Here is a 57,671-nt window from a genome sequence, read left to right on the forward strand (position 1 = left end):
AATTTTTCTAGGTATAATATATTTAATTATTTCAATAAAAGAATGTTCTCCATAGATTACTTCCATCTTTTTTGAAATATAATTTGAATATCCTAACTTAATAATTTCAGCGTTGAATGGAATATGCTCACATATCGCTTCATTCTTATCAAAACTATTTAGAACAACTTTATATTCTAAATCACAAATTGCTCTATAATTATAGACTGCTATGCCTCCAAAAGCAGAAATAACTTTATACAAAATTTCATTTTCTTTTAAATTCACACTAATACTTCTTAATATATCTCGTGAATTTTCTGACTTAAACAATGGTATATTCTTCATTGAATACTCCTGAATAGCAAAAAGATCATAAAATATTTTAGAATAAACTTTATTAAATATTTTTTTAACAGTTATTCCATAAGCAAAAATAGCACCACATTCTCCCTCGCATTTTAAAATTGAATCTACAATCCCTTCAACAGAAAAAGATTTAACATCTATGTCTATTACAATAAGATTATCAATATTATGGTTGATTTGCTTTATATAATCAATATAGATATTTCTATATTTCGTCATTTTTTCAATTCTAAAAAGACTTACTAAAGGATTAATGTTATTTAATGTTTTATTTGGAATAGTCAAAGTATTATAATCCTGAGAAATTATTTTTACTCCTGATTTACTTTGTTCCCAATCAAACAATAAGGCTTTTGTATTGTCTTTACTGTCATTTTCTACAACAACAACTTGCGACCATCTAAAATAACTTCTTAGTTCTTCTACTAATTGAATATTTTTCACCAATGTTTTTCCACAATCTCTTGCTAGTATGGCTATCACAATATCTTTATCAATCATTCTATTTTATTTCAATAATGAATAAACATATTCTTTTCTGTCTTTGTAAGTAATTCTTGAATCAAGTAATATTGGAAGTCTTATAATAAAAAATACCAATCTAAAAATATAATAATTTGGCATAAACGAATTTTTCTTTAAATACTTGAACAAACTAACAGTAATCATAATTCTTCTTTTTGCAGAAAAACTCTCAGCAGTATTGCTTCCGCCTTCTAAATGAATTATTTCAGCACCTTTAATTAGAAGTCTTTTTAATCCTAATTTACTAATCTGCTTTTGCAAATCTGTCTCTTCATAATACATAAAAAACATTGGATCAAATCCTTTTAGGCTTCTAAATAATTCCCTAGATAAAAATAAATCTGCACCAGTTATATAATCAACTTCAAAAAAATTAGATTCTTCAAATTCTCGTCTTTCTTTTTTAAAGGGAGAATGAAAAAAATGTTTTAAATAATTATTAATTACTTCAAAAATTATTCTTCTCATTGAAGGAAAACTTTCAGAAGAATGAGTATTATTTCTATCTTCATCTAGTAAAACTGTACCTAAGCAGCCAATATTGAGATTTTTATTATTTCTTGCAAAATTTAAAAAGTAAAAAATAGCATTATTTAATAAAATTGTATCTGAATTTAATAAAAAAATATATTCGCCATTTGCTTTCTCAACTCCTAAATTATTTGCTTTCCCAAATCCTATATTACCACCACTTTGGACAAAAATTACCTTTGGGAATTTTTCTTTGATTGTATTTTCTGAGTCATCTGTTGAATTATTATCAACTACTACTATCTCAAAAACAAGATCCTTGGTTTGTTTATATACTGAATTAATACAATCTACTAATAAATCCTTTGTATTGTAATTTACAATTATTATTGATACATCCATATTAACTTGTTACTACATTAATAAATTTATCAAGAACAGATTCCCAACAATACTGTGCAACAAATTCTTTTGACTTTTTTGCTAATTTTATCCTTAGATTATTGTCATTGAGTAAAACTGTTATTTTTTCTACTATATCATCAACATCCTCAGGAATAATTGTAATAGCATCCATATAATTATTAACATGCCTGTGACCTGGGATATTAGTAGAAACCACTACACATCCACAAGCCATAGCTTCAGTTGGAGGAAGTGCCCACCCTTCAGTAATACTTGGAGCTAAAAAAATTGCATTTCTATTGTATATAGAATTAAGTTTTTTTGAATTATAATTATATTTTATCCATGAAGGAATTCTATCTGGCCTTTTCTCAACTCCAAATAATTCTACTTCTAGTTCCGGAAACGCTGTTTTCAATTTTTCGAAAGCTTTTAAACCATAAATCGTGCCTTTTACATTATCATTCTCTCCATATAGCATACAGATACTTAAGGGATTTCTATTTTCAATATTATTTGTAACATTGAATACATTTGTATCAATTGCAAGAGTAGTTAAGATCGGCTCAGAAATAAAATTATATTCTTTAACTTTATTGTATAAAAAATCAGAAATAACAACATTAGTCACATTTTCATAATTATATGATTTATGAACTAAATCCTCATTACCATCCCAAATTTCATATCCTTGTATTAAATTTACTTTTTTACCTTTTGAAACTGTTAAATTTTTCAATGGTTCTACTAAGGACCACCAAGTAGTTATAGTCGCATCAGCATCTCTAATAGAATTATTACTTATTGTATCAATAAATTTAAATTTAACCTTGTCATCAAATGTGAACCAATTAGGTTTTGGATGATTATTATATTTAATAAATGAAATTACTTTTCGTAACCATAATGGTCTTAATTTTGGATAATAAAAGTGAGGAGTGCTTTGATTATGATATACAACCACGTCATGTCCCATTAAAGACATTCTATTAGCATATTCATACATTATTTTAACACCTCCGCCTGGCATCGGTGCAAAAAAAGGCAGTATAAAGTTAAGCTTCATTGAATTTTTATAAACTTCCAAAATTTTAAATTAGAGCTAAGCTCATCTTATGATTTATTGTAAAGATTTTAATTTAAGATCATAAATAACATCTTAATTTAACACAAGAATTACCTACAACAATTACTTGTTTTTAGATAAATAACAGGATTACTTATGGATAAACTGGGATTTAAATTTTTTTAGAATCTGATAAAAAGATCCCACAAAAAGTCTAAAATTATTATTTCCTAAATAAAACTCATATAGAAAAATTAAAAATTGTTTAAAATTACCTTTAAATGAAATATTCCAAACTAATTGTTCATATAAATAAATAGAAGTAATTTCTTTTTTTGTTTTTTGATCTTCCTTAAAATATTTATTTAAAAAAAATAATTTAATTTTAAAAACACTTTTTCTAAAATCAAGATGTTTATTTAGATTTTGAGTATTTGAGGCAGACTCTTCTAAAACTCTATAGACAGTTGTCATTTCATCCATGTAATGAGCTTTTGTCTTTGTTGAAATAAATAACCATAAAGGTAAATCTCCTAAAAGCCATCCTTTTGAATATGGTCTAACTTCATTAACATATTCTTGCAAAAATTCTCTTTTAAAACAAACAGTCAAAGTATAAATATTTGAAGCGCCAAAAATTAAATCTTTAAAAAAAGAATCTTGTTTATTTTTTGGTTTTTCTAATATTTTTAATTCTTTTGTACTTTGATAATATGCAAGAGAGTCAGTATATACTAATCCAAAGTCTGGATTTGCTTCTAAAAAATCAAATTGTTTTTGTAGTTTCAAAGGATCAGTCCAATAATCATCTCCTTCACAAATAGCGATATATTTACCTCTGGCCATAGGAAATACTATATCGAACCAAATGTTTACATCAGGTTTTGTAAAATGATTTTCAATTTGATATATATTATTAAATAGACTAGGATATTTTGATTCATATTCTCTAATTATCTTTGCTGTATTATCAGTAGAAGCATCATCATGAACAATTATTTCAAACAAAAAATTAGTTTGCTGTATTAAGAAACCTTCTAAAGATTCTCTGATATATTTTTCTTGATTATATGATGTACAGATAATGCTTAGCAGCGGATTATTGTCTTCTCGCATTCTATTTTGGGATCGCTATTATGCTTTCTTTGTATCGATAAAAAACAGTAGTATTGTCTTTGATAGATTTATCTACAACCATTCCAGCTTGTATTAAATTTTCATTTCCTATTACAACATGGGGTATCACGGTAGACCTAATGCCAAAAAAATTATCATTTCCAATAGTGATCCTTCCAGCAATTATTGTAGTAGAAAAAATATTTCTATCACCAATAATACAGTCATGACTTATGCAACCATAAGAAGTAATCATATTAAAATCACCTATTTGAGTGTTTGGTCCTATTATGCAAAACGGATAGATAATATTCCCTTTCCCTATTTTTATTGTATCAGGAATAATTGCTGAATGATGTATGAATTGAAAAAAAGTAACTCCTTTATTTTCTAAAATACAAATAATCTCATTGCGAAATTTAATGTCTGAAATTCCTATTAAAACTTCAACTTCTTTTTCAAAGTTATAATTATCAATATCTCCTAGAACCGCTTTCTGAAGTTGATACTTTTTCCAATACTTTTCTATATTGTATTCATAATCTATATATCCTAAAAGATCTATTTGAGACTGAGAATCAACATTTTTATTGTTATCTTCTATATATGATGTTAACTCCGAGGCAACTGCGCCAGTGCCAATAATTACAATTTTTTTCATATAACTTTATTAAAATCAATATCTCTAAATAGAAATATTTCCCCGTGACCGGGATAAACCATCATGCTTTTTTTATTAAACAATTTATCAAGTTCATAAATTGTCTTACTAAGTTGCTCTTTGCTACCACCAGGTAATTTCGTTACAGTTTTAGTATCTTTAATAAATACATCTCCCGTAAAAAGCATTTCATTTATCCAAAAAGAAACAGAGCCGAGTGAGTGACCTGGAGTTTCTTTAAATTGTAGTATATAATTACCCAATTTTAAAACTTCATCGGAAATTATTCTTACCTTACCAGTTAAAGCAATTTCAAATCCTACTTGATTATAAAATATAGATAGATTTTTCTTTTTATCAACTATACTTTCAGAACTTTTTTTGCTACAAACTATTGTACAATCAAATAGTTCTAATAATTTATTAACTCCCCATATGTGATCAAAATGTTCATGAGTTAATATTATATATTCTGGCACAAGATTATTTTCTTTTAAGAATATTAATAATTCAATACAATCTTCTGATCCTGGATCAATTATTATACAACTCGGATTCAAATTATTATAAAGAACAAAACAATTCGAATCAATTGGCTGATTCTGAATTGTTCTAACTAATATTTCCAAATTATCCTGTAATATTAATCGTTCTTCCGCCATCGACTGTAATCTGTTGTCCTGTAATCCATCTGGCATTTTCAGAAAGTAAAAATGAAACAGCTTGAGAAATATCATTTGGTAAGCCTATTCCCAAAGGATATACCGATAACATTCTTTGTTTTAATTCTTCGTTTCCTAAAATATCTTTAGTCATACTAGTTTCAACTGCACCTGGGAGTACTGAATTCACACGAACCTTAGGAGCTAACTCTACGGCTAAAGATCTCATTAAACCATCAAGAGCTGATTTTGATGATCCATAAGCACTCATAGCTTTTGCACCATGATTACTTATATTACTTGATATAAAAACAATACTTGTTAACGAACTATTGTTAATTTTTTTACTTATAAGAGTTTTCGAAATTAAATTAGGAGCAAAAACATTTATATTAAATGTCTGTTTTAATATATCTAAATTGGACATTTTCAAAGGCGCCATTTTCATTATTCCTGCACAGTGAACAAATTTTATGATTTCGATGCTATTAGATAAAAATTGTTCTAATGATTTTTCTACTTCCTCAATTTTCTCTAAATTACATAGCCATGTCAACATACTATTTTTTTTGTTACATAAGCTTAGTACCTCGTTTAACTTTTCTAGATTTCGACCATGCAGTACTAAATTATAATCATTAGATAATTGAATAGCTATCTCTTTACCTATACCAGATGTAGCTCCTGTTACCAGAACGAATTGTTTTTTTTCCATATATTAAAAATGCTACTAAATACTCTTAACCCTATAACTTTTAATTTAAATATATTATTGAACTTACTGATAAATAGTAGATTTTTTTTTTTGTCATTTATCAGCTAACCAAATTGAATTATATAGTTTAAAAAAAATTAGTTATTTTTCAATAATTCATACAAACCTCCAATAGTTTTAGCCTCAACAATCTGAGCTGCAGTAATAGTTTTTTGAAACTCTTCTCCCGAATAAGCAATTACTGACAAACTAGTTAATGAATCCCAAGCATCAAAATCAACAATATTATCCGATAATTGCACAGAATCTTCTTCAAACAATTCAGCCATTTTTTCTAAAAAATCTTCCATTCTTTTATGTTTTTATTTTTAATATTCTATTATTTCGCAAAAAGTTAAAGGTCCAACATCCATAAGCAAGGATGCCCATGTCAACCCAACTCCAAATCCCGCAAAACAAATTTTTAATCGTTTTTGTTTAAGCTGTTCTGCAATGTTAAAACATGTAACTACAGGGATCGTTACACCACTTGAATTCCCGAAATTCTCAACTACATTTGCAGGCATCTTTTCTCTACTAATTCCTATTTTATCAGCAACTTTGTTAAGCATAAATTTATTTGGCTGATGGAACATGTAGTAATCCACAATGTTCTTGTCTACTTTTGCATTTTGTAATAAAGACTCAATCATTGGAGGAACTTCTGCCTGAACAAAATTAAACACATCGTCTCCTTTCATTACAAGATTTTCTTTACTTCTAAAATTACCACTAACATCTTCATGCATAATTGCAGTTTGATTAGATATTGGTAGCCTAGCTCCACCAGCTGGAATTTGTAAAGAAAATGCTCCGCTCCCATCCATCTTTATAGTTCCGAAAATTTCTGTTTTATCAGATGATTTTTCTATTATTGTAATTGAAGCTGCATCACCTATAAGTGGATTACTATTTCTATCTCTTTTTGAAACTTTAGTACTCAAAACATCAGCATTTATCATTACAACTTTAGAGACAGAAGGTTGTTCTAATAACATAAAAGCTTGATTTAGTCCAATAATAAAGCCAGCACAGCCTTGATTTATATCTAAACAAATCATATCCTGTTTTAGACTAAAATGTCCTTGAATAACATTACTTGTGGGAGGCATTATGTAATCAGGTGACTGAGTGACAAAAATAAGTGCATCAATATCTTCTTTCTGCAATTTGTTTGTGGAAAAAAGAAAATCAAGACCCTTAATAGCTAAATCAGACGCACAAATTCCTTCAGAAGCCACTCGTCTTTTGTTTAAACCAAGTGCTGCCTTTAATTTCAATGATTTTGCGGTCGAAAAATTATAATTTTCCATCTCGTCCTCAAACTTTATTTCATTCGAAGGCATTATCACTAACATTCCGGTAATTTCTTTGTCTTTAAAGTACAAATTCATTATTTGATGTATTTATTCAATAAATTAGAAATACTTTCTATATTACAAAAGTTTTCCGGCAATATATCTGTTCCATCAATTGATATTTCAAAAGTTTCATCTAAACTTGTTACTAAAGTTACCAAGTCAAACGAATCTAACATTCCAGCTTCAATAAAATTTTCAGTTGGCTCATTAAAATCAAATTCCGGTCTTATTTCATTTAATATTGATACTATCTTATCATTCATATTTTATCATTTTATTTGTAAGCACAAAATTATACATTTTTTCTTCAACAAATCCATAATGTTTGTATCTCTTTATTGCATTTTCATTACTTTTAATTACCCAAAACAAATGTCTATTTGTATCTCTACCTCTATTTTCAAAAACATTAAAAAGTTTAGATCCTATTTTTTTTTCTCTAAAATCAGGATGCACAAACCAATATCGCAGATATAGAGTACTTCCTATAATTTCGTAAATTAAAAAACCCCCAATTTCATTACCTTCTTCATAAACTAAAACATTTTTATTTTCAATCCAACTTCTCAATTCCTTTTCTTCTGGTAATTGTTCTGCCATTTCATCAAAAAATGTTTGAAACAAACTATTTATAGAACCTATATGATTACTTGATGCATCATGTATACCTTCGATTGTAAGAGATGAAAAGTCTTTTTCACTATTTAATCTATACATTCTAACAAGTGAAGTATAATAATTGAAAGATTGATTATAAAATATATCTAATAATTCAGAAGTGTCTTCTTTTTGTACAATATCTAAAATCAAATTTTCTTGTTCAAAATCTTTCATCAACTTAGGAAGTGACTTCTCTAACTCCTCATTAGAAGATGCAATAAAAAACAACGCATAAAAGCTATTCTTTTTTTTCAAAAAATAAGTTACTTCACCGAGTTCTATTATGTAAAACTGACCGTCAGCTATCCATATTTTATTTTTTTCAGCATTTGGATAGAAATTGGTAATTAGTTTTTTTTTATAATTTTTAATCCTAACTACAGCTTGATTGATCTCATTAAAATCACTTACTTTCCTCATTATAAATTGACTTTATTTTTCAGAAAAAGACGATCTATTTTTCCGTTAGTATTTCTCGGTAATTCCTTCATAAAAGAATAAACTGTAGGAATCATATATTTTGGCAATGCTTTAGTAAGTTCTTTCCTGAAATCAATCACAGGGATTTCTTCATTTGCTTCATAAAACAGAGTAATCTCCTTTTTATTTACATTATAAACGACACAGCCATTTTTAGCAATTTTTAATGTATTAACAATCACATGTTCTATTTCTCCCAATTCTATTCTATATCCCAAATGTTTAATAAGACTATCTTTTCGACCTTTAAAAATAATTTCATCTAGATTATTTACAGAGACAATATCTCCTGTTCTATAAATAATTTCTGGATAAGACTTATTAAGAGGATTTTGAACAAATGCTAATGATGTTTTTTCGGGATTATTATAATACCCCATTGCAAGTGAAGTTCCCCTAACACATAATTCTCCTTCTTCTCCTTTTGCAACTAATTTATCCTCATCATTAAGTATAAGAATATCAGTATTTCTACAAGCAAAACCAATTGGCAACGGTTCATCATCCGGAATATCTCTGTCAATAATAAAATAAGTACAATCTAATGTAATTTCAATAGGACCATATAAATTAGCAAACAAACATTCCTTTAAATTATTTTTCCAGTAATTAAACTGTTTTGTTGGAAATACCTCGCCAGCGAACCAAACTGTTTTTAAAGAAGGCAGGCTAATTTTTTCTAACAGAGCCATATTTGCAATATTTACCATAATTGTTGGCACCCAAAAAAGGAAAGTTATTTTTTCTCTCTCTAAGATCTCTAAAATTTTAATCGGAAAAGCCGCTAAACTATCTGGTATCAATACTATTGTGCTAGCTTTAGACATCAAGAGACATAACTCATAACTATAAATATCAAAAACTAGTGGAGACAAAGATCCTATAACTTCGTTATTTGAAAATTTAAAAGTATCTATTGACCATTCTGTAAAATCAACAAAACTTTTATGATTAAGAACTACGCCTTTTGGAGTACCAGTCGAACCGGAGGTATTTATAATACAGTATGGATCTGTATCAATCAATCCTGATAGTCTTTTTAATAATTCATTATCAATAGTAACATCAAAATTAATATCATCGATATTTAATATTCCCTGAGACAATCCTAAGGTTTCCAATTGTTTTATATAAGTAGAATTGGTGATAATAAGTTGTGGCTCTATTAAAGAAATTATATTATTTATTCTTTCAATAGGTGTCTTAATATCTAAATTCATATAAATATTCCCACTGAACGTAATGGCAATATTAGAAATTACACTGTCTATTGTCTTAGGAAGAAAAACTGCAATAGGTTTATTGACATCATTAACAGATTGACTTATATATTGTGCTAAAATTCTCGACTTTAAACTTAAGTCTGTGAAAGTTATTTTTTTTTCACCTTCAATTACAGCTGTTTTATTACCGTTATTTTCTACAGTTTCAATAAAATATTCTATTACATTCTTAATCATTTTTATTTTAGTTTAATTATTCTGAACTCTTAAAATTAATCTACAAATCAGATCTACTTCTTCTACTGATAAATCATAATATAATGGCAAACATAAAACACGTTTTGAAACATCATCAGTCACAGTAAAATGTTTAACCTGAAGATATGGCAAAGCACTAGCTAAAGATGGATAAAAATAACGTCTTGTAAAGATTTCACTTCCATCTAAAACTGATTTAATTTTCAGTAGCAATTCTTCACTTTCAAGCACTACACAATAGTATGCAAAGTTTTGTTCAGAATCTGTATGCCAAATAGGACGATAAGCTTTTAAAGTCTGTAACTTTTTATCATAACGAGATACTAATAATTTTCTATTTTCATGTATTTTTTTAATATAGTTTAGATTTACTAATCCCATAGCTGCATGAAATTCTGAATTTTTACCATTTATTCCTAATTCAGAAAAAGTATCAAACCCAGAAATTCCAAAATTACGAATGTAGGCAAGTCTCTTAAGCAAGTCAGCGCATTTTGTTATGATTAAACCTCCCTCAATTGAGTGATATAATTTGGTAGCATGAAGAGAACATGTCGTAATATCCCCATACTCAAAAATTGATTTACCATTAATTTGTACTCCAAAAGCATGAGCACCATCATAAATTACTTTTAAATTATGTTTTTTTGCAATATTTTCAATAGCAATGACATCACAAGGATTGCCATAAACGTGCGTAGCCAGAATTGCTTCTGTTTTTTCAGTTATTGCGCTTTCGATCTTCGAAGGATCAATATTTAAGGTTTTTTCCTCTATATCTACAAAAACTGGTGTACAACCTTCCCAAACGATACAGGAAGTTGTTGCAACAAATGAAAAAGGAGTAGTAATTATCTCTCCTTTTAAACCAAGAGCTTTAATAGCCATCTGCAATGCTACAGTTCCATTAGTAACAAATAGTAAATGATCTACCTTGAGATACTCTTTTAGATTCATTTCAAGCTCACTGGCTAATGGTCCCATATTGGTTAACCACTGCCTCTTCCAAATCCCACTAACAAAATGCTGGTATTCTTCTTGTGGGGGTAAAAATGGCTTAGTAACTGGTATCATATTTTTAAATTATGTTGCGAATATCCTTTATTGTTTGAAATTTAAATATTAAAGCTAAAAAAACATATACTATTATTCCAATTATACTGCTTAAAATAAGTCGCGAAATATTATTATAATCGCTTAAATAATTATTAACAATAAAAACTAATAATCCCATGCAAGTGGAAATAACAAAAACAGGGAGAATATCCAATAATTGTTGTTTCATTGTATAATCAATTATAGAACCAGCATAATATGTATTAATAAAAAGTGCAATTATCGAAGCGATAACAGATCCAATTAATAATCCGGTAAAACCAAATAAAACAGAAATTATAATTATAAATATTAATACAACTTTTTTAATTATTTCTAATTTTAAAAATAAATCACTTCTACCCTTAACTTGAAGAATCATCAAATTGTAAAGATGTAAAGGGTACAAAATACCCGACAAACAAATAATTCGAAACATTGGAACAATAGGTAACCATTTTTCAGTAAATAAAAAAGCTACAAGTTCATTCGCTAGTAATGCCATAAGAACAATTATGGGGGTAATAATAAAAAGAACTATAAGCATAATCTTTTTATAAGCCGCTCTTAAAGCAGAAATATCATCCTGAACTTTTGCGAAGAGAGGAAATACAACTTTATTAAGTGCAGCTGAAACATTTCCTACTGGTAGCATCATTAATGAATTTGCTCTTGTATAATAGCCTACCGTTACAGGATTATAAAGCCTTCCAATAATAATTTGATATATATTTGTAAAAATTGTATCTAAAAGTCCCGAAATTGTCATTTTGTATCCAAAATGAAAGTGAAGTTTAAATCTATCAATATCAAAAATGAACTGTGGACGCCAATTTGAAGAAAACCATAAAAAAATAGATGTTAAAAAATTTGTTAATAGCATTGAATACACTAATGACCAAACCCCATAATTATTATAGGCAAAAAAAACACCACCCAAACTTCCAATTAGCAATGCCGGAAATGTTATGAATGCCTGCTTTTTAAACTTCATCTCTTTTGTCAAAATAGTATTTTGCACGGTTCCAAAAGCTAAAAACACAAAAGAGAGTCCATATACTCTAGCAATATCAGTAAGAACAGGTTGTTTATAAAACTGAGCTATATATGGAGCAGAAAAAAAAAACAATATATATATCAATAAACTAACACCAAGATTGAAGAAAAAAACAGTAGAATAATCTTTTGAGTCTGTTTTTGAAACCCTAATTAATGAAGTTGTCATTCCTCCCTCAAATAATGCTGTACCGACACCAATAAATACCGTCAACATTCCTATCAATCCAAATTCAGCAGGCAAAAGAATTCTTGCTAAAATAATTTGAACAAGAAACGTAATTAATTGAGTAGAAAATTGCTGTAAAAAAGACCAAATAAAGCCTTGCAAGGCTTGTTTTTTTAATGACATATGTAGATTAAAGAATAATTTGCAACTTTATTACAACAAATTCGCAAACTATTACTTTGTAAAATTTTATTTTTATTACTTCTGAATTTATAATTTATCTGAATTCATTTCTTAGCTAATCAAATTTTTAAAATAAAAACCTTAATCAATCAAATTCTAAATTATTGTGACATTAACTGACTAAAAAAACGTTTTATTATCAGAATCAAAACAATGAGAAATCCACTAATAAATCCGCCTATTACAATTCCTTTAGCTTTACCAAATTTATCCTTCTTCAAAGGAAAAATAGGTCTATCAATTACTTGGATTAAAGGTGTTTCTTTACGCAAGGTAACTTTAGATAGCTCAGACTGTCTTACTAATTCAGTTAAAATTGCCGTATTTGCCTGAACATCTACTTGTTTTCTAGAAGAAGGAGTACGTCTTACATTCAAAGCGGGATTTAAATTAAATGTATTATCATTTGCTACAGCGACACCAGTAATGGCCCCATTAAGTTCCCTTCTAATTGAATCAACCTGGCGCTCTAAAATTGCCATATTCATTCTAGCTTTTTTACTTCTGGTATCTATATAGAAATCTGAAATCTCTTTAGCTAATGCTTCACAAAAATATTTTGCAAAAAATTCATTTGTAGAATAAACATCTATATCAATAATTGATGCTTTTTTATCTTTTTGTGAAACTAAAAATCCACCTTCAGTTAAATTTTTTCCAATAACACCTAAAATACTATCATTTTCTCTTGTAAAATTTTTCCTGTCAGCATTAGGTAAAAATTCAATATGGGCTAATTTAGGTTTGTCCTTCCAACCATCTCTCCACTTATTATCTTGAATATACATTTCTGCAAATGAAATAATTTTGCCATGATCATTTACTGGAGACAACAATGTTTTCTCAACCATCAATCTTGACTTAAACAATTCCGTCAAATTAGAGCCAGTAAACATTCCTCCTCCACTTCCTCCTAAATCCAATCCCAGAGAACTTGCAAATCCTAAAGCTCCTCCCATTCCCCCGGATTTATCCTCCTCTAAGACGAAAGACAATGTAGCGGTGTAAACTGGTTTTTTCATCATTGAAAATGTCAGTCCCAAAATAGCTCCGGTAATTCCAACTAATAAAATGATTTTCCATTTTGAAAGTAAATAAATAAACCATTCATTTATCTTCTCTAGTAATTCCTTTAATGAAACCTCACCATTTTTACTATCTAAATTCTCCATCAAATATTATTTAAAAGCAGTAACAATTAATAATGCTAAGCTAGCTAAAACACTTCCAATACCAGCCCATTCTCCAGCACTCATTCTCTTCATTTCAGGTTTTTCCGGCACTACTATTTGAGAATCCGGAGTAACTTTTGGATACGATCTAAAAAATAAAAATGATCCTGTTACTGAAGCTTTACCATTTGGATAAATAATATATGCCTTTTTCTTCCATCCTTTATAATCTACACCACCAACAGCATTTATATAATATTTAAATCCTTTCCCACTACGATAAGGAATTTCTGAGGTTAACAAGACATTCCCAGTAACTTTAACACCTTCATTATAAACAGCAACTTCAATTTCATCACCTGGAAATAAAGTAACATTCGAGTAATGATTTTTATCTTTTACAATTTTTTCCCAGTTAACAGGAATTGTAGCATACTTTAATTCATCTCTAAGCTTTTTAGACAATTTATCTCTTAACGTATCCTTTTCTGTCATGCTGAATTCATTTTTTTCTACTTCGACAGCTTGTTTTTTATCAAGATTGAGATTTACACTCTCCAACTGTTCAATCTGCTCCTCCTTAATTGGTCTTTTAATTTTCATTCCATCTAAGTTGGCTATGGATGTTAATCCTCCAGCTCTCATAACAACATTGTATACTGTTTCTTTTTTATTAGCTAAAACGTATTTCCCAGGATAACTTACTGCACCACTAACTTTCACCATTTCTGGTTTTTCATAAACCGCCATTTTTCGAATATTTATTACATCAAAAGGCTTTAAAACAAAATTTTTAATTTGCTCATTATTGTCTGCGCTAATTTCAAGCTCTACTAACTCTATACGTTTTGGATCTGAATCATCAATCACATCAGACTTAACCATTCTGGCAACTTCAACTCTTTTAGATGCTGAACCTGTCAAACCTCCAACTTGAACAACCAAGTCGTTTAAAGTTAAATTTTCGAAATATTCATATTCTCCAGGATTTTTTACCTCACCATCTATAGTAATTTTATATTCTTCTCTAAAATCAAGAATAGAATAAACTGTAACAATATCTTCTCTTTTTAATTCAACGTCAGAATTTAAATCCCCTGATAAAGCAGCACTTAAATCAACATTTACAATTTCTGTGGTCAAATCTGTTTTTAAACGAATTATTCTTGCTCTTTTAGTATATGCATCTTCCTTAAGTCCCTCTGCTCTTGTAATAAGATCTGAAATTCTCATGCCCTCATTATAAGAATAGTAATCAGGTCTAAAAACTGCACCTTCAACTTTAATACGGTTTTCAAATCGATTTAAAATTTTAGTAACTCTAAAAACATCTCCTGATTGTGGTAAATAAGAATTATATTTACTCTCATTTATATCATGTACTTTAAATTCCTTACCTGTTTTTTGCATTACATTTACAGATGCCGTGTAGGCAAATTCGTTAAATCCTGAAACAAAAGACAATAAATCTGCAAAAGTCTCTCCACTTTTCATTTCGAAGATTCCTGGACGTTTTACTTCACCTTCAACCACAACTCTTTGACTATAAGCAGGAATTCTAATTACATCATTATCTCTCAAGCTCACATTATCAGATTGATCTCCTTTAACTAAAAACTTATAGATATCGATATTTTTATAAACTTTATTATTTCGAATTAATTCAATATTTCTATAGCTTCCATTTTTACCAGGTCCACCTGCTAAATGCAAAGCATTATATACAGAGGCAAGAGATGAAATAGAATAATTACCCGGCTGCTTACCGCCAACAATTGTCACCTTAATGGTTCTTATTTCGCTTAGACTCACACTAACTTGTGATTGTCCGGATCTAACTGTACTGTAAACTTTTGCTATTGCTGCTTTTATTTTTTGTAGAGCCGCTTCTATAGACATTCCTGCTACTGAAATTTGTCCAACATTTTGAATTGCAATTTTTCCTTCAAAATTTACAGCAACAGTACTATCAAATTGTTGAATACCATAAACGCTCACTTCTAACTTATCCCCTGGTCCAAGAACATAATTTATTGGTGTAGCCATTTTTAGGTCTGGTTCAAAATTCAAAGTCGGATTATCAAATAATTCAGATCCAAAAATTAATGAATTTAATGAATCCTTTATTTTTTCATTTTTAATTTTTTCCTGTTTTCTTTTAAACTCAGAGTCTTTATCTTTCTTTTTTAATTTATCCTCTTTGTCTTTGTCTTTGTCCTTATCTTTGTCCTTATCTTTGTCCTTATCTTTAGAATATTTTTTTTCATATTCATCAACTCTCGTTTTTAACTTATCAAATTCAACTTGACTCATACCCTTTGACAAAGCCATTGATTCCACATCGTCTATAGTTGCTTTATTACTTTTTAATTGCGAAATAATTTTAGCGATATCGTCATCTGACAAGTAATCAACCTTTACTGTACTTAAGTCTTTTGACTTTATTATATCTTGAGCGTTTGCATTAAAAGAAATAAGTAAAATAAAAAACAGAGTAAGAATGTATATTATCTTTTTCATATTGAATTATATTAACCTTTAAAGTTTAATTGAAAAAACTTATTTATTTATGAATATTGTTTTTTATAATAATCTTTGTAGGTTCCAGAAGTTACGTTATGCAACCATTCTTCATTATTTAAATACCAGTTTATTGTCTTTTCTAACCCTTCTTCAAAAGTAACAGATGGTTTCCATCCCAATTCTTTATTAATTTTAGATGCATCAATAGCATAACGCAAATCGTGACCAGGTCTATCCTTAACATAGGTAATCAACTCTTGAGAAGTTCCTTTAAATCTTCCTAATTTCTGATCCATAATTTGGCATAGTAATTTTACTAGATCAATGTTTTTCCATTCGTTAAACCCACCAATATTGTAAGTTTCATGATTTTTACCTTGATGAAAGACCAAATCGATAGCAATAGCATGATCTTCAACAAAAAGCCAATCACGAGTATAATTACCATCTCCATAAACAGGTAAAGATTTGTTATTGATAATATTGTTTATAAAGAGTGGAATTAGTTTTTCAGGAAAATGATGTGATCCATAATTGTTTGAACAATTTGTTAAAACATAAGGCAAGCCATAAGTTTCACCATAAGCTCTTACAAAATGATCTGAACTTGCTTTTGAAGCAGAATAAGGTGAATTTGGATCATATGATGTTGTCTCAGTAAAAAGACCCTCAGCTCCAAGCGAGCCATAAACTTCATCAGTACTAATATGATAAAAACGTTTACCTTCAAAATTCTCTTTCCATAGATTTTTAGCTGCATTTAGCAAATTCATAGTTCCAATTACATTTGTTTTTACAAATGCTAATGGGTCTTCAATAGAGCGATCCACATGAGACTCTGCTGCTAAATGTAAAACTCCATCAAAATTATGAAGTGAGAAAAGTTCATTTATAAAAGTTTCATCAACAATATCACCTTTTATAAAACTATAATTAGATTTATTCTCAATATCCTTAATATTTTCCAGATTGCCTGCATAAGTCAACGCATCTAAATTATATATTTGATAGTCAGGATATTTATTCACGAAACGTCTCACTACATGTGAACCAATAAAACCAGCACCTCCTGTTATAAGAATTTTTTTCATTTAAATTAATTTAATAAATCTGAATTTATTTTTTCTAATTCACTATAGATATCTTTTACATCTTGTGAATTTTCTTTTTGTAAAATTAAATTAGCAGTGTCTGTATAAACAAAAATAGTGTTTTTTAAACCCAGAAATGTAGTATGCTTACCACAACCAATAACCATATTCCCATTTTTATCGGTTGGATGATTTTTTAGAACTAAATAATCATAGACTGATTCAAATGAGCCTAAATCTGACCATGAAAAAGCAGCGGGTACTACTTTTATTTTTTTACTGCGTTCCATTACAGCATAATCAATACTAATCGATGGAATTTCTAATGATAGATCTAAATCTAAAAAACCATTTTTACTCGATTCCCATACAGTTTTAGATTTTTCATATACATCCGGCTGAAATTGCTTTAATTCTTCTAAAAGAACACTCGCCTTAAAACAAAACATTCCGCTATTCCATAAAAAATTTCCTTTTGCGATAAACTCTTTTGCAGTCGTTTCATTAGGCTTTTCTCGAAATGAAATTACTTTATCACCTTTTGATTCTATATAACCATAACCTGTTTCTGGTTTGGTTGGAATAATACCAAATGTAACAATAAAGCCATCTTGGGCTTTTGAAATAGCCTCGTTAATCGCTTTATTGTAGTCCTCCATCTTATCAATAATATGATCTGAAGGAGTAACAATTAATATATCCTCAGGATCTGAGGCAAATGCTGCAAAAGCTATTGCAGCTGCAGTATTTCGAGGAGTTGCCTCAACTATATTTATATATGAAGTTTTGGCTTTGTCCATAACTTTACCACTTAAGTGATGATTATCAACATTGCCAACTACCATAACTTTATTTGCTAAATGACTGTTACGATCAACAGTCATCTCGAATAGAGATTTATTTTCAAAAATCTCAAGATATTGTTTAGGCTGACTTTTTCGAGAGAGTGGCCATAGTCTGCTTCCTACTCCTCCAGTTAAAATTACATGTATGATTGAATTGTTTGTTTCCATTTTTATTTAAATAAAAAAGACTTTTATGTACTATAATCTATTGTCAGCTATAGTACCTAAAACTCCTTTGACGTCATATATTAAACTATCTTCTTTTTGCAACTCAGAAAAATTCAGTTTTAAAAATTCGGCATGTGCGACTCCTAAAACAATTGCATCAAATTTTTCTTTCGGAACAAAATTTATTGTTTCTAATTTATATTCTTTTTTTACCTCTTCTGTATTAGCCAAAGGATCATATATCGTAACCGATATTCCGTATTCTTTTAATGCTTTTACAACATCTACAATTTTTGTATTACGAACATCCGGACAATTCTCTTTAAAAGTAATTCCAAGCATTAAGAGACGTGCCCCATTAACTGAAATTCCTTTTTTAATCATCAACTTTACAATCTGAGATGCAACATATTCACCCATACTATCATTTAAGCGTCTTCCTGCTAAAATTATTTCAGGATGATATCCAAACTCCTGAGCTCTTTGAGCTAAATAATAAGGGTCAACACCTATGCAATGGCCTCCTACCAATCCTGGTTTAAAAGGTAAGAAATTCCACTTGGTAGATGCTGCTTCTAAAACTTCTTGTGTGTCAATATTCATTAAATTGAATATTTTAGCCAATTCATTTACAAAAGCAATATTTATATCACGCTGTGAATTTTCTATAACCTTAGCTGCTTCTGCTACTTTTATAGAAGGTGCTAAATGTGTACCTGCTGTAATAACAGATTTATATAGAGAATCAACTTTTAAACCAATCTCTGGAGTCGAACCTGAAGTTACTTTTAGTATTTTTTCAACTGTATGTTCTTTATCTCCAGGATTTATTCTTTCAGGAGAATAACCTGCATAAAAGTCTTCATTAAATTTTAATCCTGATATTTTTTCTAAAACAGGAACGCATTGTTCTTCTGTTACGCCTGGATAAACCGTTGATTCGTAAATAACGATATCTCCTTTTTTTAATATTTTACCTACTGATTCACTTGATTTATACAAAGGAGTTAAATCAGGACGATTATTTTTATCTACCGGAGTAGGAACAGTTATTATAAAATAATTACAATCTGCTATATCATTCAAAGAAGTTGTACAAAATAATCCAACGTTAGAATTGGGATTATTAACTAAAACTTTTTGCAAAGTAGCATCATCTACTTCTAATGTTGTATCTGTACCTGATTTTAAAGAATTAACTCTAGATTCATTTATATCAAAGCCTATAACGGAATATTTTGTAGCAAATAATCTAGCCAAAGGCAAACCAACATAACCTAAACCAATAACAGCTATTTTTATATTTTCGTCCAATTTGTACTCTTTTTTATCTATTTCAGTCATAACAATTCACGGCTTCGCCCTTCTGAGTCACAAAGATTGGACACAGACACTCTAAAATCATTTTCGGCAAATATAACATATTAAGTCAATTTATTCAATACGGTTTCCCGTATTCCTAAAAAAACAACCAATTAAAAAACAATAATAAACAACAACCCTCTCTCAATCAGTTTATAAAAAAATACATTATAAAAAAAACAGACAATAAAATCTCTCTTTTTAGAAATTTCACCTTCTGTTTTAGTAGCAGTAGTTAACAGTATAACTATATTATTTGTATTTTATTTTAAGTACACAACCTAAAGATTCAAGTACTAATGTATAATAAGTATTAGATATTTCCTGAACTATAGCATCCTGATTACTAAATACTCCTGTTTCTAATTTTATACGATCTCCAACCTGAATTGAAGTTACAGAAATATCACTAATATTTGGAGCCTTAAGACTTGTTTTTATAATATGAATTTCTTCCTCTCGAACAATTGCTGGTTTTCCTAACCAAAACAAATATCGAACTAACCCTGAAATTTGAAAAACAGAATTTCGGTCAACATCTTCTAAATAAACAAAAACATAGGAATTAAAAAGAGGTACTTCAATTTTCTTTTTTCTATCTGACCATTCCTTAATCTGAGTAATTAATGGACAGTAACACTCTATTCCAATTTCATTAAGCCTTTCCGCTACCTTTTTCTCCCATTTGGGTTTCGTATAAACTACATACCAATTTTTCATCCTCTTTTATATTGAAATAAAAATCTTAAACAACCCTCCTCATTCATTCCATATTAAATTTTAATTCAATATTCTTCGAAATTAAGAACCTATTCCTTTATAAATAAATCCAATTGATTCAAGTTCTTTCACATTTAATATATTCCTTCCATCAAATAAAAATGCAGGCTTATGCATCGAATCATAAATTTTTTGCCAATCATAGGTTGTAAATTCATCCCATTCTGTAAGAATCGCAATTGCATGAGATCCTTTACAAGCTTCGTATGCATTATCAAATATCGCTAATGCTTTATTATTTTCTTCCACAGTTCTAGTTTCAAGATAATCCAAATCACTTAGCATTTTACTTCTTGAAACCTTTGGGTCATAAACAGAAATTTTGGCTTGTTCATTAATTAAATCATCTGCTACATAAATTGCAGCTGATTCACGAGTATCATTCGTATCTTTTTTGAAAGCCCAGCCTAAAAAAGTGATTTTTTTATCTGCAACAGTATTATATAATGTTTGAACGATTTTATTTGAAAATCTTCTTTTTTGATGATCATTCATTATAATTACTTGTTCCCAATAATCAGCTACTTCATTCAATGCATATGATTTTGCAATATAAACTAAATTCAAAATATCTTTTTGAAAACAAGAACCTCCAAAACCAACTGACGCTTTTAAAAATTTAGGACCAATTCTGCTGTCCATTCCAATTGCTTTTGCTACTTCATTTACATCTGCTCCTGTCTTTTCACACAATTCAGACATTGCATTTATAGAGGAAATACGCTGTGCCAAAAATGCATTTGCAGTTAGCTTAGATAATTCTGATGACCAAACATTAGTAGTCAGGATCTTATCCTTACTTACCCAATTTGCATAAACATCAACTAATGCATTTATTGCTTCTTCTCCTTCTGGAGTTGTATCACCACCTATTAAAATTCTATCTGGATTTAATAAATCTGAAACTGCTGTACCTTCAGCCAAAAATTCAGGATTTGATAAAATTTGAAATTGAACTCCATTTCCAGTATTATCTAAAATACTTTTTATAGCCTCAGCTGTACGCACTGGCAAAGTAGATTTTTCGACTACAATTTTATTTTGTTTTGCTACTTTGGCTATTTGTCTTGCACAAAGTTCAATATATTTTAAATCAGCAGCCATACCTTTTCCTTTTCCATAGGTTTTAGTTGGCGTATTTACAGATATAAAAATTACCTGAGCTTCATCTATCGCTTTTTCTACTTCTGTAGAAAAGAAAAGATTTCTTCCTCTCGCTTCAGCTACTATTTGAGAAAGTCCCGGTTCATAAATCGGGATATTATCTGTATTTGGATCATTCCAATCTTTAATTCTTTGTTCGTTCAAATCGACAACAGTGACTTGAATATGTGGACATTTTTGAGCAATTACTGCCATTGTTGGACCTCCAACATAACCTGCACCAATGCAACAAATTTTTGTAATTTTCATCTATTTTCTATTATCTTGAACTTTATTTTATTTCAAATTATTCCAGTACCAATTCACAGCTTCTTTTAAACCTTCTTGCAAAGAATATTTTGGATCATAACCCAATACGGCTTTTGCCTTTTCAATACTTGCTAATGAATGAGGAATATCTCCGGCTCTATTTGCTCCATAAATAATTTTTACATCAGCTATTTTAGCATCAAATTCAGCTAAATATTGTTTTAAATACCTTACCAAATCATTTAGTGTATTTCGATCACCAAATGCTGTATTGTAAACTGTATTAATTGCTTCTGGATTTTGACTTAACATTGCCAATTCATTCATTTGAATTACATTATCTATATAAGTAAAATCGCGGGAATAATTTCCGTCACCATTAATTACCGGACTTTCATACTTCATTAACTGTAAAACAAACTTAGGAATCACGGCTGCATAAGCTCCATTAGGATCTTGTTTTCTTCCAAAAACATTAAAATAACGCAATCCTATAGTTTCTAATCCGTAAGTTTTGCTAAAGATCTCGGCATATAATTCGTTTACATATTTTGTAATAGCGTATGGAGATAATGGTTTCCCAATTACATCTTCTACTTTTGGTAATCCCTCAGAATCTCCGTATGTAGAAGAACTTGCAGCATATATAAAACGTTTTACTTTTGCATCGCGAGCGGCAACCAACATATTTAAAAAACCAGAAACATTAACATCATTTGTTGTAATTGGATCATTTATAGATCTTGGAACTGAACCTAAAGCGGCTTGATGCAAAACATAATCAACTCCCTCTACAGCTAAAATACAATCTGCAATATTTCGAATATCACCTTCAATTAATTTAAAGTCCGGATTTTCTATAAAAGCTTTTAAATTATGGCGATGACCTGTTGCAAAATTATCCAGACAAACAACCTTATGTCCTAATCCTAAAAAATATTCAGATAAATTAGAACCAATAAAGCCTGCTCCGCCAGTAATTAAAATTGTATTTTGAATTGATTTTTGCATTATTTCAAATTATTATTTTTTGAATTTATTCAAAATTGTCTTCCATAAACCTGGTTTTTCTTCTTCTTCATGATACCCATTCGCATAAGCTCCGTAACCGTATCCATACCCATAAGCCGTACCATATTTTGCTTTATTCTCATAACCATTCAAAACAATACTTGCATTTGTAAGTTCACCTCGTTTTATTCTGGTATTCAATAAAGTTATCATATCCTTTTTCGTATAATTCTGTCTTACAATATAAAGAGTAACATCAGCATACTGTGCTAATTCTAATGCATCTGAGACTAACCCAACCGGAGGTGTATCAAGAACAATATAATCGTATTTTTGTTTTAATTCGATAATTAATTCCTTCATTGCATCACTTAAAATCAACTCTGAAGGGTTTGGAGGTATTGGTCCAGATAATATAACGTCAAGATTTGGAATTTGTGTTGAGTTTGTAATCTCTGCTAAACTATTTTGTTTAATTAAATAATTAACAACTCCAATCTGGTTTTTCAAGCTAAATTCATCTGCCAGTCTTGGTTTTCTTAAATCTAAACCTATGATTACAGTTTTCTTTTCGCTCAAAGCAAAAACCGTAGCAATATTTATGGAACAAAATGTTTTTCCTTCACCACTTATAGAAGAAGTAATCATTAAAGTTTTAGAACCACTTACCTGCTGTTTTTTATACAAAAACTGCAACGAAGATCGAATCGTTCTAAATGCTTCAGAAAGTGCCGATTTTGGCTTATCAAACACTGCTAAATTCAAAGAATTTTTATTAATCCCAACTACACCAATTAAAGGAATTTGAGTTAATTTACTAATATCTTCTGTATTTTGAATCGAATTATTAATAAATAAAAATCCAAAAATAATTAACAAAGGCACTAATATCCCTATAAATAAAGCTAGTATATAATTTACCGAAGTTTTAGGCCCTAATAATCCTCCTCCAATATCTTTTGCAGGATCAATAAAATGAATATCTGATAAATTAGAAGCTTTTACGATTTCTGCTTCATTTCTTTTTTTGAGAAATTCGGTATAAATATTATCGCTTAAGTCATATTTTCTTTGAATTTTCAATAACTCTTGCTGCTCTTCAGGAAGTCTCTTAACAGTACTTTCTGCCTGACCTATTTTAGCATTTACAATCGACAAATCATACATTAATGATGATTTTGCAGATGCAATATTTTCTAACAGAACACTTTTTACAGCTTGCATTTGATTGTCAAAGTCTTTAAAAATCTTATCACTTTTTACTGCATAAGCCATTTCTGATCTTTGAGTAGAAAGCGAAATAAGCTTTGACACATTTACTACAACATTTGGATCATCTATTCCTGCAACTGATGGCGCTGGTAATCGTGAATAATCAACGCTATTATTTAAATATGATTTTAAAGAATTATAATAAGCAATTTTTCTTGTTACTTCATCTTTCTTAACATCAAAATCCATTATCTTATCAGAGAATTTAGCACCTCCGCCTTCGATCTCATAAATGTTTTTATCTTTTCTAAATGATTTTAGCTCGCTACCTGTTTCTTTTAATTGTGACTCCATTGCAACAAGAGTGCTATCAATAAATCTAATGGTATTGGTTGCAAACTGATTTTTTCCGTCAAGTTGAATTTTTATCAACATTTTTACTGTAGAGTTCAAATAATCTACCATTCTGGCTTTATTTGTCCCTTGCATTCCTAAAGTTAGTATTGACCCACCTTTATCATCAGAACTTACAGCTATGCCTCTATATCCTGAAACTGTACCATCAAAATCATTGAATTTTACGAAATATTCATTCCCTGTATATAAACCAGGATTATCATTTATTTGTAGTTTCCAATTAAGAAAAGGCAATGAAACTTGCTCTCCAACTTTGTATTTTTTCACAAACAATTCTGTAGGCTGAACCGCAGTATTACTATATGAATTATTAGAATATGTAATTAACGAAACTGAATTAGTTTCGAAAGGAATTCGAATCTGGTATTCATTTTCACTCACAAATTTAATCCCAATTAACCTGTTTGCAAGTTGCCCTTTTGATTTATCAATATTTACATAAAAAGGAACAGCCCCATATGCATCAGTTAAATTATATTTACCTTGTACCAGATAATCAATATAAAATTGCAATTTACTAACAACTAATTCATTATGAGATCTAGATTGCAATACTGTAGAGATGCCGTTTACCTGATCTGAACTTCCTCCCCAATTAAAAACCAAACTAGTATTTGATGTAAAGAAAGGATTGCTTTCTTCCTTAATAGAAATCAATGTTTGCATTCCGTAAATTTTCTCTTTACGGATATTAATTTGGTAAGCAACTGTAAAGGCAATTATCAAACTGGCTAAAAACCATTTCCAATAACTTAAAACTTTCATTAAGAAACCTTTAAAATCAAAATTTGAATGATTCTCAAAAATGGAAAAATCTTTTATATCTAACATTTTTTGAATTTAGTTTTAGTTTTTAAGCAACAAAAAAACTGTGGTAGCCAATGACAAAACGGTAACAATTGTAGCAATAGATTCTATACCGGTTTTTCCTGTTCCCCAAGTTTTTTGTTTAAGTGGTTTTACATAAACATAATCATTAGGCTGTAAATAGTAATAAGGTGATTTCATTACATTAACATCAGTTAAATCTATATCATTCATTTGTACACCAGTTGGTGTTTGGCGAATTACGGTTACTGATTTTCTATTTCCGGTAATTGTTATATCTCCAGCATTTGCAATAGCTTCCATTATATTTACGTGCTCCTGGTAAAGTGTTTTTGTCCCTGTACTTCCTACTTCACCATTTATAGTATATTTAAAACCTGCTAATTTTACTGTCACAAAAATATTAGCCTCACTTTTAAAATATTCTTCGAGCAGTTTTTTTTCAATTATAATTCGAACTTCTTCGACAGTATATCCGATGACATTAATTTCACCTAAAATTGGCATTCTAATATTTCCATGATCGTCAACTGTAAATCCGTTAAAATACAAACCCGACTCAGATTTTCCAGCTCCGGACGAATTTTCTGTTGTATTAAAAATGGATACTAACTTAGAATCAATAGCTTTTATATCAACACTCAAAACATCATTTACTTGTAATCTATAAGGTTTTGACTCAACAGCAGAAACTGTGTTTTGTTCTCCTGAATTATTTTTATCTTGTAAATACACAAGATCTTTCACAGGAATGCAAGAGGTAAATAACACACTAATTAATAGCAGTATATAAAAGCAGTTTTTTGTCATTATTAAAATTTTATCGCAAATATAGCTTTTCCTTTAATCTTCAGAAAATCTAAGTTTTATTTGGGGTTTATTTAATTGTTTTTGAAAGTTTTTTCGAACGGAACCCGATGTAAAATACTTCTGCCAAGTGTAATTTCGTCTGCATATTCTAATTCATCACCTACAGATATACCTCTGGCGATGGTAGAAATCACAATATCTGATTCGGCAATTTGTTTATAGATATAAAAATTAGTTGTATCGCCTTCCATTGTAGAACTTAATGCAAAAATAATTTCTATAACTTTTCCCGATTTCACTTTTTCGACTAAACTTGAAATATTTAATTGACTTGGTCCCACACCTTCTATTGGAGAAATTTTTCCACCTAAAACATGATAAATACCTTTATATTGTCCAGTATTTTCAATAGCCATTACATCGCGAATATCTTCGACAACACAAATGGTTTGATGATTTCTGGTTAGGTTAGCACAAATTTCACAAACTTTTGTATCTGAAATATTATGACAACTTTCGCAAAACTTAATATCTTCCCGCATCTTCAATAATGCCTGAGATAAAAAACCTGTTTGTTCCTTAGGTTGTTTTAATAAATGAAGCACCAATCGTAATGCCGTGCGCTTACCAATTCCTGGTAATTGCGACATTTCGTTGACTGCCTTTTCTATTAGTTTTGATGAAAATTCCATGACGACAAAAGTAATACTTTTAATGGTTTAGTAGACTTGGGGGCAACTAAATTCAGTATTGTATCGAATACTAATTATAACTACGTAAAGATCTTTGTAGCCCAGATAGAAACGATATCCTTTTTCTGGCTTCTTTAGCCAGAAAAAGATATAGTGAATAGCTGGAAAAAGCTCCTAAAAATTTAATATTGATTAGTTGCCAATAATACCAAAGTACAAGCAACTTCTGCTTTTATATTATTCAATTCTAATAATTGATATAATTCAGGATTTTCTGTACCCGGATTAAAAACAACTCTCTTTGGTTGAGCTTCTATTATATAATTATAATAATCACGTTGACGAGAAGGATTTAAATACAAAGTAACAGTATCTATATTTTTAACCGGAATCGCTTTAGTATAGATTTTTACACCGGCAACTTCACCTGTATTTTGACCAATTGCTAAAACTGTATGCCCTTTATCAACTAACATATTTATGGCTTTAAAAGCGTAACGATCTGGTTTTGTGGTAGCACCCAGAACTAAAGTTTTTTTATTTTTCATCATTTTTAAATATGTTACAAAAGTAATCAAAAAGAACGAGCTTAGTTTAAGTTATTGTTTTAGAAATAAAAACAATATCCTAACAAGAATTTGCTTTCAGGTATCAAAAAATAACTATTTTTACCTTACTAACCAAAACAACATGGATTTATTCATTTATTTATTCGCCGCTCTTTTCTCAGTCCTGAATCCAATTGGCACTGTTCCAATTTTCGTTGGACTCACGCAACATGATTCTCAGGAGGAGCGTTCCAGAATTTCACTCTGGACTGCTATAAACGTATTTATCATTTTAATAGTTTCTTTTTTTATTGGTCAATATGTTCTAAGTTTTTTTGGAATTAGCATTGACGCTCTTAGAATTGCAGGCGGAATTGTAATTGTAAACTCGGGATTCTCATTACTATCCGGAAAGATTAACAAAAAACGAGGAATCAATAAAAAAGTAGAAACCGATGCTCAACAACGTAACGACATTGCTCTTACTCCACTTGCAATACCTATGTTAGCAGGTCCCGGATCAATATCATTGTTAATAGCTTTTTATCAGGAACACCATGGAATGGAAGAAATCATTATATCGACTTTGGCAATTTTAGCTATTGCTATTGCAATTTTCGCCATTTTAAAGAGCGCTCATTACTTAGCCAGAATATTGGGAGCTTCGGGAATTGTAGCTATTTCAAGAATAGTTGGTTTTATAGTAATTTCTATCGGAATTCAATATATCGTAAGTTCGATTATTAATATTGTAAAAGGAAATTTGATGTAGATTTTCTTTACTTTGTCAAATCAAAAAAGGGGATAAAACATAAGTTTTATCCCCTTTTTATTATACTTTATAAAATTTTAGCTTCTTGGCAAAAACACTTCAGCCATCATACATCTGGCACTTCCACCTCCGCAAGCCTCAATTGTATCAAGACTTGAACTTAGTATTTCAGCATGATTTTCTAATTGAGCAATTTGTTTTGGAGTCAAACTTTGATGTGCAGAAGCACTCATAACTATATATTTCTTATCATTTGTTCCTCGAACTTCTAACATATTACCTGCGAAATTATTTACCTGCGCTTCAGTAATTAAGATAATTTCTTTTTTATCTGCTTTTAAGTTTTCAAGAACCATTTTACGCTCTTTTTTATCATCTATACAATCTGCACAAATAACAGCAAAAGTCTCGCCTAAACACATCATTACATTCGTATGATATATTAATTTGCGTTCTCCGTCTACAGTTTGAAAAGCTTCAAAAATAACTGGAGCATAATCAAAATCTTCACAGAACTCAATAAACAATTCTTCATCGGCACGAGGAGACAATGCACAATATGCTTTAGCATTTGCTCTGTCTAAAAGTAAACTTCCGGTTCCTTCAAGAAAAAAGCCATCTTCTTCTGCAGATGTATAATCCATTATATTATTAATCACAAAACCTTTATCTTCAAGAGTATCTAAAATATCTTCGCGACGCTCCTGACGACGATTTTCTGCAAACATAGGGTAAAGTGCTACATCTCCATTTTCATGAAAAGAAACCCAATTGTTCGGGAATATACTATCTGGCGTATCTGTTTCCAGATTATCATCGATAATAGTAACATCTACTCCAACTGCTCTTAACTTTTCTACAAAAACATCAAACTCTTGTTGTGCTTTTGCATTTACAGTACTTGGCAAAAGCCCGTCTAATACTTTTTGGTAGTAATTATTTACAGCCGTTTGCTCATTCATTCTGAAAGCAACTGGCCGAATCATTACAATTGCATTTGTCGTTTGTTTCATGTCTTATATATTTTTGTTTCAAGTTTCAAGTTTCAAGTTATCTGAACTTGCAACATGAAACCTGAATCTTATTTTTTAGTCTCTAATTAAAGGTAAAGTTGAACATCTTAATAAACCTTCTTGTTTGGCAATTTCAGCATAAGGAATTTCTTCAACTGTAAATCCGTTTGCGCGTAGCCAATTGTTTAGTCGTGTAAAGTTTTTTTCTGAAACTACCACATTTTGATCAATCGAAAATACGTTTGAAAACATATTATACATTTCATTTCTCTCAATGTGAAATAAATTTTCTATTCCAAATAGATTAACTAGATACAAATAATCAGCTTCTTCACGGAAACCTCTTTTATAAATAATTCCTTTATCTTTTCCAACAGGCTGAAAACAACAATCCAAATGCAAAGCATTATCACGAGCTTCTAATTTGGATTTAACCAAATCAAATTCTTTCACAATTTTATTCGGAAATAATTCTTTGATAAAATTAACTCCATGCATATTTGTTCTTGCAGTAATATAATCTTTGTAGTCACTTCCTTTATAAGTTCCAATAAAGATATGCTCGTTCCAAAGCATAACATCACCACCTTCTATATGAACTTCCTCTGGTGGACGAACAACTTTTAACGGATTTATTTGATCAATTACATATTGAATTGCATCTAACTCACGTTCTCTATCCGGAAGAATATTTGATTTTACAAATGTATCATCTATCACAAAACCAATATCTCTTGCAAAAATCTGATTATAATTCTCTATCATTTCTGGACGATAAACCTTTACATCATATTTTTGAAAAACAGCATTAAAAGCATCCATTTCAGCAACCATATCTTTTTCTAATGGATAAGTTCCTGCCTTAATATGTTCCAATGATTTAGGATCATAGGCTTCATCTAAAGATGGAGTCGGCCCATTATGAACAGCAGAACCTAAGACCACAGCCCGTAGTCTCGACGTTTCGTTCTTTATATTTAATTGCAACATAACTTTATTATATTTTGGCCAAAGATAAAAAAAGCTTCACAGTTAAGTGAAGCTTTAAAATATTTTTATTTGTTCGACTTAAAGTCTCTCAGCGGATGCCCAGTGTAAATTTGTCTTGGTCTGCCAATTGGTTCTTTATTTTCACGCATTTCTTTCCATTGTGCGATCCAACCCGGTAATCTTCCAATAGCAAACATTACTGTAAACATATCAGTAGGAATTCCTAATGCTCTGTATATAATTCCAGAATAGAAATCTACGTTAGGGTATAAGTTTCTTGATTTGAAGTACTCATCTTCTAAAGCTGCCGTTTCTAACTTTTTAGCAATTTCTAAAATAGGATCTTCAACTCCTAAAGTTTCTAATACTTCTTTAGCTGCTTTTTTAATAATTCTAGCTCTAGGATCAAAGTTTTTATATACTCTGTGACCAAATCCCATTAAACGGAAAGGATCATTTTTATCTTTTGCTTTCGCCAAAAATTTATCTGTATCTCCACCATCTTTATTGATTTCTTCCAGCATTTCAAGAACAGCTTGATTTGCACCACCATGAAGTGGACCCCAAAGAGCAGAAACTCCAGCAGAAATAGAAGCAAATAAACCAGCATGAGATGAACCAACCATTCTAACAGTAGATGTAGAACAATTTTGTTCATGGTCTGCATGAAGAATAAACAATTTATCTAATGCATTGATAACAACAGGATTTGCTGCATAAGGACCTGTAGGCAATTTAAACATTAACTGCATAAAATTATCTACATAACCTGTTGTGTTATCATAATAATTTAATGGATAACCCATAGTTTTTCTATAAGTCCAAGTAGCAATTACAAGAAATTTACCCATTGTCTTGCAAATGGCCTCATACATTTCTTTTTCATTATCTACATTGACTGCTTTTGGATTGAATGCTGTTAAAGCACTTGTCAAAGCAGACAAAACACCCATTGGATGAGCTGTTTTTGGAAAACCATCAATGATATTTTTCATTTCTTCGTTAACCAAAGTATGTTTTTTAATACCATTTTCAAATTGCTCTAATTCTTTAGCTGTTGGTAATTCACCAAAAATCAAAAGATAAGATACTTCTAAGAAACTAGCTTTTTCAGCAAGATCTTCTATCGAGTATCCTCTGTAACGCAAAATTCCTAATTCTCCATCTAAGAAAGTGATTTCACTCTTACAAGAACCAGAATTTTTGTATCCCGGATCAAGAGTAATTATACCAGTTAAATCACGTAATTTGTTAATATCGATAGCTGATTCATTTTCACTCCCTGTAATTACTGGAAGTTCAATTTTTTGACCATCTACTTCTAATGTAGCTATTTTTGACATAATATATCGGAAATAAATCTTTAAAATAATAATTTATCAAATCTAATGAATTTAAGACTAATTAAAAAAAGAATCCTGCTATGAATTTGTTAAAACTCCAAAAAAAAACCATCCGCCTAAACGAATGGTTTAAATTTAAGACATAAGTCTTATATATTATTTAATCTTAAAAGCGTTTAATCCAGGAAAATAAGCATTACTTCCTAACTCTTCTTCGATTCTTAACAATTGATTGTATTTTGCCATACGATCAGAACGAGAAGCAGAACCAGTTTTAATTTGACCACAGTTTAAAGCTACAGCTAAATCAGCAATTGTATTATCTTCAGTTTCTCCTGAACGGTGAGACATTACTGAAGTATATCCAGCATTTTTAGCCATATTTACAGCTGCAATAGTCTCAGTTAAAGTACCAATTTGGTTAACTTTTACTAAAATTGAATTAGCAATTCCTTTTTCGATTCCAGTAGACAAACGCTCAACATTAGTAACGAACAAATCATCTCCTACTAACTGAACTTTATGTCCAATTTTTTCAGTCAAATATTTCCATCCGTCCCAGTCATCCTCGTACATACCATCTTCGATAGAAATAATTGGATATTTAGCAGCAAGTTCAGCTAAATAATCTGCTTGCTCTTCAGATGTTCTGATTTTTCCAGTTTCTCCTTCAAATTTAGTATAATCGTATTTACCGTTTACATAAAATTCAGAAGCAGCACAATCAAGAGCGATCACGATTTCGTCACCAAAAGTATATCCTGCTTTTTCAACAGCTAATTTAATAGTATCTAAAGCATCTTCAGTACCACCAGCCAAGTTTGGAGCAAAACCACCCTCGTCACCAACAGCAGTACTTAAACCTCTGTCGTGTAATACTTTTTTCAAACTGTGAAAAATTTCAGTTCCCATTTGCATAGCATGTGAAAATGAAGTTGCTTTTACAGGGAAAATCATAAACTCTTGAAATGCGATAGGAGCATCTGAGTGAGAACCTCCGTTAATGATATTCATCATTGGCACAGGTAATGTATTAGCAGAAACACCACCAACATATCTGTATAAAGGCAAACCAAGTTCGTTAGCAGCAGCTTTTGCAGCAGCTAAAGAAACTCCTAAAATAGCATTAGCTCCTAATTTAGATTTATTTGGCGTGCCATCTAAATCAATCATTAATTGATCAATCGTGTTTTGTTCGAAAACAGAAGTTCCAACTAATTCCTCAGCAATAACAGTATTTACATTGTTCACTGCATTCAAAACTCCTTTTCCTAAGAAAGCTTTTCCTCCGTCACGTAATTCAACAGCTTCATGTTCTCCAGTTGATGCTCCAGAAGGAACAGCAGCTCTACCTAAAACTCCATTCTCAGTAATTACATCAACTTCAATAGTAGGATTACCTCTGGAATCAAAAATTTGTCTTGCGTGAACTTTTATTATAATACTCATTATTTTTGTTTTTTATTAATAAATTATAAATATTTTTCGAAATTATAAAAATATTTAATATTAAATACCACATCTAACAATTAAATACCTTTATTTTATTAACTACATCGTTTTAGCAGAAGCCGCTTTTATATTCTCAACAAACTGATCGAATAAATAAGACGAATCATGTGGCCCAGGACTAGCTTCAGGATGATATTGTACAGAAAAACAATTCTTATTTTTCATACGCATACCTGCAACAGTTTCGTCATTTAAATGCAAATGTGTAATCTCTAAATCAGGATGATTATCTAACGCTTCTTTATTAACTGCAAAACCGTGATTTTGTGAAGTAATCTCCCCTTTTCCTGTAATGAGGTTTTTTACCGGGTGATTTATACCTCTGTGCCCATTAAACATTTTATAAGTCTGAACACCATTTGCTAAAGCAATAACCTGATGCCCTAAACAAATCCCGAATAAAGGATTATCATTAGCTAAAATTTCTTTTGCTACTTCAATTGCTCCAAAAAGCGGATCTGGATCTCCAGGACCATTTGACAAGAAATATCCATCTGGATTAAACTCAGCCAAATCTTTATATGTTGAATTATAAGGAAAGACTTTAATATAACAATCTCTCTTTGCAAGGTTTCTTAAGATATTCTTTTTGATACCAAGGTCCAAGGCCGAAATTTTGTAAGTCGCATTATCATCTCCAAAAAAATAAGGTTCAGTAGTTGAAACTTTTGACGCCAACTCTAAACCTTCCATGTTTGGCACATTAGCCAATTCTTTTTTCAAATCTTCAATCGAAGTACCATCTGTACAAATAACAGCATTCATCGCACCATTATCACGAATATAGCTTACTAGCGCTCTGGTATCAACATCAGAAATACAGATTAGATTCTGTTTAATAAAATAATCTTCTAAACTTCCTGAAGAATCTTCTCTCGAATAATTAAAACTAAAGTTTTTACAAACTAATCCTGAAATTTTGATGCTATCAGATTCTATTTCTAAATCGTTAACACCATAATTTCCAATATGAGGATTAGTAGCCACCATAATTTGACCAAAATAAGAAGGATCTGTAAAAATCTCCTGATATCCTGTCATTCCAGTATTAAAACAAACTTCACCGAAAGTTTTACCGCTGATTCCGATAGATTTTCCGTGAAAAATAGTTCCATCACTTAGTAATAAAATGGCGCTTTGTCGTGTAGTGTATTTCATTATTTAATTTGTATTGTTTTCTTTTTAATTGTTTCATGAAATTTGCAATGCTCATTTCATTTGTAATTAGATATTTTGCAAATTTACTTCTTTAAAAGAGTGCTTCCAAGATTTTTTAAAAATTTCATTCATAAAATTAAAACCTAAGTTTTAAAATAAGTTACATTTCAAACTATTTTAAAAAAAAATCCAAAAAAAAAGGATAAACTAAAAATTAGCTTATCCTTGATTTCTATAGAATCATTACTTTCATAATTATTCAGAAGCTTCAGTAGTCGATTCTGATTCAGCAGCAGGAGCTTCTGGAGTAGTCCCCTCAGCTTCTTTCTTTGCTTTACCACCACGACGGCTTTTAGCTTTTTTAACTTCTTTTTTACCACCATTGTAAAGTTCATTGAAATCTACAAGTTCGATCATTGCCATATCAGCATTATCTCCCAAACGATTTCCAACTTTAATGATACGAGTGTATCCACCTGGACGGTCTCCAACTTTAGCAGCTACGTCTCTGAATAAATCAGTTACCGCATATTTACTACGTAAGTAAGCAAAAACAATACGACGGTTGTGAGTCGTATCTTCTTTTGATTTTGTGATTAAAGGCTCAACGAATTGTTTAAGCGCTTTAGCTTTAGCAACAGTAGTGTTAATACGTTTGTGCTCAATAAGAGAACAAGCCATATTAGCTAACATAGCTTTTCTATGTCCAGTCTGTCTGCTTAAGTGATTGAATTTTTTTCCGTGTCTCATTGCTATTTTAAATTTAATCCGCCAAGGCGGATTGAATTATTCTTTATCTAATTTGTATTTAGCTAAATCCATTCCGAAAGTTAAATTCTTAACAGCTACAAGTTCATCTAGCTCAGTTAAAGATTTTTTACCAAAATTACGGAATTTCATTAGGTCATTTTTATTGAACGATACTAAATCACCAAGTGTATCAACTTCAGCCGCTTTCAAGCAATTTAATGCTCTCACAGATAAATCCATATCAACAAGCTTAGTTTTAAGCAATTGTCTCATATGCAATGACTCTTCATCATACGATTCTGTTTGTGCAATTTCGTCAGCCTCGAGTGTAATTCTTTCGTCAGAAAATAACATGAAGTGGTGAATTAAAACTTTAGCAGCTTCAGTAAGAGCATCTTTTGGATTAATAGATCCATCAGTTTTGATTTCAAAAACTAATTTCTCGTAATCTGTTTTTTGCTCAACACGGAAGTTTTCAATTGCGTATTTTACATTTTTTACCGGAGTAAAAATAGAATCTGTAAAAATAGTACCAATCGCAGCGTTCTGTTTTTTGTTCTCCTCAGCAGGAACATATCCTCTACCTTTTTCGATTGTTAAATCGAAGTTCAATTTGATTTTAGAATCTAAATTACAGATAACAAGGTCTGGATTCAAAACTTGGAAACCTGAAATAAATTTTTGAAAATCACCTGCTGTTAGTTGATCTTTACCAGAAACAGAAATTGTAACTGCTTCATTATCGATATCTTCAATTTGACGTTTAAAACGTACTTGTTTTAGATTAAGAATAATTTCGGTAACATCTTCAACAACACCTGAAATAGTAGAAAACTCATGATCTACACCTTCGATACGAACAGATGTAATTGCATAACCTTCTAATGCTGAAAGCAAAACTCTTCTAAGTGCATTACCAACTGTCAATCCATAACCAGGTTCTAAAGGTCTAAATTCGAATTTACCTTCAAAATCGGTTGAATCGATCATGATAACTTTATCGGGCTTTTGAAAATTAAATATTGCCATAAATTTCGACTAAGTCAATTATTATTTGTTGTACAACTCTACGATTAATTGTTCTTTAATGTTTTCTGGAATTTGAAGTCTTGCAGGTACAGAAACGAAAGTTCCTTCTTTAAGATCATTGTTCCAAGTAATCCATTCATAAACATGACTTGAATTTGATAAAGAACGTTCGATAGCTTCTAAAGATTTAGATTTTTCACGAACTGCAACTTTATCACCAGGCTTAAGGTGGTAAGAAGCGATATTTACAACTTCACCATTTACAGTAACGTGTCTGTGAGAAACTAATTGTCTAGCACCTCTTCTAGAAGGAGCGATACCCATTCTAAAAACAACGTTATCTAATCTTGCTTCACATAATTGTAAAAGAACTTCACCAGTAACACCTTTAGTAGCTGATGCTTTTTTGAATAAATTTCTGAATTGTTTTTCTAAAATTCCGTAAGAATATTTAGCTTTTTGCTTTTCCATTAACTGAACAGCGTACTCAGATTTTTTTCCTCTTTTTTTAGCCATCCCGTGTTGTCCAGGTGGGTAATTTCTTTTTTCGAAAGATTTGTCATCTCCGAAGATTGCTTCGCCAAATTTACGAGCAATTCTAGTTTTTGGACCAGTATATCTTGCCATTTCTAAAAAATTAAATTTAAGGTAGAGATTATGAATTCAGGTCAAATCCTTCGATAATCTATATTCTACCTTGTTTATACTATAAATAAATAAAATTAAACTCTACGTCTTTTTGGAGGACGACATCCGTTGTGAGGCATTGGAGTAACATCGATAATCTCTGTAACTTCAATTCCACCGTTATGAATAGAACGAATAGCAGACTCACGTCCGTTTCCTGGTCCTTTTACATAAACTTTCACTTTTTTAAGTCCAGCCTCAAGAGCTACTTTACTACAATCTTCTGCTGCCATTTGGGCTGCGTATGGAGTATTCTTTTTAGAACCTCTGAAACCCATTTTACCAGCTGAAGACCAAGAAATAACTTCACCTTTTTTGTTTGTCAAAGAAATGATGATGTTATTGAAGGTAGCAGAAATATGAGCTTCTCCCGTTGATTCAACGATAACTTTACGTTTTTTTGCAGTTGCTTTAGCCATATTACTTATTATTTAGTTGCTTTTTTCTTGTTAGCAACAGTTTTTCTTTTACCTTTTCTTGTTCTAGAGTTGTTTTTAGTTCTTTGTCCTCTTAACGGAAGACCAGATCTATGACGAATACCTCTGTAACAACCAATATCCATCAAACGTTTGATGTTTAAAGAAACTTCAGAACGTAATTCTCCTTCAATTTTGAATGCTCCAACAGCCTCACGAATTGCTCCGATCTCGTCATCATTCCAATCTTGAACTTTTTTGTCTTGGCTAACTTGAGCTTTTTCTAAAATCTCAATAGCTCTACTTCTTCCTAATCCAAAGATATAGGTAAGTGCTATAACACCTCTTTTATTTTTTGGGATATCTACCCCTGCTATTCTTGCCATAATTATCCTTGTCTTTGTTTAAATCTAGGATTCTTTTTGTTTATTACGTACAATCTCCCTTTTCTACGCACAATGATGCACTCGGGACTTCTCTTTTTTACTGATGCTCTAACTTTCATAGTGAATATCCTTTAATATCGATAAGTAATTCTTGCTTTTGACAAATCATAAGGACTCATTTCTAGTTTCACTTTATCACCAGGTAATAATTTGATGTAATGCATACGCATTTTACCAGAAATATGAGCAATTACAATATGTCCATTTTCTAACTCTACACGGAACATCGCATTTGATAATGCTTCAATGATTGATCCGTCTTGTTCTATTGCTGATTGTTTTGCCATATAAAAATTAAGCTACTGCTTTTCTATTTTTACCAGTCTTCATTAAACCATCATAATGTTTGTTTAACAAGTATGAATTGATTTGCTGAATAGTATCTATTGCAACTCCAACCATAATTATTAATGAGGTACCTCCAAAAAACATTGCCCAAGATTGTTGTACATCCATAATACTTACAACAATAGCTGGGAACACAGCAATCAAAGCAAGGAATAAAGATCCTGGGAAAGTTATTAAAGACATCACTTTATCAAGGAAGTCTGAAGTTTCAGCCCCTGGACGAACGCCAGGAATAAAACCACCACTTCTTTTTAAATCATCGGCCATTTTGTTAGTAGGCACAGTGATCGCAGTATAAAAGAATGTAAATACAATAATTAAAGTTGCAAAAACAAAATTATACCAAAAACCAAAGATATTACTAAATGCACCAACAATAGATTGTGATGTGTCTGATTTAGACAATCCAGCTACAGCTGCAGGTATAAACATAATTGCCTGAGCAAAGATAATTGGCATAACCCCAGAAGCATTAAGCTTTAGAGGAATCCATTGTCTATTACCACCTGCCAAATCTTGCTCGTAATCCCCACTTGTTGTACGACGAGCATACTGAACAGGAATTCTACGTACTGCCATTGTAAGCAATACACAAGAAATGATTACTAATAACCACACAATAATTTCAATAACTAACAACATTGGACCTCCATTGTTATTGGTAACTCTGGTTGTAAATTCTTGTATAAAAGCTTGTGGTAAACGAGCTAAGATACCAACCATAATCAATAATGAAATTCCATTTCCAATACCTTTATCCGTAATTTTTTCTCCAAGCCACATGGCAAAAATTGTACCAGTAACTAAGATAATAACAGAAGAGAACAAAAATTCAGGTGAATTAAAGCCTAGTAAGAATGCACTTCCAGGTAACGTTCTGTATAAATTATAGATATAAGTTGGACCTTGAACCAGTGTAATAGCTATAGTCAACCAACGAGTGATTTGATTAATCTTTTTTCTACCACTCTCTCCATCGTTTTGAAGTTTTTGTAAATAAGGAATAGCAATTCCCATTAACTGAACAACAATAGATGCAGAAATATAAGGCATAATTCCCAAAGCAAAAACTGAAGCTTTAGAGAAAGCACCTCCTGTAAACATGTCTAGGATTGATCCTAAACCATTTTTAGTTTGTCCCGCTAAACCTGTTAATTGAGTTGCGTCAATTCCAGGCAGCGTTACATGTGCACCAAAACGATATACTAAAAGCAATCCTAATGTAATTAAGATTCTATTTTTCAGTTCTTCGATTTTCCAAACATTACTTATTGATTCAATAAATTTCTTCATCTTAATAGATAAGTTATATAGTTACAGCTTCTCCTCCAGCAGCTTCAATAGCAGCTTTTGCAGTAGCAGTAAATTTGTGGGCAGTTACTTTTAATTTTGCTTTCAATTCTCCTCTACCTAAAATCTTAACGATTTCATTTTTGGTAGCTAGACGATTTGCTACGAAATCTGTCATAGAAACAGAATCAGTAATCACACCATTGTCTACTAATAATTGAAGCGTATCTAAATTAACACCTTCGTATTCTTTACGATTGATGTTTGTGAAACCAAACTTAGGCACACGTCTTTGAAGTGGCATTTGTCCTCCTTCAAAACCAATCTTTTTAGAATAACCAGAACGAGATTTTGCTCCTTTGTGACCTCTTGCAGAAGTACCACCTTTTCCTGAACCTTCTCCTCTACCTAATCTTTTATTTTGATTGTGTGTTGACCCTTCAGCTGGTTGTAAGTTACTTAAATTCATAACAGTATTTGTTATTTAGCTTCTTCGACAGAAACTAAGTGTTTAACTTTGTTTATCATCCCAAGGATGGCAGGATTTGAATCATGCTCTACAACTTGTCCCATTTTACGTAGACCTAAAGCTTCCAAACCTCTTTTTTGAGAAAGAGGGCAGTTGATTTTGCTTCTTACTTGTTTTACTAATAATTTAGCCATAATTTCCTTGAATTAACCTTTAAAAACTTTTTCTAAAGAAACACCTCTTTGTTTTGCAACAGTGTGAGCGCTTCTCATTTGTAATAAAGCATCAAAAGTTGCTTTCACTACGTTATGAGGATTTGATGATCCTTGAGATTTAGATAATACATCGTGAATACCTACTGACTCAAGAACTGAACGAACAGCTCCACCAGCAATAACTCCTGTACCATGAGAAGCAGGAATTAAGAATACACGTGCACCACCAAATTTACCTTTTTGTTCGTGAGGAACAGATTGTCCGTTCAAAGGAATTTTAACTAGATTTTTCTTAGCATCTTCTACCGCTTTCGCAATTGCTTCAGAAACGTCTTTAGATTTTCCTAATCCATGACCAACTACTCCGTTTTCATCACCTACAACTACAATAGCAGAAAAACCGAAAGCTCTACCACCTTTTGTAACTTTAGTAACACGATTAACACTTACCAGACGATCTTTAAGTTCAAGACCACTTGGTTTTACCAATTCTACATTTTTGTATTTAGACATAATATATTAGAATTTAAGTCCAGCCGCTCTTGCGCCTTCTGCTAATGATTTAATACGACCGTGATACAAATACCCACCTCTATCAAAAGTGATGGTTTCGATCCCAGCTTTTAACGCTTTCTCTGCAACTAGTTTTCCAACAGCAGCAGCGACTTCAACGTTAGTACCTTTTCCTATTTCTTTTTCTCTTGAAGATGCAGCTAAAATAGTAACTCCATTTACGTCATCAATAAGTTGAGCATAAATTTCTTTGTTACTTCTAAATACAGATAGTCTTGGGTTAGTAGCAGTACCACTAATCGATTTTCTAATTCTGAATCTAATTCTCTGTCTTCTATCAGATTTTGTTAATGACATAATCTTATTTTTTAAGCTGATTTACCTGCTTTTCTTCTTAATACTTCACCCACAAATTTAACACCTTTTCCTTTGTATGGCTCAGGCTTACGGAAACCTCTGATTTTCGCAGCAACCTGTCCTAAAAGTTGTTTGTCAAATGATGTTAATTTTACGATAGGGTTTTTACCTTTTTCAGATATTGTTTCTAAAACTACTTCTGGAGCAATTTCTAAAACAATATTGTGAGAATATCCAAGAGCTAAATCTAATTTTTGACCTTGGTTTGAAGCTCTATAACCAACTCCAACTAATTCAAGTTCTTTTGTAAAACCTTCAGATACACCGATAATCATGTTATTGATTAATGATCTGTATAATCCGTGTTTTGCTCTTTGGTCTTTATGATCAGACGATCTTTCTAATAAAACTTGATCGCCTTCAACTTTTACAGTAATGTCCGAAAACTCCTGAGTTAGTTGACCTTTTTTTCCTTTTACCGTAACGATACCGTCTTTAACTTCTACAGTTACTCCAGCAGCGATTACAATTGGACTTTTACCTATTCTTGACATCTTATTTAGTCTTTAAAATTAGTATACGTAACAAATTACTTCACCACCTACATTTAATTGTTTCGCTTGTTTTCCAGTCATAAGACCTTTTGAAGTTGAAACAATTGCAATTCCTAATCCGTTAAGGATTCTTGGTAATTTGGCAGCACCTGCGTATTTACGTAAACCAGGTTTACTAATTCTTTGGATATCTTTAATTACAGGCTCTTTAGTATCTTTATCGTACTTCAAAGCAATTTTGATTGAACCCTGAACAGAGTTATCCTCAAATTTGTAACTCAAGATATAACCTTGATCAAATAAGATCTTAGTTATTTCTTTTTTTAGATTAGAAGCTGGAATTTCAACAACTTTGTGGTTTGCAGCCACAGCGTTACGAACTCTAGTCAAATAATCTGCAATAGGATCTGTATACATATGTATTTGATTGCGATTACGGTTTTCGGGAGACACTCGTCTCCCGAACCTTTAATCAATTAAAATTATTTTTTGGTTTGCAAAAGTAATAACTTTTTGCGAGATTACCAAGATGCCTTTTTAACTCCAGGAATTAATCCATTATTAGCCATCTCACGGAAAGTTACACGTGAAATACCAAATTGACGGATATAACCTCTTGGCCTACCTGTTAATTTACAACGATTGTGTAAACGAACTGGTGAAGCATTTTTAGGTAGTTTTTGTAAACCTTCAAAATCTCCAGCTTCTTTCAAAGCTTTTCTTTTCTCAGCGTACTTAGCTACCGTTTTCTCTCTTTTCACCTCACGGGCTTTCATTGATTCTTTAGCCATGTCTTAATTCTTTTTAAAAGGTAATCCTAATTCACTCAATAATGACTTTGCTTCCTTGTCTGTCTGAGCAGTAGTAACAAATGTAATATCCATTCCCGAAATTTTGTTTACTTTGTCAATATCAATTTCAGGGAAAATGATTTGCTCTAAAACTCCAAGATTGTAATTACCTCTTCCGTCAAAACCAGTAGCTTTGATACCACTAAAATCTCTAACGCGCGGTAAAGCAGAAGTAATAAGTCTATCTAAAAACTCATACATTCTCTCACCACGTAAAGTAACTTTTGCTCCAATAGGCATCCCTTTTCTCAATTTGAATGACGCAACGTCTTTCTTTGAAATTGTAGATACTGCTTTTTGTCCAGTGATCTTTGTTAACTCATCAACTGCATAGTCAATAAGTTTTTTATCAGATACAGCTGCACCAACTCCACGGCTCAAAACGATTTTTTCAAGTTTTGGAACTTGCATTACGTTTGTATATCCGAATTCCTCTTTAAGAGCAGAGATTACTCTACTCTTATATTCTTCTTTTAGTCTAGGTGTATATGCCATTACTATAGTACTTGATTAGATTTTTTTGAAAATCTTACTTTCTTATCTCCTTCTACTCTAATACCAACTCTAGTTGTTTCCTTAGTTTTAGGATCAATTAGTGAAATGTTAGATATTTGTATAGAAGCTTCTTTCTTAACGATACCACCTTGAGGGTTTTTAGCACTTGGTTTTGTATGTTTCGAAACCATGTTTACACCTTCAACTATCGCTTTGTTTTTCTCACGGTAAACACGTAAAACTTTACCTTCAGCACCTTTATGGTCTCCAGCAATAACTCTTACGATATCTCCTGTTTTTATTTTTAGCTTTATCATCTTAAAACGAATTAAAGCACTTCTGGTGCTAATGATACAATTTTCATGAATTGTTTTTCACGAAGTTCTCTTGCTACCGGACCAAAAACACGAGTTCCTCTCATTTCCCCTGCAGCGTTCAAAAGAACACATGCATTGTCATCGAAACGGATATAAGAACCATCAGCTCTTCTCACTTCTTTTTTGGTACGTACAACAACTGCAGTTGAAACAGCTCCTTTTTTAACGTTACCGTTAGGAGTTGCATCTTTAATAGATACTACAATCTTGTCACCAACAGAGGCATACCTTCTTTTGGTACCTCCTAAAACACGGATAGTTAAAACTTCTTTTGCTCCCGTGTTATCTGCTACTTTTAGTCTTGATTCCTGTTGTACCATAATTATTTAGCTCTTTCTAAGATTTCAACTAATCTCCAACATTTTGTTTTACTTAAAGGACGCGTTTCGCTAATTCTTACAGTATCTCCAATGTTACAGTCGTTTGTTTCGTCGTGTGCAACGTATTTCTTTGTTTTCAACACGAACTTACCGTATAATGGGTGTTTTACTTTTCTTACTTCAGCAATAACAATAGATTTATCCATTTTATTTGAAGTAACAACACCTATTCTTTCTTTTCTTAAATTTCTTTTTTCTTCCATCTTTCAGCAGAATACAATTATTGTAACTCTCTTTTAGTTAGCTCTGTAGCCAATCTTGCAACTGTTCTTCTTACACTTCTAATTTGAAGTGGATTCTCAATTGGAGAAATAGCGTGGGCCATTTTTAGGTCAGCATATATCTTCTTAGTTTGACTAAGTTTTTCTTGCAACTCCGCTGCAGAAAGATCTTTTATTTCTGATTGTTTCATAATATAATATAAATTATGCTTCGAAATCTCTAGCAACGACGAATTTAGTTTTTACTGGAAGCTTTTGAGCTGCAAGACGTAAAGCCTCTTTTGCAACTGATAAAGGAACTCCTCCAACTTCAAACATAATTCTTCCGGGTTTAACAACGGCAGCCCAATATTCAACGGCACCTTTACCTTTACCCATACGTACCTCAAGAGGCTTCTTAGTAATTGGTTTGTCTGGAAATATTTTGATCCATAATTGTCCTTCTCTCTTCATGAAACGAGTTGCAGCAATACGCGCAGCTTCGATTTGACGAGACGTTAAGAACATTCCATCTTCATGTACAGATTTAATACCAAACATTCCATTAGAAAGTTCATGCCCTCTTTGAGAGTTACCTTTCATTTTACCTTTTTGTACCTTACGGTATTTTGTTCTTTTAGGCTGTAACATTTTTCTTTAGTTTAAAAATTTACTTTCTTTTACGAGCGTCTGGTTTTCCACCTTTATTAAAGTTAGATTTACCTCTAGGGGCATCTCCACCTTTACCACCACCAGTTCCAGATTGTTTTTTATCCATTCCTGCAAGCGGAGAAAGATCTCTCTTTCCATAAACTTCACCTTTCATGATCCATACTTTGATACCCATTCTACCATACGTAGTATGAGCTTCAGCCAAAGCATAATCAATATCAGCTCTGAAAGTTGATAGAGGAATTCTACCTTCTTTGAAACCTTCTGAACGTGCCATCTCTGCACCATTCAAACGACCAGAAATCAAAACTTTGATACCTTCAGCGTTCATACGCATAGAAGCAGCAATAGCCATTTTGATTGCACGTCTGTAAGAAATACGGCTTTCGATTTGACGAGCGATGCTTGTCGCCACAAGATAAGCATCTAATTCAGGTCTTTTGATTTCAAAGATGTTGATTTGAACCTCTTTGTCAGTAACTTTCTTAAGTTCTTCTTTCAACTTGTCTACCTCTTGTCCACCTTTTCCGATAATGATACCAGGTCTAGCAGTAGTGATAGTAACGGTTACAAGTTTCAAAGTTCTCTCAATGATTACTTTAGATACACTAGCTTTTGATAAACGAGCGTGGATATACTTTCTGATTTTGTGATCTTCGGCAAGTTTATCACCGTAATCATTTCCACCATACCAGTTTGAGTCCCACCCCCTGATGATACCAAGTCTATTTCCAATTGGATTTGTCTTTTGTCCCATGCTGCTTAAGAATTGCTTTGTGTGTTATTGATAGCTCCAAGCACGATTGTTACGTGATTAGAACGTTTTCTTATTCTGTGTGCACGACCTTGTGGAGCTGGACGAAGTCTTTTTAACATCATTCCACCATCTACTCTGATCTCCTTAACAAATAATCCAGCTTCTTCTAAATTACCTTCACTATTTTTTTGCTCCCAGTTATTGATTGCAGATAATAATAGTTTCTCTAATTTTCTTGAAGCTTCTTTAGAACTAAATCTTAAGATGTTAAGTGCTCTTTCTACCTTCTGACCTCTTACCAAGTCCGCTACTAAGCGCATTTTTCTAGGTGAAGTAGGGCAGTTATTCAATTTTGCGAAAGCAATAGACTTATTAGCCTCTTTTCTCGCATCTGCTGTTTCTCTTTTACGAACTCCCATTGCTTCTTATTTTTTACCTTTATTTTTTGCTCCAGCATGACCTCTAAAAGATCTAGTTGGTGAAAATTCTCCTAATTTGTGACCTACCATGTTTTCTGTTACGTAAACTGGTACAAATTGACGACCGTTATGAACTGCGATAGTTTGTCCAACGAAATCTGGAGTAATCATAGAAGCTCTAGACCAAGTCTTTACTACACTATTTTTACCACTTTCTACGTTTTCCTGAACTTTCTTGTCTAACTTATAATGAACGAAAGGTCCTTTTTTTAATGAACGTGCCATATCTTATTATTTCTTTCTACGTTCTACGATATACTTGTTACTCGGGTTTTTCTTAGAACGAGTTCTATAACCTTTTGCTGGTATTCCATTTCTTGAACGTGGATGTCCACCAGAAGAACGTCCTTCTCCACCACCCATTGGGTGATCAACAGGGTTCATTGCAACAGGTCTTGTTCTAGGTCTTCTTCCTAACCATCTTGTTCTACCAGCTTTTCCTGATACAACTAATTGGTGGTCTGAATTAGAAACAGCTCCAATTGTAGCCGAACAAGTTAACAAGATCAATCTTGTTTCACCAGATGGCATTTTAATTGTAGCATATTTTCCATCTCTTGCCATTAATTGAGCAAATGTACCAGCTGAACGAGCGATTACCGCTCCTTGACCTGGACGTAACTCAATACAAGAGATTACAGTTCCTAAAGGAATTCTGCTTAAAGGCAATGTATTACCAATTTCAGGTTGAGATTCCGGACCAGAAACTAATTTCTGACCAACTTTCAATCCGTTTTGAGCAATTACATAAGTTTTCTCTCCATCAGCATAAGCTAATAAAGCGATAAATGCAGTACGATTTGGATCGTATTCGATTGATTTCACAGTAGCCGGAATTCCGTCTTTAGTTCTTTTGAAATCAATAATACGATATCTCTGCTTGTGACCACCACCCGTATAACGCATGGTCATCTTTCCTTGACTATTTCTACCTCCAGAGTTTTTTATCGGCGCTATCAAAGAGCGTTCCGGCTTATCAGTTGTAATGGCGTCATAACCATTCACAACTCTAAATCGCTGACCTGGGGTAATAGGTTTTAATTTTCTTACTGACATTTTTCTATCTTAGATATTGTTGTAAAAATCAATTGTTTCTCCTTCTTGTACTTGAACAATCGCTTTCTTAATTGCATTTGTCTTTCCACTGATCAAACCACTTTTAGTGTATTTTGTAGTTCTATCCGGCCTTACGTTCATCGTGTTAACTGAAACGATAGTTACTCCATAAGCAGCTTCAACAGCTTTCTTAATTTGAACTTTGTTTGCTTTTTTGTCAACAACGAATCCGAAGCGGTTTAAAACTTCACTTTCTTTGGTTACTTTTTCTGTTACTATAGGTCTAATTATGATGCTCATATTCCTATTATTTACTTAAATTTTCTTCAATTAACTCCAAAGAACCTTCTAAAAGCACTAAATTGTTAGTGTTTAAAATAGCGTAAGTGCTTAATTCTGAGCTAGTTACGACATTTGAAGCCTTTAAATTGCGTGACGACAAATATACATTTTTATTTGACTCTCCCAACACAAATAGAGATTTTTTATTATCTAACCCTAAAGCTTTCAAAACGTTAATGAAATTTTTAGTGTTTGGAGTTTCAAAACTAAAGTCCTCAAGAACGATAATATTTGACTCTTTTGCTTTGATTGAGAAAGCTGATTTTCTCGCCAATCTTTTCAAGCTTTTATTCAATTTGAATGAATAACTTCTTGGTCTTGGTCCAAAAATTGTTCCACCACCTTTAAACAATGGATTTTTAATACTTCCCGCACGAGCAGTACCTGTTCCTTTTTGTTTTTTAATCTTACGCGTACTTCCTGTCACTTCAGCTCTTTCTTTAGCTTTGTGAGTTCCTTGTCTTTGATTAGCAAGATATTGCTTCACATCAAGGTATACAGCGTGATTGTTTGGTTCAATTGCGAATACTGAATCAGAAAGTTGAACTTTTCTTCCAGTATCTTTTCCGTTGAAATCTAATACTTTTACTTCCATTACTTCTGAATGATTACATAAGAGTTTTTATGTCCAGGAACACATCCTTTAATAACAAGTAGGTTCTTTTCAGCAACCACTTTTAAAACTCTAAGGTTTTGAACTTTTACATTGTCTCCTCCCATTCTTCCAGCCATACGCATTCCTTTGAATACTCTAGACGGATAAGAAGAAGCTCCTACAGAACCTGGCGCTCTTAAACGGTTGTGTTGACCGTGAGTTGCTTGTCCAACACCACCAAATCCGTGACGTTTAACAACCCCTTGAAAACCTTTACCTTTAGATACACCTTGTACATCTACAAATTCTCCTTCAGCAAAAATAGAAACATCAATAAGATCCCCTAATTTTTGTTCAGTTGCAAAATCTTGAAATTCAACGACTTTTTTCTTAGCAACAGTTCCAGCTTTTTTAAAGTGACCTAAAGCCGCTTTAGTGGAATGTTTCTCGTTTTTGTCATCGAAACCAAGTTGCAACGCTTCGTACCCGTCAACACCTTTGGTTCTGACTTGGGTAACAACGCATGGTCCAGCTTCGATTACTGTACAAGGAATGTTTTTCCCGTTTTCGTCGAAAATACTAGTCATGCCGATTTTTTTACCAATTAACCCAGACATAAATATTAATTATTAATTACTAAAATTCCCTTCAATTTGAAAATTACCAAAATTTCCAAACAGGGAGTGCAAAAGTATACATTAAAATCGAATATACCAAACAGTTAGAAAAATTAAATAGCTCATAATCAAAATCAAAGCATCACTCTTAGCACCGCTAACATTTTTTTTCTTTAAAAAAATAATTTTTCTCCTTTTAACTCACAACGAACAACACCTTAACATTTACCTAATACCCAAAACAAAAAACTTTCGTAAGAGCCTAAACTAAAGACATTTCACTCAAAAGCCGAACAATTAATAGCGATAAGATATTTTAAAAATAAATACCAAGCGAAACTTTTCAGTATAAAAAAAGCGAGACATTTCTGTCTCGCTTTTAAATATAAAATGTAATAAAAATTATACTTTTATTTCTACTTCAACTCCACTTGGCAATTCAAGTTTCATTAATGCATCAATAGTTTTAGATGAAGATGAATAAATATCAATCAATCTCTTGTATGACATTACTTCAAATTGCTCTCTCGCTTTTTTGTTAACGTGCGGAGAACGCAACACAGTGAAAAGTTTTTTGTGAGTTGGTAACGGAATTGGACCTGTTACAACTGCTCCAGTAGTTTTTACTGTTTTTACGATCTTTTCAGCAGACTTATCCACCAACATGTGATCGTAAGATTTTAGTTTTATTCTGATTTTTTGACTCATTTTCTTAAGAATTAAGCGTTACCTTTTGCTTTTTTAATTACAGCTTCTGAAATATTAGAAGGTGTTTCTGCATAGTGAGAAAACTCCATTGTTGAAGTAGCTCTACCTGAAGATAATGTTCTTAATGTTGTTACATATCCAAACATCTCTGATAAAGGCACATCAGCCTTAATAGTTTTAGCACCGTTTCTGTCACCCATGTCATTAACCTGACCTCTACGACGGTTGATATCACCTACGATATCTCCCATGTTTTCTTCCGGAGTAATAACTTCCATTTTCATGATTGGCTCAAGAATAATTGCTCCAGCAGCTTTAGCTACTTCTCTATAACCCATTCTTGCAGCTAATTCAAAAGAAAGAGCATCAGAATCGACAGGGTGGAAAGATCCATCTGTCAAAGTTACTTTCAAACTATCCACTTGATAACCTGCCAAAGGACCAGTTTTCATAGCTTCACGGAAACCTTTTTCTACAGAAGGGATATATTCCTTAGGAACGTTACCACCTTTTACTGCATTAATAAACTGTAATCCTACAGGAACTTTACCATCAACTTCGTCAGCCGGCTCAAGTGTAAATACGATATCACCGAATTTACCACGACCTCCTGATTGTTTCTTGTAAGTTTCTCTGTGTGTAGCAGTTCTTGTAAACGCTTCTTTATATTCAACTTGAGGCTCACCTTGGTTTACTTCAACTTTAAATTCACGTTTCATACGATCTACTAAGATATCTAAGTGAAGCTCACCCATACCAGAGATAATTGTTTGCCCTGAAGCCTCATCTGTTCTAACAGTAAATGTTGGATCTTCTTCAGCTAATTTAGCCAAAGCCATACCCATTTTATCAACGTCAGCTTTAGTTTTAGGCTCAATTGCAATACCAATTACCGGCGCAGGGAATTTCATAGACTCAAGAATAATTGGGTGTTTTTCATCACACAATGTATCTCCAGTTTTGATATCTTTAAATCCAACAGCAGCTCCAATATCTCCAGCCTCAATAAATTCGATTGGATTTTGTTTGTTAGCATGCATTTGGTAGATACGAGAAATTCTTTCTTTATTTCCTGAACGCGTGTTCAAAACATAAGAGCCAGCATCTAAACGACCAGAGTAAGCACGGAAGAAAGCTAAACGACCTACGAATGGGTCAGTAGCAATTTTAAATGCCAAAGCAGCGAACGGCTCTTTTACATCTGGCTTACGCAAGATTTTAGTTTGATCTTCTTCTAATAATTCAGCATCATCAGGATGAATTCCTTCAATACCTTCCTTATCCATTGGAGAAGGTAAATACTTACAAACTGCATCTAACATGAACTGAACTCCTTTGTTTTTGAAAGAAGAACCAGCAATCATCGGGATGATAGCCATATCCATAGTAGCAGCTCTTAAAGCATTGTTGATTTCTTCCTCTGTAATAGAGTTTTCATCTTCCATGAATTTCTCTAAAAGATTTTCATCGTAGTCAGCAACTGCTTCAATAAGAATAGATCTGTACTCTTTAACTTCTGCAACCATATCAGCAGGAATTTCAACTATATCAAAAGTCGCCCCTTGAGTAGCATCATGCCAAATGATAGCTTGGTTTTTTACTAAATCTACAACACCTTTGAAATCATTTTCTTCACCAATTGGCAAAGTGATTGCAACAGCATTAGATTTTAACATATCACGAACTTGTTGACAAACTGCCAAAAAGTTAGATCCTTGACGGTCCATTTTATTTACGAATCCCATACGTGGAACTCTATATTGATCAGCAAGTCTCCAGTTAGTTTCTGATTGTGGCTCAACACCATCTACAGCACTAAACAAGAAAACCAATCCATCAAGTACACGCAAAGAACGGTTTACCTCTACAGTAAAGTCAACGTGTCCAGGAGTATCAATAATATTAAAGTGGTATGGCAATGATTCAGGCAAAAGTTTACCTTGCTCAGTTGGAAAATTCCACTCACAAGTTGTTGCAGCTGAAGTAATTGTAATACCTCTTTCTTGCTCTTGAGCCATCCAGTCCATTGTTGCAGCACCATCGTGTACTTCACCAATTTTATGTGACTTTCCAGTATAAAAAAGGATACGCTCAGTTGTTGTTGTTTTACCAGCATCAATGTGAGCAGCAATTCCGATATTTCTTGTATATTTTAAATCTCTAGCCATTTCTTACGAATTAAAATCTAAAGTGAGAGAAAGCTTTATTAGCTTCTGCCATCTTGTGAGTATCCATTCTTTTCTTAACCGCAGCACCTTCTTCTTTAGCAGCAGCTAAACATTCTGACGCTAAACGTTGTGCCATAGATTTTTCATTTCTTCTTCTAGAATAAAGTATTAACCACTTCATTGCCATAGAAATTTTTCTGTCTGGTCTAATTTGCATTGGAATTTGAAATGTAGCTCCACCTACCCTACGACTACGTACTTCTACGTGAGGCATAACGTTTGTTAAAGCATCTTTCCAAATTTCTAATGAAGATTTTTCTGAATCTTGCTTTTTAGACTCAATGATGTCAATAGCATCATAAAATACTTTGAAAGCTGTAGATTTCTTACCATCCCACATTAAGTTGTTTACAAAACGTGTTACCAATTGGTCGTTAAACCTTGGATCTGGTAAAAGTGGTCTTTTCTTTGCCGCTCTTTTTCTCATGTCTTTTTTTTAATAAAAAGTTATAGGTTATCCGTTAAATGTTATGTGTTACAGATTTATGACTTACGTTTTCAATCTCCAACCTTAACTCCTAACCTCCAACTCTTAACGTTTTAAATTACTTTTTTGCTTCTTTTGGGCGTTTAGCACCGTACTTAGATCTTCTTTGCGTTCTTCCTGCAACTCCTGACGTGTCAAGCGCTCCACGAACGATATGATATCTAACACCTGGTAAATCTTTTACCCTTCCACCTCTAACTAATACTATCGAGTGCTCTTGTAAATTGTGTCCTTCTCCAGGGATGTAAGCATTCACTTCATTACCATTTGTCAAACGTACACGCGCAACTTTACGCATTGCAGAGTTTGGTTTTTTTGGTGTAGTAGTGTAAACACGCGTACAAACCCCTCTTCTTTGAGGACAAGAATCTAAAGCAACCGATTTACTCTTCTTAGTTATCTGAGTTCTTCCTGTTCTTACTAATTGTTGAATTGTTGGCATAATTAATACTAAAAATTTATTATGTATATTAAATTCCCGCTTTTTACGGGGTTGCAAATGTATAAAATATTTTTCACTATACAAACGTTAATTCATTAATTTTCAATAACATTATTTAAGCTTATGATTTTACGAACAAACAATTGATATTTGCAATACTTTTAATAAATGAAACAATTGCTTTTGAAACACTTACTATATATAGTTTTTTTTCTATCCTGCTTTTCATCTTATAGCCAAAACTTTTATTTAAAAATAATTGGCTCAAACGATACTGAAAATCGGATAATCGATTCATTAAATTATTCTACTAAACACAGCAACATAAAATCATTGCATGATGAGATAAAAAAAACATCACAAAAATTAACCTCCATAGGCTTTTTAGACAATAAACCCAATGAAATAAAACAAACAAATGACAGCAGCTATATAACAAAAATAGATTTAAATAAAAAAATTAAAGAGATACATATATATATAGGTAAAGACATTTTTTTTTCGAACTCAACCGACACAAAAAATGACAGCATAATTATACCTTATAATCAACTTGAAAACTTTTTAAATCAAAAAATAATTGATGCAGAAAAAAAGGGTTTTGCCTTAAGCAAAATAAAACTTGACAATATCAAAAAGAAGAATTTAATAATTTATGGGGTACTAAATTTTAAATCCGAAAAAAAACGCACTTTTAATTCAATTATTCTTACCCAAACAAATGCTCAAGAAAAAAACTATTTCCCAAAAGGTCATTTAAAACAACTGAATAAAAAATATCTAAATAAAACTTTTAATCAGGAAATTGTAAAAGAATTATACGATGATATAAATAGTTATGAATTTGTTACTCAAACAAAATATCCTCAAATACTATTCACAAATGACTCTACTAAAATCTACACTTATATCGAAAAAAGAAAAGCAAATACTTTTGATGGCTATATAGGATTCTCAAATGACGACAACAAAAAAACAGTACTTAACGGTTATCTGGATATTACTTTATTAAACACACTTCACGCGGGTGAACAATTTTCACTTTACTGGAAAAGTGATGGGAATCAGCAAAAAACATTTAATACAAAAATAGAAATACCCTATATATTCAATTCATCTTTAGGTCTAAAAGCACAACTTAATATCTTTAAGCAAGACAGTACATTTCAAAATACAAAAACGGCAATTGATTTAGGATATTACTTAAATTATAATTCAAAAATATATCTGGGATATCAATCAACAGAATCAAGCGACATTCAGAACACTAATAATTCAACTATCAGCGATTTTAAAAACTCTTATATCACTTCAACAATTGAATACAAAAAAGCAGATTATGTAAATAATCTATTTTTTAAAAAAGCAAATCTTAATTTTACAATTGGATACGGAAAGAGAGATACTAATAACGATCCTGAGACAGCCGAAGCAAGTAAACAATTTTACACAAATTTAAATCTATCTTATAATTTTGAATTAAACAGAAAGAATTTCATATTTATCAATTCGCAAATTCAATATTTAAAAAGCAAAAACTACATTTCAAATGAATTATTTCGATTTGGAGGATTAAATTCTATTAGAGGCTTTGCAGAAAATAGCCTTCAAGCCAATAATGTAAATTTAATCATAACAGAATATCGATATTTAACGACCTCTAATCTTTATTTTCACACTATCCTTGATTACGGATTATATCAAGATCAAACTTCTTTAAACAAAGAAAAAAAGTATAATAATTTAGTTTCCTTAGGTGTAGGATTTGGACTACTCACAAAAACCGGACTTTTAAAGATAATTATTGCTAATGGTAGCATAAACAAAGCCGAAATCAAATTTTATAACAGTATTTTAAACATATGTTACAATGTTAAATTTTGACATTTATTAAAAATTCCTTAACATAACATTAGGATTATTAACTAATTATTGTGAATATTGTATTACTAATTCAAAATAATTGAGAAAATGAAACCAAAGTTCAATGGATTTTTAGTACTATTATTAGTGCTATTCGCGCAGTTAACCTTTGCGCAAGAAAGAGCTGTTTCGGGCACTGTTACCGATGATGCAGGCATGCCTTTACCAGGCGTAAGTGTATTAGTTAAGGGAACAAAAACTGGAACACAAACAGATTTTGACGGAAAATATTCCATCAAAGCAACACCAAGTCAAGTTTTAGTATTTAGTTACATTGGAATGAGGTCGCAAGAAATCACAGCGAGTTCATCACAAATTAACACTAAATTATCAGGAGACGCTCAACAGCTTGAAGGTGTTGTTGTTACAGCTTTAGGTTTATCAAGAGAGAAGAAATCTCTTGGTTACGCAACACAAGAAGTAAAAGGTGAAAGCCTAGCTGCAGTAAAAAGCGACAACTTCGTAAATGCCATCTCAGGAAAAGTTTCAGGTGTACAAGTAAAGAGAACAACTAATTTTGGAGGTTCTACCAACATCGTAATTAGAGGAAACTCATCTTTAACAGGAAACAACCAAGCTTTATTTGTTATCGATGGAGTTCCTGTAAGCAACAATAATTCAAACTCGAGAGACCAGGAACAATCTGGTGCAGGTTACGATTATGGTAGCGCAGCATCTGACATTAACCCTGAAGATATTGAATCAATAAACGTACTTAAGGGTTCAGCCGCAAGTGCATTATACGGATCAAGAGCTGCTAATGGAGTTGTAGTAATTACAACAAAAAAGGGGAATAAAAAAGGAAAAGGATATTCTGTAACAGTTAACTCTGGCGTAACTGTTGGGTCTGTTGACAAAAGCACCTTTGTTAAATACCAGAAACAATATGGAGCTGGATACGGACCTTACTATGGACCAGATGAAGATTCATATTTAGACCACATTGATATTGATGGGGATGGAATTTTAGACAACGTTACTCCGTTGACGGAAGACGCTTCTTATGGACAAGCATTCAATCCTAACTTATTAGTTTACCAATGGGATGCGTTTTATCCAGAATCACCTAACTACATGAAAGCTACCCCATGGGTTAATGCAAAAAATGGTCCAATAACATTTTTTCAAAAACCAGTAGCTGTTACTAATTCTATCTCTATAGACAAAGGTTTAGAAAATGGATATTTAAGATTAGGCTTCAACAATCTTGATCAAACTGGTCTTTTACCAAATAGCACATTAAAGAGGAATACCTTTACGTTAAATGCTTCAACTCTGATAAATGACAGATTAACTGTAGCAGGTTATGGTAACTTTACAAAAACAAGCACGGTCGGCAGGAACAGCACTGGATATAATGATAATATTGCCGGTAATTTTAGACAATGGTGGCAAACCAATGTTGACTTGAAAGGTTTAAAACAAGCATATGAGTTAACAGGAAGAAACATATCATGGAATCCAAATTCATACACAAATTCTACTCCAATTTTCTGGGACAATCCATATTTTCAACGTTATGAAAATTATGAATCAGACAGCAGAAACAGATTTATTGGAAATGCATCATTGAACTATAAAATCACAAGTTGGTTAGATGCATTTGGTAGAGTAGCTGTTGATACTTATGATGATTTACAAGAAGAGAGACGAGCAATTGGGAGCGTACCAGCAAATTTTGGTATTGGAACTGGTGGTGGCGATGGTAGTGAGGACAGAAATCCAGCATCATCTGGATATTCAAGAAAAAACATAGGCTTCAGTGAGTTTAACTATGACTTCATGTTAAACTACAATACTAACATTACACAAAAATTAAATCTTAAAGGGGTTGTCGGTGTAAACATTAGAAGAAGTTATTACACTTCTCTTTTTGCAGCAACAAATGGAGGACTTGCAATTCCAAAATTATATTCACTACAAAATACAGTTAGCCCATTATTAGCTCCTATTGAAAGAGACGAAGCTATAGGTGTTGATGGTGTTTACGGAAGCGCCTCTTTTGGTTATGATGATTATTTATTCTTAGAAGGAACAATAAGAAGAGATCACTCTTCTACTCTTCCTGAAGCAAATAGCTCTTACTACTATCCTTCAGTGTCATCAAGTTTTGTATTTTCAAAATTCGTAGATGCTGATTGGTTGTCTTTTGGAAAAATAAGACTGAACTACGCAGAAGTTGGTAATAGTCCTGGATTTGACAGAATTTTAGACACCTATGCAGTAAACACAGCTTTCGGAGCATCGTCTGCATCAGTAAAAGACACAAAAAATAATCCAAACCTAAAACCGGAACGTACTAAAAGTTACGAAGCCGGCCTAGAGCTTTCGTTTTTCAAAAAAAGATTAGGACTTGATTTTTCATATTATAAATCAAATTCAATTGATCAAATTATCCCATTAAGACTAACTTCTTCAACTGGTTATTTATATGAATTAATTAACGCTGGAGAAATAGAAAACAAAGGTATTGAGGTTTCTTTGAATGGTACTCCAATAAAAACAGAAAACTTTTCTTGGGACATTAACTTAAACTTTGCCAGAAACAGAAACAAAGTATTGAATCTATTAGACGGAATTGACAATTTACAACTTGGAACAATGCAAGGCGGCGTAACGATCAATGCTGCAGTCGGACAACCTTATGGCGTAATCTACGGTACTCAATATACTTATTTAAACGGACAAAGAGTTGTTGATCCTGCTAATGGTCAATACATAAAAACTTCAACTTCTGATAATGCAATCGGAAATTCAAACCCAGATTACACTGCTGGTTTAAACAATAGATTTAGCTACAAAAATTTTTCTTTCGAGTTTTTAATTGATATGCAAAAAGGAGGACAAATATTCTCACTTGACCGCTATTATGGTTTAGCAACAGGTCTGTATGATGACACCGCTTTTACTAACGAACTTGGAAATCCAGTAAGAGATCCTTTAACTTCAGGATCTGACAGTGGTGGTTTTATTAATCCAGGCGTAAATCCTAACGGAGCTGTAAACACAACCAGAATTGAAGCTAGTCGTTTTGGAGCCCAAGGATACAGAAGAGGATTACCAGATGAAGCGTTTGTATATGATGCAAGTTATATTAAATTAAGACAAACGTCAATTTCATATTCTTTATCAGAAAAAGTATTAAAAAATACTTTCATAAATGGAATGACTTTCAGCATTGTTGGAACCAACCTTTGGATTATACATAAAAATTTACCAGATGCAGATCCGGAATCAGGCCTAGGAGCAGGTAATTTACAAGGCTACTCAACAGGATCTTTGCCATCAACAAGAGATGTTAGCTTCAACGTTAAAATCCAATTTTAAATCAAGAAATCATGAAAAAAATATTTTTAATTCTACTCACTGCAGCAACCTTTGCGTCTTGCTCCGATGATTTAGAAAACTTAAACGTAAACGTTAAAGATCCATCAAATGTACCAGGAGAAGCTTTATTTACAAGCGCTCAAAAAAAACTAGTAGATCAAATGATGAGTACTAATGTTAATGACAATGTCATCAGACTACTAAACCAATACTGGACAGAAACTGTTTATACAGATGAAAGCAATTACGACTTAGTTACCAGAACCATTCCTGAGCAGCACTGGCAATATTTATACAAAGATGTATTGAAAGATCTAAATCAAAGTGCAACCAACATCACTGCAACACCTCTTGGCTTAACAGAGAATCCATTAGATAAACAGAATAAACTTGCAATTATTGAGATCTTAAATGTTTACACTTATGCCATTTTAGTTGAGACTTTTGG

The 57,671-nt window shown here is 31.7% G+C and carries 67 protein-coding genes (1 of these 67 running past the window's edge); 4 read left to right on the forward strand and 63 right to left on the reverse strand.

What is annotated here, in order from left to right; genetic code table 11:
- From ASF10_RS04195 to ASF10_RS04320, 26 genes are all read right to left on the reverse strand, one after another.
- Nucleotides 1-849: hypothetical protein (locus ASF10_RS04195; RefSeq protein WP_131726503.1), on the reverse strand; the 849-nt coding region annotated here is incomplete at its 3' end.
- A gap of 6 nt (nucleotides 850-855) precedes the next feature.
- Entirely contained in the window at nucleotides 856-1,746 is an 891-nt protein-coding gene (locus tag ASF10_RS04200; protein ID WP_056245869.1) for a glycosyltransferase family 2 protein, read from the reverse strand.
- A 1-nt stretch (nucleotide 1,747) separates the two neighbouring features.
- On the reverse strand, nucleotides 1,748-2,836 hold the full coding sequence (locus tag ASF10_RS04205; RefSeq protein ID WP_131726504.1) for a glycosyltransferase family 4 protein: 1,089 nt from the start codon (nucleotides 2,834-2,836) through the stop codon (nucleotides 1,748-1,750).
- 129 nt (nucleotides 2,837-2,965) lie between these two features.
- Nucleotides 2,966-3,931, reverse strand: a complete 966-nt coding sequence (locus ASF10_RS04210; protein WP_056245872.1) for a glycosyltransferase family 2 protein — start codon at nucleotides 3,929-3,931, stop codon at nucleotides 2,966-2,968.
- Between the two features lies 1 nt (nucleotide 3,932).
- Nucleotides 3,933-4,592 carry a hypothetical protein gene (locus tag ASF10_RS04215; RefSeq protein ID WP_056245876.1) on the reverse strand — a complete coding sequence of 220 codons (660 nt, stop codon included), beginning with the start codon at nucleotides 4,590-4,592 and terminating at the stop codon, nucleotides 3,933-3,935.
- Nucleotides 4,589-5,254 (reverse strand): MBL fold metallo-hydrolase, encoded by a 666-nt coding sequence (locus tag ASF10_RS04220; protein ID WP_056245878.1) that lies wholly within the window; start codon nucleotides 5,252-5,254, stop codon nucleotides 4,589-4,591. Before ASF10_RS04220 ends, ASF10_RS04215 begins: the two co-directional genes overlap by 4 nt.
- On the reverse strand, nucleotides 5,223-5,969 hold the full coding sequence (locus ASF10_RS04225; protein WP_056245881.1) for an SDR family NAD(P)-dependent oxidoreductase: 747 nt from the start codon (nucleotides 5,967-5,969) through the stop codon (nucleotides 5,223-5,225). Before ASF10_RS04225 ends, ASF10_RS04220 begins: the two co-directional genes overlap by 32 nt.
- 137 nt (nucleotides 5,970-6,106) lie before the next feature.
- A complete protein-coding gene (locus ASF10_RS04230; RefSeq protein WP_056245884.1) occupies nucleotides 6,107-6,319 on the reverse strand; it encodes a phosphopantetheine-binding protein in 213 nt (70 codons plus the stop codon).
- An 18-nt stretch (nucleotides 6,320-6,337) separates the two neighbouring features.
- Nucleotides 6,338-7,402 carry a 3-oxoacyl-ACP synthase III family protein gene (locus tag ASF10_RS04235; protein WP_056245888.1) on the reverse strand — a complete coding sequence of 355 codons (1,065 nt, stop codon included), beginning with the start codon at nucleotides 7,400-7,402 and terminating at the stop codon, nucleotides 6,338-6,340.
- Nucleotides 7,402-7,632 carry an acyl carrier protein gene (locus ASF10_RS04240; RefSeq protein ID WP_056245892.1) on the reverse strand — a complete coding sequence of 77 codons (231 nt, stop codon included), beginning with the start codon at nucleotides 7,630-7,632 and terminating at the stop codon, nucleotides 7,402-7,404. The genes ASF10_RS04235 and ASF10_RS04240 overlap by 1 nt, the downstream gene beginning before the upstream one ends.
- Entirely contained in the window at nucleotides 7,625-8,449 is an 825-nt protein-coding gene (locus tag ASF10_RS04245; RefSeq protein ID WP_056245893.1) for a GNAT family N-acetyltransferase, read from the reverse strand. Before ASF10_RS04245 ends, ASF10_RS04240 begins: the two co-directional genes overlap by 8 nt.
- A complete protein-coding gene (locus ASF10_RS04250; protein WP_056245896.1) occupies nucleotides 8,449-9,969 on the reverse strand; it encodes an amino acid adenylation domain-containing protein in 1,521 nt (506 codons plus the stop codon). Before ASF10_RS04250 ends, ASF10_RS04245 begins: the two co-directional genes overlap by 1 nt.
- 12 nt (nucleotides 9,970-9,981) lie before the next feature.
- Nucleotides 9,982-11,064 (reverse strand): DegT/DnrJ/EryC1/StrS family aminotransferase, encoded by a 1,083-nt coding sequence (locus tag ASF10_RS04255; protein ID WP_056245899.1) that lies wholly within the window; start codon nucleotides 11,062-11,064, stop codon nucleotides 9,982-9,984.
- A gap of 4 nt (nucleotides 11,065-11,068) precedes the next feature.
- Entirely contained in the window at nucleotides 11,069-12,493 is a 1,425-nt protein-coding gene (locus ASF10_RS04260) for a lipopolysaccharide biosynthesis protein (protein WP_056245902.1), read from the reverse strand.
- 161 nt (nucleotides 12,494-12,654) lie between these two features.
- Nucleotides 12,655-13,725, reverse strand: a complete 1,071-nt coding sequence (locus ASF10_RS04265; protein WP_056245905.1) for a lipopolysaccharide biosynthesis protein — start codon at nucleotides 13,723-13,725, stop codon at nucleotides 12,655-12,657.
- Between the two features lie 6 nt (nucleotides 13,726-13,731).
- Complete coding sequence (locus ASF10_RS04270) at nucleotides 13,732-16,245, reverse strand: SLBB domain-containing protein (RefSeq protein WP_056245908.1); 2,514 nt, start codon at nucleotides 16,243-16,245, stop codon at nucleotides 13,732-13,734.
- Between the two features lie 47 nt (nucleotides 16,246-16,292).
- A complete protein-coding gene (gene rfbB, locus ASF10_RS04275) occupies nucleotides 16,293-17,339 on the reverse strand; it encodes a dTDP-glucose 4,6-dehydratase (RefSeq protein WP_056245911.1) in 1,047 nt (348 codons plus the stop codon).
- 5 nt (nucleotides 17,340-17,344) lie between these two features.
- Nucleotides 17,345-18,352: a mannose-1-phosphate guanylyltransferase gene (locus ASF10_RS04280; RefSeq protein ID WP_056245914.1), complete on the reverse strand. Its 1,008-nt coding sequence runs from the start codon at nucleotides 18,350-18,352 to the stop codon at nucleotides 17,345-17,347.
- Between the two features lie 30 nt (nucleotides 18,353-18,382).
- Nucleotides 18,383-19,696, reverse strand: coding sequence for a nucleotide sugar dehydrogenase (locus ASF10_RS04285; RefSeq protein WP_056245916.1), 1,314 nt, complete (start codon nucleotides 19,694-19,696; stop codon nucleotides 18,383-18,385).
- Nucleotides 19,697-19,966: 270 nt separating this feature from the next.
- Nucleotides 19,967-20,434: a UpxY family transcription antiterminator gene (locus ASF10_RS04290; protein ID WP_056245919.1), complete on the reverse strand. Its 468-nt coding sequence runs from the start codon at nucleotides 20,432-20,434 to the stop codon at nucleotides 19,967-19,969.
- Between the two features lie 81 nt (nucleotides 20,435-20,515).
- Entirely contained in the window at nucleotides 20,516-21,907 is a 1,392-nt protein-coding gene (locus tag ASF10_RS04295; RefSeq protein WP_056245922.1) for a UDP-glucose 6-dehydrogenase, read from the reverse strand.
- 27 nt (nucleotides 21,908-21,934) lie between these two features.
- Nucleotides 21,935-22,918 (reverse strand): SDR family oxidoreductase, encoded by a 984-nt coding sequence (locus ASF10_RS04300; protein ID WP_056245925.1) that lies wholly within the window; start codon nucleotides 22,916-22,918, stop codon nucleotides 21,935-21,937.
- 12 nt (nucleotides 22,919-22,930) lie between these two features.
- Entirely contained in the window at nucleotides 22,931-25,378 is a 2,448-nt protein-coding gene (locus ASF10_RS04305; RefSeq protein ID WP_056245928.1) for a polysaccharide biosynthesis tyrosine autokinase, read from the reverse strand.
- Between the two features lie 15 nt (nucleotides 25,379-25,393).
- Nucleotides 25,394-26,185 (reverse strand): polysaccharide biosynthesis/export family protein, encoded by a 792-nt coding sequence (locus ASF10_RS04310; protein WP_056245930.1) that lies wholly within the window; start codon nucleotides 26,183-26,185, stop codon nucleotides 25,394-25,396.
- Nucleotides 26,186-26,256: 71 nt separating this feature from the next.
- On the reverse strand, nucleotides 26,257-26,877 hold the full coding sequence (recR, locus tag ASF10_RS04315) for a recombination mediator RecR (RefSeq protein WP_056245933.1): 621 nt from the start codon (nucleotides 26,875-26,877) through the stop codon (nucleotides 26,257-26,259).
- Nucleotides 26,878-27,059: 182 nt separating this feature from the next.
- Nucleotides 27,060-27,425: a CoA-binding protein gene (locus ASF10_RS04320; protein WP_055093077.1), complete on the reverse strand. Its 366-nt coding sequence runs from the start codon at nucleotides 27,423-27,425 to the stop codon at nucleotides 27,060-27,062.
- Between the two features lie 142 nt (nucleotides 27,426-27,567).
- On the opposite strand from ASF10_RS04320, the gene ASF10_RS04325 reads away from it, so the two are divergent.
- A complete protein-coding gene (locus ASF10_RS04325; RefSeq protein ID WP_056245936.1) occupies nucleotides 27,568-28,197 on the forward strand; it encodes a MarC family NAAT transporter in 630 nt (209 codons plus the stop codon).
- 77 nt (nucleotides 28,198-28,274) lie between these two features.
- Here ASF10_RS04325 and ctlX read toward each other — a convergent pair whose 3' ends face one another.
- The 37 genes from ctlX to rpsL all read right to left on the reverse strand — a co-directional run bounded on the left by ctlX (nucleotide 28,275) and on the right by rpsL (nucleotide 51,973).
- Nucleotides 28,275-29,210 carry a citrulline utilization hydrolase CtlX gene (gene ctlX, locus ASF10_RS04330; RefSeq protein WP_056245938.1) on the reverse strand — a complete coding sequence of 312 codons (936 nt, stop codon included), beginning with the start codon at nucleotides 29,208-29,210 and terminating at the stop codon, nucleotides 28,275-28,277.
- Between the two features lie 75 nt (nucleotides 29,211-29,285).
- Nucleotides 29,286-30,200, reverse strand: a complete 915-nt coding sequence (locus tag ASF10_RS04335) for a dimethylarginine dimethylaminohydrolase family protein (protein WP_056245940.1) — start codon at nucleotides 30,198-30,200, stop codon at nucleotides 29,286-29,288.
- 65 nt (nucleotides 30,201-30,265) lie between these two features.
- Nucleotides 30,266-31,543 (reverse strand): citrate synthase, encoded by a 1,278-nt coding sequence (locus ASF10_RS04340; RefSeq protein WP_056245943.1) that lies wholly within the window; start codon nucleotides 31,541-31,543, stop codon nucleotides 30,266-30,268.
- Nucleotides 31,544-31,699: 156 nt separating this feature from the next.
- Nucleotides 31,700-32,992 carry a phosphopyruvate hydratase gene (gene eno / locus ASF10_RS04345; protein WP_056245946.1) on the reverse strand — a complete coding sequence of 431 codons (1,293 nt, stop codon included), beginning with the start codon at nucleotides 32,990-32,992 and terminating at the stop codon, nucleotides 31,700-31,702.
- Between the two features lie 102 nt (nucleotides 32,993-33,094).
- Nucleotides 33,095-34,213 (reverse strand): glutamine-hydrolyzing carbamoyl-phosphate synthase small subunit, encoded by a 1,119-nt coding sequence (carA, locus tag ASF10_RS04350; RefSeq protein WP_056245947.1) that lies wholly within the window; start codon nucleotides 34,211-34,213, stop codon nucleotides 33,095-33,097.
- Between the two features lie 255 nt (nucleotides 34,214-34,468).
- Nucleotides 34,469-34,963: a 50S ribosomal protein L17 gene (gene rplQ, locus ASF10_RS04355; protein ID WP_056245949.1), complete on the reverse strand. Its 495-nt coding sequence runs from the start codon at nucleotides 34,961-34,963 to the stop codon at nucleotides 34,469-34,471.
- Nucleotides 34,964-34,999: 36 nt separating this feature from the next.
- Nucleotides 35,000-35,992 (reverse strand): DNA-directed RNA polymerase subunit alpha, encoded by a 993-nt coding sequence (locus ASF10_RS04360; protein ID WP_026109818.1) that lies wholly within the window; start codon nucleotides 35,990-35,992, stop codon nucleotides 35,000-35,002.
- Nucleotides 35,993-36,013: 21 nt separating this feature from the next.
- On the reverse strand, nucleotides 36,014-36,619 hold the full coding sequence (gene rpsD / locus ASF10_RS04365) for a 30S ribosomal protein S4 (protein WP_026982953.1): 606 nt from the start codon (nucleotides 36,617-36,619) through the stop codon (nucleotides 36,014-36,016).
- 95 nt (nucleotides 36,620-36,714) lie between these two features.
- The gene (rpsK, locus tag ASF10_RS04370; RefSeq protein ID WP_007803677.1) at nucleotides 36,715-37,098 is read right to left on the reverse strand and encodes a 30S ribosomal protein S11; all 384 of its coding nucleotides are present in this window, start codon (nucleotides 37,096-37,098) and stop codon (nucleotides 36,715-36,717) included.
- A gap of 8 nt (nucleotides 37,099-37,106) precedes the next feature.
- Nucleotides 37,107-37,481 (reverse strand): 30S ribosomal protein S13, encoded by a 375-nt coding sequence (gene rpsM, locus ASF10_RS04375; RefSeq protein WP_056245953.1) that lies wholly within the window; start codon nucleotides 37,479-37,481, stop codon nucleotides 37,107-37,109.
- 2 nt (nucleotides 37,482-37,483) lie between these two features.
- Nucleotides 37,484-37,600 carry a type B 50S ribosomal protein L36 gene (gene ykgO, locus ASF10_RS23870; RefSeq protein ID WP_072945378.1) on the reverse strand — a complete coding sequence of 39 codons (117 nt, stop codon included), beginning with the start codon at nucleotides 37,598-37,600 and terminating at the stop codon, nucleotides 37,484-37,486.
- A 12-nt stretch (nucleotides 37,601-37,612) separates the two neighbouring features.
- Nucleotides 37,613-37,828: a translation initiation factor IF-1 gene (gene infA, locus ASF10_RS04380; RefSeq protein ID WP_007136545.1), complete on the reverse strand. Its 216-nt coding sequence runs from the start codon at nucleotides 37,826-37,828 to the stop codon at nucleotides 37,613-37,615.
- Between the two features lie 7 nt (nucleotides 37,829-37,835).
- Nucleotides 37,836-39,182 (reverse strand): preprotein translocase subunit SecY, encoded by a 1,347-nt coding sequence (gene secY / locus ASF10_RS04385; RefSeq protein WP_055093063.1) that lies wholly within the window; start codon nucleotides 39,180-39,182, stop codon nucleotides 37,836-37,838.
- A 13-nt stretch (nucleotides 39,183-39,195) separates the two neighbouring features.
- On the reverse strand, nucleotides 39,196-39,648 hold the full coding sequence (gene rplO, locus ASF10_RS04390) for a 50S ribosomal protein L15 (RefSeq protein WP_017495009.1): 453 nt from the start codon (nucleotides 39,646-39,648) through the stop codon (nucleotides 39,196-39,198).
- A gap of 11 nt (nucleotides 39,649-39,659) precedes the next feature.
- Complete coding sequence (gene rpmD / locus ASF10_RS04395; RefSeq protein WP_017495010.1) at nucleotides 39,660-39,842, reverse strand: 50S ribosomal protein L30; 183 nt, start codon at nucleotides 39,840-39,842, stop codon at nucleotides 39,660-39,662.
- Nucleotides 39,843-39,854: 12 nt separating this feature from the next.
- Nucleotides 39,855-40,379, reverse strand: a complete 525-nt coding sequence (gene rpsE, locus ASF10_RS04400; protein ID WP_085950926.1) for a 30S ribosomal protein S5 — start codon at nucleotides 40,377-40,379, stop codon at nucleotides 39,855-39,857.
- A gap of 3 nt (nucleotides 40,380-40,382) precedes the next feature.
- Nucleotides 40,383-40,733, reverse strand: a complete 351-nt coding sequence (gene rplR / locus ASF10_RS04405) for a 50S ribosomal protein L18 (protein ID WP_056245956.1) — start codon at nucleotides 40,731-40,733, stop codon at nucleotides 40,383-40,385.
- Between the two features lie 11 nt (nucleotides 40,734-40,744).
- Entirely contained in the window at nucleotides 40,745-41,287 is a 543-nt protein-coding gene (rplF, locus tag ASF10_RS04410; RefSeq protein WP_056245959.1) for a 50S ribosomal protein L6, read from the reverse strand.
- Nucleotides 41,288-41,305: 18 nt separating this feature from the next.
- Nucleotides 41,306-41,704: a 30S ribosomal protein S8 gene (gene rpsH, locus ASF10_RS04415; protein ID WP_017495014.1), complete on the reverse strand. Its 399-nt coding sequence runs from the start codon at nucleotides 41,702-41,704 to the stop codon at nucleotides 41,306-41,308.
- Between the two features lie 104 nt (nucleotides 41,705-41,808).
- Complete coding sequence (gene rpsN, locus ASF10_RS04420; protein WP_007803655.1) at nucleotides 41,809-42,078, reverse strand: 30S ribosomal protein S14; 270 nt, start codon at nucleotides 42,076-42,078, stop codon at nucleotides 41,809-41,811.
- Between the two features lie 3 nt (nucleotides 42,079-42,081).
- Nucleotides 42,082-42,633 carry a 50S ribosomal protein L5 gene (gene rplE / locus ASF10_RS04425; protein ID WP_056245961.1) on the reverse strand — a complete coding sequence of 184 codons (552 nt, stop codon included), beginning with the start codon at nucleotides 42,631-42,633 and terminating at the stop codon, nucleotides 42,082-42,084.
- A 2-nt stretch (nucleotides 42,634-42,635) separates the two neighbouring features.
- Nucleotides 42,636-42,950 (reverse strand): 50S ribosomal protein L24, encoded by a 315-nt coding sequence (gene rplX, locus ASF10_RS04430; RefSeq protein ID WP_056245963.1) that lies wholly within the window; start codon nucleotides 42,948-42,950, stop codon nucleotides 42,636-42,638.
- 11 nt (nucleotides 42,951-42,961) lie between these two features.
- Nucleotides 42,962-43,330, reverse strand: a complete 369-nt coding sequence (gene rplN, locus ASF10_RS04435) for a 50S ribosomal protein L14 (protein WP_007803649.1) — start codon at nucleotides 43,328-43,330, stop codon at nucleotides 42,962-42,964.
- 2 nt (nucleotides 43,331-43,332) lie between these two features.
- Entirely contained in the window at nucleotides 43,333-43,593 is a 261-nt protein-coding gene (gene rpsQ / locus ASF10_RS04440) for a 30S ribosomal protein S17 (protein ID WP_007803646.1), read from the reverse strand.
- 17 nt (nucleotides 43,594-43,610) lie between these two features.
- Nucleotides 43,611-43,802, reverse strand: coding sequence for a 50S ribosomal protein L29 (gene rpmC, locus ASF10_RS04445; protein WP_007803639.1), 192 nt, complete (start codon nucleotides 43,800-43,802; stop codon nucleotides 43,611-43,613).
- Nucleotides 43,803-43,815: 13 nt separating this feature from the next.
- The gene (gene rplP / locus ASF10_RS04450; RefSeq protein WP_007803637.1) at nucleotides 43,816-44,241 is read right to left on the reverse strand and encodes a 50S ribosomal protein L16; all 426 of its coding nucleotides are present in this window, start codon (nucleotides 44,239-44,241) and stop codon (nucleotides 43,816-43,818) included.
- Between the two features lie 19 nt (nucleotides 44,242-44,260).
- Nucleotides 44,261-45,019 carry a 30S ribosomal protein S3 gene (gene rpsC, locus ASF10_RS04455; protein ID WP_012022487.1) on the reverse strand — a complete coding sequence of 253 codons (759 nt, stop codon included), beginning with the start codon at nucleotides 45,017-45,019 and terminating at the stop codon, nucleotides 44,261-44,263.
- 5 nt (nucleotides 45,020-45,024) lie between these two features.
- Nucleotides 45,025-45,438, reverse strand: coding sequence for a 50S ribosomal protein L22 (gene rplV / locus ASF10_RS04460; protein WP_007803631.1), 414 nt, complete (start codon nucleotides 45,436-45,438; stop codon nucleotides 45,025-45,027).
- A 6-nt stretch (nucleotides 45,439-45,444) separates the two neighbouring features.
- Entirely contained in the window at nucleotides 45,445-45,723 is a 279-nt protein-coding gene (gene rpsS, locus ASF10_RS04465; protein ID WP_012022488.1) for a 30S ribosomal protein S19, read from the reverse strand.
- Nucleotides 45,724-45,729: 6 nt separating this feature from the next.
- On the reverse strand, nucleotides 45,730-46,554 hold the full coding sequence (rplB, locus tag ASF10_RS04470) for a 50S ribosomal protein L2 (RefSeq protein ID WP_007803623.1): 825 nt from the start codon (nucleotides 46,552-46,554) through the stop codon (nucleotides 45,730-45,732).
- Nucleotides 46,555-46,563: 9 nt separating this feature from the next.
- Nucleotides 46,564-46,854 (reverse strand): 50S ribosomal protein L23, encoded by a 291-nt coding sequence (rplW, locus tag ASF10_RS04475; RefSeq protein ID WP_017495018.1) that lies wholly within the window; start codon nucleotides 46,852-46,854, stop codon nucleotides 46,564-46,566.
- A gap of 7 nt (nucleotides 46,855-46,861) precedes the next feature.
- Entirely contained in the window at nucleotides 46,862-47,491 is a 630-nt protein-coding gene (rplD, locus tag ASF10_RS04480; protein WP_042565876.1) for a 50S ribosomal protein L4, read from the reverse strand.
- The gene (rplC, locus tag ASF10_RS04485; protein ID WP_007803612.1) at nucleotides 47,491-48,108 is read right to left on the reverse strand and encodes a 50S ribosomal protein L3; all 618 of its coding nucleotides are present in this window, start codon (nucleotides 48,106-48,108) and stop codon (nucleotides 47,491-47,493) included. Before rplC ends, rplD begins: the two co-directional genes overlap by 1 nt.
- 402 nt (nucleotides 48,109-48,510) lie before the next feature.
- Nucleotides 48,511-48,816, reverse strand: a complete 306-nt coding sequence (gene rpsJ / locus ASF10_RS04490) for a 30S ribosomal protein S10 (protein ID WP_007803605.1) — start codon at nucleotides 48,814-48,816, stop codon at nucleotides 48,511-48,513.
- A gap of 11 nt (nucleotides 48,817-48,827) precedes the next feature.
- On the reverse strand, nucleotides 48,828-50,984 hold the full coding sequence (fusA, locus tag ASF10_RS04495; RefSeq protein ID WP_056245966.1) for an elongation factor G: 2,157 nt from the start codon (nucleotides 50,982-50,984) through the stop codon (nucleotides 48,828-48,830).
- A gap of 10 nt (nucleotides 50,985-50,994) precedes the next feature.
- Nucleotides 50,995-51,471: a 30S ribosomal protein S7 gene (gene rpsG / locus ASF10_RS04500; protein WP_007803600.1), complete on the reverse strand. Its 477-nt coding sequence runs from the start codon at nucleotides 51,469-51,471 to the stop codon at nucleotides 50,995-50,997.
- Between the two features lie 118 nt (nucleotides 51,472-51,589).
- Nucleotides 51,590-51,973 carry a 30S ribosomal protein S12 gene (gene rpsL / locus ASF10_RS04505; protein ID WP_007136570.1) on the reverse strand — a complete coding sequence of 128 codons (384 nt, stop codon included), beginning with the start codon at nucleotides 51,971-51,973 and terminating at the stop codon, nucleotides 51,590-51,592.
- Nucleotides 51,974-52,156: 183 nt separating this feature from the next.
- Between rpsL and ASF10_RS04510 the strand changes: the two genes are divergently transcribed.
- The 3 genes from ASF10_RS04510 to ASF10_RS04520 all read left to right on the forward strand — a co-directional run.
- Nucleotides 52,157-53,857, forward strand: coding sequence for a ShlB/FhaC/HecB family hemolysin secretion/activation protein (locus ASF10_RS04510; RefSeq protein WP_317039036.1), 1,701 nt, complete (start codon nucleotides 52,157-52,159; stop codon nucleotides 53,855-53,857).
- A gap of 87 nt (nucleotides 53,858-53,944) precedes the next feature.
- A complete protein-coding gene (locus ASF10_RS04515) occupies nucleotides 53,945-57,223 on the forward strand; it encodes a SusC/RagA family TonB-linked outer membrane protein (protein ID WP_056245972.1) in 3,279 nt (1,092 codons plus the stop codon).
- 11 nt (nucleotides 57,224-57,234) lie between these two features.
- A protein-coding gene (locus ASF10_RS04520) for a SusD/RagB family nutrient-binding outer membrane lipoprotein (RefSeq protein ID WP_056245976.1) crosses the window boundary here: on the forward strand, nucleotides 57,235-57,671 show its start. It continues 1,024 nt past the right edge of the window; the window shows 437 of its 1,461 coding nt (coding positions 1-437); it begins with the start codon at nucleotides 57,235-57,237; its stop codon lies off the right edge, out of view.

It is taken from the genome of Flavobacterium sp. Leaf82 (genome assembly GCF_001422725.1).
Taxonomy (GTDB): domain Bacteria; phylum Bacteroidota; class Bacteroidia; order Flavobacteriales; family Flavobacteriaceae; genus Flavobacterium.

Coding starts and splice junctions, on each gene's coding strand:
- ASF10_RS04305 (WP_056245928.1), bottom strand. CDS start 25,378: ATGTTAGATATAAAAGATTTTTCCATTTTTGAGAATCATTCAAATTTT.
- rplF (WP_056245959.1), bottom strand. CDS start 41,287: ATGTCAAGAATAGGTAAAAGTCCAATTGTAATCGCTGCTGGAGTAACT.
- rfbB (WP_056245911.1), bottom strand. CDS start 17,339: ATGAAAAAAATTCTTATAACAGGAGGTGCTGGTTTTATTGGTTCACAT.
- rpsL (WP_007136570.1), bottom strand. CDS start 51,973: ATGCCAACAATTCAACAATTAGTAAGAACAGGAAGAACTCAGATAACT.
- ASF10_RS04310 (WP_056245930.1), bottom strand. CDS start 26,185: ATGACAAAAAACTGCTTTTATATACTGCTATTAATTAGTGTGTTATTT.
- rplC (WP_007803612.1), bottom strand. CDS start 48,108: ATGTCTGGGTTAATTGGTAAAAAAATCGGCATGACTAGTATTTTCGAC.
- ASF10_RS04515 (WP_056245972.1), top strand. CDS start 53,945: ATGAAACCAAAGTTCAATGGATTTTTAGTACTATTATTAGTGCTATTC.
- recR (WP_056245933.1), bottom strand. CDS start 26,877: ATGGAATTTTCATCAAAACTAATAGAAAAGGCAGTCAACGAAATGTCG.
- rplW (WP_017495018.1), bottom strand. CDS start 46,854: ATGAGCATCATAATTAGACCTATAGTAACAGAAAAAGTAACCAAAGAA.
- rplE (WP_056245961.1), bottom strand. CDS start 42,633: ATGGCATATACACCTAGACTAAAAGAAGAATATAAGAGTAGAGTAATC.
- ASF10_RS04280 (WP_056245914.1), bottom strand. CDS start 18,352: ATGGAAACAAACAATTCAATCATACATGTAATTTTAACTGGAGGAGTA.
- rplV (WP_007803631.1), bottom strand. CDS start 45,438: ATGGGAGTTCGTAAAAGAGAAACAGCAGATGCGAGAAAAGAGGCTAAT.
- ASF10_RS04215 (WP_056245876.1), bottom strand. CDS start 4,592: ATGAAAAAAATTGTAATTATTGGCACTGGCGCAGTTGCCTCGGAGTTA.
- ASF10_RS04210 (WP_056245872.1), bottom strand. CDS start 3,931: ATGCGAGAAGACAATAATCCGCTGCTAAGCATTATCTGTACATCATAT.
- rplB (WP_007803623.1), bottom strand. CDS start 46,554: ATGTCAGTAAGAAAATTAAAACCTATTACCCCAGGTCAGCGATTTAGA.
- rplD (WP_042565876.1), bottom strand. CDS start 47,491: ATGGAAGTAAAAGTATTAGATTTCAACGGAAAAGATACTGGAAGAAAA.
- rplN (WP_007803649.1), bottom strand. CDS start 43,330: ATGGTACAACAGGAATCAAGACTAAAAGTAGCAGATAACACGGGAGCA.
- ASF10_RS04220 (WP_056245878.1), bottom strand. CDS start 5,254: ATGGCGGAAGAACGATTAATATTACAGGATAATTTGGAAATATTAGTT.
- ASF10_RS04325 (WP_056245936.1), top strand. CDS start 27,568: ATGGATTTATTCATTTATTTATTCGCCGCTCTTTTCTCAGTCCTGAAT.
- ASF10_RS04235 (WP_056245888.1), bottom strand. CDS start 7,402: ATGAATTTGTACTTTAAAGACAAAGAAATTACCGGAATGTTAGTGATA.
- infA (WP_007136545.1), bottom strand. CDS start 37,828: ATGGCAAAACAATCAGCAATAGAACAAGACGGATCAATCATTGAAGCA.
- rpsS (WP_012022488.1), bottom strand. CDS start 45,723: ATGGCACGTTCATTAAAAAAAGGACCTTTCGTTCATTATAAGTTAGAC.
- rpsD (WP_026982953.1), bottom strand. CDS start 36,619: ATGGCAAGATATACTGGTCCAAAAACTAGAATTGCTCGTAAATTTGGC.
- ASF10_RS04320 (WP_055093077.1), bottom strand. CDS start 27,425: ATGAAAAATAAAAAAACTTTAGTTCTGGGTGCTACCACAAAACCAGAT.
- ASF10_RS04200 (WP_056245869.1), bottom strand. CDS start 1,746: ATGGATGTATCAATAATAATTGTAAATTACAATACAAAGGATTTATTA.
- ASF10_RS04245 (WP_056245893.1), bottom strand. CDS start 8,449: ATGAGGAAAGTAAGTGATTTTAATGAGATCAATCAAGCTGTAGTTAGG.
- ASF10_RS04285 (WP_056245916.1), bottom strand. CDS start 19,696: ATGACTGAAATAGATAAAAAAGAGTACAAATTGGACGAAAATATAAAA.
- ASF10_RS04230 (WP_056245884.1), bottom strand. CDS start 6,319: ATGGAAGATTTTTTAGAAAAAATGGCTGAATTGTTTGAAGAAGATTCT.
- ASF10_RS04295 (WP_056245922.1), bottom strand. CDS start 21,907: ATGAAAATTACAAAAATTTGTTGCATTGGTGCAGGTTATGTTGGAGGT.
- rpsQ (WP_007803646.1), bottom strand. CDS start 43,593: ATGGAAGAAAAAAGAAATTTAAGAAAAGAAAGAATAGGTGTTGTTACT.
- rplP (WP_007803637.1), bottom strand. CDS start 44,241: ATGTTACAGCCTAAAAGAACAAAATACCGTAAGGTACAAAAAGGTAAA.
- ASF10_RS04240 (WP_056245892.1), bottom strand. CDS start 7,632: ATGAATGATAAGATAGTATCAATATTAAATGAAATAAGACCGGAATTT.
- ykgO (WP_072945378.1), bottom strand. CDS start 37,600: ATGAAAGTTAGAGCATCAGTAAAAAAGAGAAGTCCCGAGTGCATCATT.
- rpmD (WP_017495010.1), bottom strand. CDS start 39,842: ATGGCTAAATTATTAGTAAAACAAGTAAGAAGCAAAATCAACTGCCCT.
- eno (WP_056245946.1), bottom strand. CDS start 32,992: ATGAGTATTATAATAAAAGTTCACGCAAGACAAATTTTTGATTCCAGA.
- ASF10_RS04340 (WP_056245943.1), bottom strand. CDS start 31,543: ATGTCAAAAATAGCTACATTAGAAGTAGATGGTCAAAAAATTGAACTT.
- ASF10_RS04335 (WP_056245940.1), bottom strand. CDS start 30,200: ATGTTGCAATTAAATATAAAGAACGAAACGTCGAGACTACGGGCTGTG.
- carA (WP_056245947.1), bottom strand. CDS start 34,213: ATGAAATACACTACACGACAAAGCGCCATTTTATTACTAAGTGATGGA.
- ASF10_RS04265 (WP_056245905.1), bottom strand. CDS start 13,725: ATGGAGAATTTAGATAGTAAAAATGGTGAGGTTTCATTAAAGGAATTA.
- ctlX (WP_056245938.1), bottom strand. CDS start 29,210: ATGAAACAAACGACAAATGCAATTGTAATGATTCGGCCAGTTGCTTTC.
- secY (WP_055093063.1), bottom strand. CDS start 39,182: ATGAAGAAATTTATTGAATCAATAAGTAATGTTTGGAAAATCGAAGAA.
- ASF10_RS04250 (WP_056245896.1), bottom strand. CDS start 9,969: ATGATTAAGAATGTAATAGAATATTTTATTGAAACTGTAGAAAATAAC.
- rpsM (WP_056245953.1), bottom strand. CDS start 37,481: ATGGCAAGAATAGCAGGGGTAGATATCCCAAAAAATAAAAGAGGTGTT.
- rpmC (WP_007803639.1), bottom strand. CDS start 43,802: ATGAAACAATCAGAAATAAAAGATCTTTCTGCAGCGGAGTTGCAAGAA.
- fusA (WP_056245966.1), bottom strand. CDS start 50,984: ATGGCTAGAGATTTAAAATATACAAGAAATATCGGAATTGCTGCTCAC.
- rplQ (WP_056245949.1), bottom strand. CDS start 34,963: ATGAGACACGGAAAAAAATTCAATCACTTAAGCAGACAGACTGGACAT.
- rplX (WP_056245963.1), bottom strand. CDS start 42,950: ATGATAAAGCTAAAAATAAAAACAGGAGATATCGTAAGAGTTATTGCT.
- rpsC (WP_012022487.1), bottom strand. CDS start 45,019: ATGGGACAAAAGACAAATCCAATTGGAAATAGACTTGGTATCATCAGG.
- ASF10_RS04260 (WP_056245902.1), bottom strand. CDS start 12,493: ATGTCATTAAAAAAACAAGCCTTGCAAGGCTTTATTTGGTCTTTTTTA.
- ASF10_RS04255 (WP_056245899.1), bottom strand. CDS start 11,064: ATGATACCAGTTACTAAGCCATTTTTACCCCCACAAGAAGAATACCAG.
- rpsK (WP_007803677.1), bottom strand. CDS start 37,098: ATGGCTAAAGCAACTGCAAAAAAACGTAAAGTTATCGTTGAATCAACG.
- ASF10_RS04290 (WP_056245919.1), bottom strand. CDS start 20,434: ATGAAAAATTGGTATGTAGTTTATACGAAACCCAAATGGGAGAAAAAG.
- ASF10_RS04225 (WP_056245881.1), bottom strand. CDS start 5,969: ATGGAAAAAAAACAATTCGTTCTGGTAACAGGAGCTACATCTGGTATA.
- rpsG (WP_007803600.1), bottom strand. CDS start 51,471: ATGAGAAAAAGAGCGGCAAAGAAAAGACCACTTTTACCAGATCCAAGG.
- rplO (WP_017495009.1), bottom strand. CDS start 39,648: ATGAATTTAAGTAACTTACAACCAGCTGAAGGGTCAACACACAATCAA.
- ASF10_RS04300 (WP_056245925.1), bottom strand. CDS start 22,918: ATGCAAAAATCAATTCAAAATACAATTTTAATTACTGGCGGAGCAGGC.
- rpsJ (WP_007803605.1), bottom strand. CDS start 48,816: ATGAGTCAAAAAATCAGAATAAAACTAAAATCTTACGATCACATGTTG.
- rplR (WP_056245956.1), bottom strand. CDS start 40,733: ATGTCATTAACAAAATCTGATAGAAGACAGAGAATTAGATTCAGAATT.
- ASF10_RS04270 (WP_056245908.1), bottom strand. CDS start 16,245: ATGAAAAAGATAATATACATTCTTACTCTGTTTTTTATTTTACTTATT.
- rpsN (WP_007803655.1), bottom strand. CDS start 42,078: ATGGCTAAAGAATCAATGAAAGCCCGTGAGGTGAAAAGAGAGAAAACG.
- ASF10_RS04360 (WP_026109818.1), bottom strand. CDS start 35,992: ATGGCAATATTTAATTTTCAAAAGCCCGATAAAGTTATCATGATCGAT.
- rpsH (WP_017495014.1), bottom strand. CDS start 41,704: ATGTATACAGATCCTATTGCAGATTATTTGACTAGAGTTCGTAACGCT.